Here is a 57,671-nt window from a genome sequence, read left to right on the forward strand (position 1 = left end):
TGCTAGTGCGCGAAACAATAGGATACACCTCGTGACTGTGGAACAGTTAAAGGGCGTATCCTATTGTATTCTGTGATTGCGTTTTACATCCGCAAAAGAACAGCATGTTTCGACAGCGCCCCAAACGCAATTATAACGCTATAAGCTTAAACAGCATTATCTAAGCACAATTTTTCTAGCAACCCATGTTTAGAGAGATTTAAAGATAGTCGCACTTGAATTTTGAGAACTCGGCCTTAGATTCTTCCCCGTAAGCATATAAGCCGATGAGGACGCCCGTAAAGCCTCCCGCAACTTCAGAGGATAGGTATCTGGTTTGTGCCGTGCCTATAAGAGTATCCTTGCCGTTTGCTTGAACTAGGAAGCTGTAGCGCTCCTGGCTTGCCCGTATAATCAGAGTAGCGTGGTTGTCGCTTCCCAAATCTATTTCATGTTCAATGGATTTAATATCTCCGATATTCAGGCGCTCGATAACTTTATACCCGGTTTCAGCTTTACGTATAGCCAAATCATAATGATGATTCTCATCCATATAAAGGGTAATGCCTGCTTCGCCGCTGGTGAGGTTGACATCGCATGAAATTGCCGCGTTGAAGTCTCTTTGACGTATGCCGATAAAAGTCGGGGATGCTGGAATATCCAGAGTCACCGCGGTCCCATTAAGCGTTGCTTTATCGGATTCTAACAAGTAATTCCCTGCTATAGGATGACGGAGATAGCACCAATCCAAATTCCAATCCGTGTTCTCGAAGGTAAAAAACTTTTTCTCCTGCTGAACGGTTTGACTTGGGATCCGATCAGTCTCGAAACTCGTAAGAGCGGTCCCGTTGTACCCTGCCGTAAACCAGCCATCCTCTCCGAAAGTAACCGGCGTAAGGAAAACTTCGCGTCCGAGATGATGGTAGGTAAGCCATTGACCGATTTGACGGAAGCCTAGATGGAGCATCCACCAGTTTCCATCGTTATCTTGAATCAGATCGCCATGGCCAACCCCCTGCAGTTCATAACCGCCCATATTGCGGTTGGTCAGCACGGGATTATTCGGATAAGCTTCAAACGGTCCGGAAGCAGATTCTCCCCGCGCATAGATGACCATATGGCCGTATTCGGTTCCGCCTTCAGCCGCCATCAGGTAATACCGGCCATTCATTTTATATAGATGCGGGCTTTCCAAATAGCGCCCGCCTGCCCCCTGCCAAATCGAACGGCTCGGCGTCAATTTGCAGCCCGTTTCAATGTCAATTTCACACTGAACAATGCCGTCCTTGCCGTTATCATCTTTTCCGTTGCTCATAAAAAAGGCTTTTCCATCTTCAAAATACAAATCGGGATCGATTCCTCCCTGATCCACATAGACCGGTTCGGACCATTCGCCGTAAATATCGTCGGTCCATACATAGAAATTCTGACGAGTGGTGTCGTTGGTCGTAGTCATGTAGAATCTCCCGTTGTCGTAACGTATCGTAGGAGCAAAAACTCCGCCGGAGCTGCCCACCTTGCCTAGTTGAACCTGACTCTCTCTGGTTAGGCAATGACCGATTTGCGTCCAGTTAATCAGGTCTTTGCTCTCAAAAATCGGTACGCCGGGGAAGTACTGAAAGGAGCTGCAAACCAGATAATAGACGTCTTCTGCTTTGCATACGCTAGGGTCTGGATAAAATCCTTTGATAACCGGATTATGATATTTCATATATCCTCCTCATTCATAAATTCATATTAATATAAATTTAATTTGTTCGGCAGCTAAGGAAATTAAACAGCATTGTTGAAAATCTTGCAATAGATTGGGCTTGAAGGTTCCTGTTAAAATTATTAAATTAATATATATATGATTTCAAAGAAATGCAGTCAGGAGACTATGATGATAATCAAAGCGAACGGGGAAGCGAAGTTCATGCCGTTATACGAAGCGTTGGCCAGCGAGGTCAGATGGAAAATCATGAGTCTCATTGCCGATAACGAAATGAACGTGAAAGATATTGCGGATCGTTTAGAGCTCAGTCCCTCTATCGTCACCATGCACATCCGAAAACTCGAACAAGCCGGGCTCATCGGCAGTCGCAGGGTTCGGTTGAACGGAGGGACGCACAAAATGTGTTTTCTCCAACAGAAAACCGTCGAGATTGAGCTGCCGTTCGCCAGCCATGCTGCGAAGACCAGAGAACAGAGAATTTCGGTCGGTCATTACACTGCCTTTGAAGTCCATCCTACTTGCGGGCTTGGGACGCTCGAGAAAGAAATCGGAAAATGGGATGACCCTCGCTATTTCCTTGATCCCGAGCGGGTACACGCCGCCATTCTATGGTTCGGATGGGGCTATGTTGAATACAAAATGCCAAACTATCTGCTTGCGGATCAAACCGCGGAAGCCATCGAAATATCGATGGAGATTGCTTCGGAAGCGCCCGGCTTAAGAGATTATTGGCCTTCGGATATCGAGTTTACGTTCAACGGCATATCCTTAGGCACATGGACAAGTCCGGCTGACTTCGGAAGAGCTGCGAGAGGGAGGCTTACGCCTGAATGGTGGCATCGAAACGTGAATCAATACGGGTTATTGAAGACGATACGTATTGACGCCACGGGTACATTTATGGATGAAGAGCGTATGTCGGATGTGACCCTCGCGGATATTAAACTTCAGGAATCATTCTGGACGCTTCGTTTCGCGGTGGATGAGCATGCCGTTAATGTCGGAGGGTTGACGCTTTATGGTTCGGGATTCGGCAATCACGATCAGGATATCGTAATCCGCGTTCGCCTTAACCCTGATCATTAATTCGATAATCTGATGGATGAAAAATTAGAATTCAAAGAGATCTGGCTTAATCCGAAGTAAATAACCCGGGAGATGGACACTAAAAAAGTGCCTCTCCCGGGTTATTTTACGTTTTATCGTTGGTTATTTCGAAAAGAGGAAAAGGTAACTTTCGAATAAACGAGGTCACCTGCGATAGAGAGATCTTAATTCTTAACAGAGTACAATGAACCCATCCTGTTAAATTGGAGCGAGGTTATAGGCATGGCTATTCAATCGAACGTTAATACATCAATTAAGCCGGCGAGTTCACGGCGGCAGAGCGGCATCGTCCGCTTACTTCGAAATATCGTGAAATATCGAGTACTGCTGTTTATGCTTTTACCGCCGGCGATCGTCTTTTTCATTAATTGTTATATTCCGATGTTCGGCGTATTCATCGCTTTCAAGAACATCAACTACGTCGATGGGATTATGGGCAGCCCGTGGACGGGACTCGACAATTTCCGCTTTCTCTTTGCCACTTCCGATGCATGGCGTGTGACCGTTAATACGGTTGCATACAATATTTCCTTTATTGTGTCCGGTTTACTTCTCTCGGTTGCTGTCGCTATTGCCATTAATGAGGTACGTGCCAAGATCGCTTCGCGATTCTATCAAACGGTTATGATCATGCCGAATTTCTTGTCTATGGTCGTCGTCAGCTATATAGTATACGCCTTTCTGCATCCGGAATACGGCTTCCTGGTCAAATACGTCTTGCCTTTATTCGGCCACGCTTCAGTTAATGCTTATATGCACCCGCAAGCATGGCCGTATATTTTATGGTTAACGAAAATGTGGCACTCCGTAGGAATAGGCAGCGTCATCTATCTAGCAGCCATAACCGGAATCAGCGAGGAGTTGTATGAAGCCGCGGTTATGGACGGCGCCGGCAAATGGCAGCAAATCATTCGAATTACGATTCCGCTCCTTACGCCGGTGATGGTCATCCTGACGATTCTGAATTTGGGAGGCATTTTCCGCTCCGATTTCGGTTTGTTCTATCATGTTACGCTCGACTCCGGCGCGTTGCGCTCTACGACGGATGTCATCGATACGTATGTTTACAGAGGTTTGATCCAGCTCAACGATCTGGGAATGTCCTCTGCGGCGAATTTTTACCAATCGGTAGTCGGATTTTTTCTTGTCATCGGAGCTAACAGTCTGGCTCGCAAATTAAATCGCGATACGGCGCTTTTCTAGAAAGGAGAATCGAAATGAATAAAGCGGGTAGCATGAAACCTTATCAGCAAGTGTCCAGGTCGGCTAAACTATTTCTTCACCTATTTTTCGTCGCTTTCAGTCTCGCGTGCATCATGCCCATCGTGCTGATCGTCTCTATCTCCATTTCCGACGAAAAAATGCTCACGTTAAAAGGTTATAAGTTCTGGCCTGACGTTATTGATTTGTCCGCATATCGATTTCTGTTTACCGATTCGTCAACGCTGTTGAAAGCCTATGGGGTTACCTTAACCGTTACCTGTATCGGAACCTTATTGGCGGTGTTGTTGATTGCCATGTACGCATATCCGATCTTTCGCAAGGATTTTCCGTTCAAGAAAGCTTTTAATATCTACCTTTTGATTACGATGCTTTTCTCCGGAGGGTTAGTCCCGTTCTACCTCTTGTATATCAATTACTTGGAGCTGAGAGATTCTCTTATCGCTCTTATCCTTCCGGGTCTTTCGAGCGCTTTCTATATATTCATTACGCGTACCTTCTTTCAGCAGACCATACCGGAAGAGATGATCGAGTCGGGTAAATTGGACGGGGCTTCGGAGTGGCGGATTTTCTTCCAGCTTGTTCTTCCGATTTCGCTCCCGGTTCTTGCGACCATCGGCTTGTTCACGACGCTGATGTATTGGAACGACTGGTTTAACTCCTTGTTGTTTATTAACGATACGGATAAGTTCTCCTTGCAGTACGTGATGATTCAAATGATTCGCCAGGCCGAGTTCTTCAAAAATCAATTGGCGGGAAGCGGCGTAGCCTTGCTGGTGCAAGAAACGGTTCCCACGGAAAGTCTTCGCATGGCGATGGTTGTCGTCTCGATTGGTCCTATACTGTTCGTTTATCCCTTCTTCCAGAAATACTTCACCAAAGGGCTTACCATCGGGGCCATCAAGGGTTAAACCGTCTAACTCTGGCTAAATGGCCGGTTAGAATATATGATAAAATGATAGGGAGGCACGACGAAATGAAGGCAGCAAAAGGTTGGGGCACGGCGCTTTCTTTGCTGATCGCGATCATGCTGGTTATCTCTGCTTGCGGTAACAATGACAACGCAAGCTCGTCAGGTCGCCAAGCGCGAAACCGACGGCAAGCAGCCAGACATCCGGCGATACCGGATCCGGCAATCCGGATATCTCCAAGTATCGCAAGCTCAAAGTGTACACGGTAGGTAATTTCCCTCAGAAGGACACCGCGGCGGTCGTAGCGGAGATCAACAAGTATCTCAAAGAGAAAATAAACGCCGAGATCGACTTCCAAGGACTCCCATGGTCCTCCTGGGCGGAAAAGATGGTTCTGGCATATCAGTCCGGAGAACAGGTAGACTTGACATTTGCTCCGAACTGGTCCGATTTTGCCAACAACGTAGCGAAAGGCGCCTTTCTGCCGCTCGATGAACTGTTGGCTCAATACGGACAAGGAATTACGCAGACGTTAGACGCCCGTTTCTTCGAAGGCGGCAAAGTAAACGGCAAAATTTACGCGATTCCTACGAATAAGGAAATCGGCGAAAGCCACACCATTATGTTAAGAAAAGATATGGTGGATAAGTACGGGTTTGACGTAAGTGCCATCAATACATTGGAAGATCTCGAGCCATGGCTTGAGACCATTAAGGAAAAGGAACCCGGCTTCGCTCCGATCTGGCTGTCGGGCAGCGGTTCCGATACGCTTAGTTACTTCGACAAAACCAGGAAAAGCATGGAGGAAAACTTCCGTTACGAGCTGGTAGCGGGCGCGCCTGCCGTAATCGTGCTGGACACGAAGACGGACAAGATGGTCATCAGCTCGATGGAGAACGATGCCGCTATTTACAGATGGAGGCTCTACAGCGACTGGTTCAAGAAGGGCTACATCAACAAAGATGCCGCAACGACCAAGACAAGCACCGAAGACGCATTGAAAGCAGGAAAAACATGGATGAAGTTCGGCTCCGACAAACCGGATTCCGATAAGGAAGATTCTAGCGCCACCGGTATCCAGCTCGTCAAGCTTAAAGGAAACGATCCCGAGATGAGCACGGCGAGCATCAGCAACTCCATGATGGCCATCGGGCGCACATCCGTCGATCCGGAGCGGACGATGATGCTGCTGAATCTTCTCCACACCGACAAGCATCTGGTCAATTTGTTCGATTTCGGCGTGGAAGCTCGTCAATACGTTAAGCTGGAAGGCCAGGATAATTTCATTAAGCTGCCGGACGGCGTCGCTACCCGAGCGGATACGGGTTGGGCACCGGGCATCGAGTGGATGTTCGGCAATCAGACGCTCACTTATTTGTGGGAAGGCGAAAGCGCTGACAAATGGGAAAAGTTCAAGGAGTATAACGGCAGGGCCCATAAGGTGAAATCGTTCGGTTTTAGCTTCAATACGGAACCGGTCAAAACGGAAGTATCGGTTATCAGCAATATTATCAAGGAATATCGTCCGTTGCTTGAAACGGGCAGTCTGGACGCAGACAAGGTTCTCGCCGAATACAACGTCAAGTTAAAAGCCAACGGCATCGAGAAAATCCGCGCTGAGGCTCAGAAGCAGTATGATGAATGGAAAGCGAAACAACCGTAAATAGGCTAGGGGGAAGACTAACAAAGTCTTCCCCCTTTCGTGCCGCATCGTCGCTTAAGGCCGAGCAAGAGGAGAGAGATTGTGAGACTATCGTTGCGATTTAAGGTAAGCGCTCTCGTTCTGCTATTAGTGACGCCTCTTTTTCTTTTCCTGTACTATACGAATATCTATTCAACGAACATCGTTCGGGAGAAAGTCGCGAATTCCGCCTCGGATACGCTGGCTCTTCATTTAAGCGCCCTTGACGAACTGCTGGAGCAGACCGGCACTTATTTGACTCGCACGGCAAACGACAACCTGCTGTTGGAACTATACTCGGCAAGCGACCCGGATAGCGTGAACTATTACGTTTCCCTGCGGAAATTGATGGATCAATGGTATAACGATGTCAGTTACTACTCCATTATCCGCACCGTGTTCGTCTATCATCAGAAGAGGGATGAATTGTTCCTAAGCAGCCGAAAAGAGTATTACCAAGAGAGAGACGACATCCGATCCGGATTGTCTTCGCGGCTGGAAACGCTCAAGCTTCCAACTTCTTTGAAGTGGGAAATCGTCACCGTCGGCGGCGAACCTGTCCTGTATAAGGCTCTGCCGGATAAAAGCGGAAGGTTGCTCATCGGCGTACTTGTCAGCATCGACTCGTTGGCACAGCCTTTAACGCAGCTAGGACCCGCAAGAAGCGATGAGAAGATCGGCATGATATCGAAAGACGGCAAGCCGTTATGGGGTCGATTCACGAATGAGGATCTCGTCAGCATCCGCGGCCTTCTGAATGAACAATCGGATCGCACCAGCGCCTCCATTCGTCTCGATGACGGTAACAACTATTTGTTCGTAGGCAAACCTTCCCTTTTTTCGGATCTCAACGCATTCATCCTATTGGACGAAAAATCGCTATTGGATGAGCTTCCTTTGTTCCAACGCGTTATCGAAGGCATTCCGGCCGCGGTTATCGTGATGTTGGTCATTCTTCTTATTCTACTTAGTCGGCTAGTGTTTAAGCCGATTCATTCATTGACTAGCGGAATGCGCATACTGGGCAAGGGACAATTGGATTACCGACTAAAGGAAGGGAATACCAAGGAGTTTCAGTTGATAACGGAACAGTTCAATCGGATGGCCGAACAAATCGGCGATCTGAAAATCGACGTATACGAAGAGAAAATGAAAGTCCAGCAGGCCGAGCTTAAACATCTTCAGGCCCAAATCAATCCTCATTTTTTTATGAACTCCCTGAATATCGTCTACCATCTGGTAGAGCTTCAGAAGTACTCTCTGATCAAAAAGATGATCGGCCATCTTGTTTCTTATTTCAGGTTCATTATGAGTACCAACGATACGTGGATTCCGCTTGCCAGCGAAATGAATCATATCCGGAACTATATGGAGATCCAAATGGTGATGTACCCGGATAAGCTGACCTATCGCGAACGTCTTCCGAAGGAACTCGAAAGTCTGTTCGTCCCGCCGCTGCTTATCCAGCCTTTCGTGGAAAATGCCATTAAGCATGGATTTATAGATAACTTAAAACCATTCCAAGTAGAGATAACGGTGAGCGCGGAATCCGGGGATGACGGGGTCCCGTACGTTTCCATCCAAATCAGCGACACCGGACGGGGATTTTCCGACCCGCAACTCGAAATGCTTAACGGCGGTTTATATGAAAAAGAGCCGACGGACAGCCAGTTGGGGGTATGGAACGTTCGTAGACGCTTAGTCATGTTCTACGACGAACGAGCGAATCTTGCTTTCCGGAACGATCCTCGGGGAGGCGGAGTGGTAGAGATGAAGTTGCCTATGACGAGGAGGCCGTGATCGACCCTATGTACCGGATTTTGATCGTAGACGACCAATATTTCGCTTTGCTCGGTTTGCAGCAAGGCGTGGATTGGGGCGAGCTGGGCGTTACGGACGTTAGGCTTGCGGAAAACGTAGAGCATGCGGTGGAGTGCCTAAGAAACGACGCAGTCGATCTGCTTATATGCGATATCGAGATGCCGGGGAGGAACGGGCTGGATTTGTTGGCCTGGGTAGAGCAACACTCGCCGAACACCCTGACCATTATGCTCACATGCCATGCGGATTTCGAATACGCGCAGCGTGCCATTCAACATGGAGCGTTTCATTATTTGTTAAAGCCCGTCGATTACGGGCAATTGAAGAAAGTGGCGGGCGAAGCTATCGCCGAAGCGGGCAGGCGGAAAGATCGGCAAAAGTATGACGATCTTATGCAGGATTATCGAAGGAAATGGGATCGGCAGCTGCCCATCCTGGTGGAACGCTTCTGGCAGGACGTTCTTAGCCGGCGAGCGTCGCTTCATCCGGATTCGTTGCAAAGATCCGCGGAAACTTACGGATTGGATTTCAAGCCGTGCGATCGTTTTATCGTGGTCCTGTTAGGTCTGGAGCAATGGAAAGAGAACCTGAGCGCGCGGGACGAGTCCATTATGGAATACGCGCTTCGTAATTTGGCCGGAGAACTTCTGTTGAGCGAGTTAGAAGGCGTCGTTCTTCAGAATCATGCGGGTCTTAATCTGGCGATCGTATACGAGAGGCGCGAAGCGGACCCTGTCGGCAACGTACTGAACGCAACTGCCGGCGGTTCTTGAACGAGTGCGAACGGCTGCTCCATTGCTCCTTGTCCATCTACATTAGCCCTTCGGTGCTTCTGTCGGAGATCGTGATCGCCTACGCTAACGTGACGGAGAGAGAACAACGCAACATCAACCGTTCCCGGCAAGTATTCACTGCCGTTTATCCGCCATCCGTTAAACCGCTGGAACAGATACCGACGGCGGCTCCTTTGAACTTGTTTTCGGAATGGGCCACCATCCTGGAACTCGGCGAACTAGAGGAATTGGATCGCCGCGTTACGCAATGGTTTAGCGGCAGCGGGACGGAAACCTGGACGAAAGAATCGCATGACCAGATCATCCATGGCATTCTCTTTATCATTCATACCCTACTTGCGAAAAAAGGGTTAACGATGCACGAGTCGGCGGAGTTGAAAAAACTGGCGGACAAGGAAAGCTATCCGAAACATATGACGGCCCTGCAGAGTTGGACAAGGGAATGCCTAGGGGCGACCGTGCGGCTTCTTCGGACAAGCAATAACGTATCCTCCACCGTAGTCGCCAAGATCGGACAATACATTCGTTCCCGCCTGAGCCAGGAGATAACCCGGGAAGATCTGGCCTCCCATGTCTACTTGAATCCGGCTTATTTGTCCAGGATGTTCAAAAAGGAGACAGGGCTATCTTTGTCGGACGCCATCATTCAGGAACGAATACAGGAAGCCAAACGATTGCTGGAAGAAACAGAATACAAGATTACCGATATTGCGGAAAACGTAGGTTATACCAGCTTAGGGAGCTTTTCCAACTTGTTCAAAAGAATTGTCGGCGTAACGCCTCAGCAGTATCGGGCTAGAAAAAAATAGAACGAGAGCTGGTGCCAGCATGCCGATCGGATGAACTTTCATCCGAATTATGCTCCGGAGGAAAATGATGAGGGAGATGGACAAATCGAGGCCAAAACCTCATGGAACGGCCCCGTTCTCGGAAGGATACCGGTCGACTGTACGAATGTATGGAAGGAATATTCCGTCGATCTAGACATCCCGGACGGCATCCAAGCTTTGTATTTTACGTATGTTGGCGAGGGAGGCGCAAATCTGACTTCGGTCGTGTTGGAATGATCCGTCGGGGCTAATATGCCTGGGAAGAGCCGTTCCCGCTGGAATGCATAAAGCGCTTACATATAGTAAAGCCCGGGTAACGAAGTAAAAACTTGCACATTGTTACAGCCAGAACGGGCTTATTATAATGAAAGCGTAGACATCGCATGCGGCATTGTCTCGAAAACATAAGATGGGGGAACGGCTATGAGAGGAAGAAAAGGAGAAAAAAAGTATGCCAAGACCGTAACAATGCTCTTGGCGGCAATCATGGTACTCTCTGCATGCAGCGGCAATAACGGAGACAATAAGGATAATGCGCCGGCGAATCAAAGCTCAGCCGCAACGAACAAAGGAAGCGATGAAGCCGCGGGAAATGACACGACGGCGGATCCGACGGGCAAGTACGATCCCCCGATTGAAGTAACGACCGTCCGGAATTTGAGCGATGTCGTCGAGAATAACGTACTTGGCGTACTCCAAGGCGAAACACTGGAAGACAATAGATGGTCGCGGCTGTACGAGGATCAGCTCGGTATTAAGATAAAGTACGACTGGGTCGTTAAGGGCAACCCCGATTCGGACCAATACCTGCAGAAGTTGAACGTAACGCTGGCTTCCGGAGAACTGCCGGATTTCCTTCCGGTTAGCCCGATTCAGTTAAAGCAATTGGCGGAATCCGATCAGATCGAGGATATGACGGAACTGTACGAGAAATATGCGTCTCCACTGACTAAGGATATCTTGTCACAGGAAGGCAGCGGCCCGTTCGATGCAGCGACGCTCGACGGTAGGTTGATGGCGATTCCGCAAGTCGAACCGTCGATTGAGCGATCCATGTTTATCTGGATTCGTACCGATTGGCTGGAGAAGCTCAGCCTTCAGCCGCCGAAGACAATGGCAGATGTGCTCGCGATTTCGAAAGCGTTTGCAGAGAACGATCCAGACGGTAACAATAAGAAGGATACGTACGGCCTCGGCATGACGAAGGACATCTGGGGCGGGGGAATGGGTCTTGAAGGTTTCATGGCCGGCTTCAAGGCGTTCCCGAACATCTGGGTAGAGGATGCGGAAGGAAATCTTGTTTACGGCAGCATCCAGCCTGAAGTGAAGAAGGCTCTTCAGGAGCTCCAGAATATGATGAAGAGCGGTCAACTCGACAAGGAATTCGGCATCAAGGACGGCGGCAAAGTGGCGGAAGACATTACGGCGGGCAAAATAGGCATGGAGTACGGCGAACAATGGAATTCCATCTGGCCACTGCAGCTTAACAAGAACAACGACCCGAATGCGCAATGGCGTGCTTTCCCGATCGTATCGGAGAACAGCGACCTGCCGAAAGTGCCTCAGAAGTTCAGCACGACGAAATTCTTCGCCGTCCGGAAGGGCGCGGAGCATCCGGAAGCGGTCATCAAGCTGTTCAATATGCACCTCGAGAAGAACTGGGGCGAATCGGCCGAATTTGACACGTATTACGCTCCGAAAGAAGCGGAAAGCGTGTGGCAGTTGTCACCGGTACAGCCGCGCCGCCGAAGAAAAACGTTACGGCGTATCGCGAGATCGACGCGGCACGCCAAGCGGGTGACATGTCGGTGCTGAAGGGCGAAGCCAAGACGATCCAGGAGAAGATTGACTTGTATAATTCCGGCTCGAAAGATGGATTCGCGGTATGGGGCTGGGAGCGCATTTATGGTCCGGAAGGCTCCATGGGAATTACTGACCAGTACGACAAGAACAATCAATTCCTGATTGACAAGTTCGTGGGTGCACCTACACCGACCATGGTCGAGCGGAAATCCACCCTAGAGAAGCTGCAGGACGAGACGTTCGTCAAGATCATTCTCGGCCAGTCGATCGATGCTTTCGATAAATTCGTCGAGGACTGGAAGAAGCTGGGCGGCGAACAGATTACTCAAGAAGTCAACGAATGGTACGCAACGACGAAGTAATGGTTAAGCAGGGGCAGGCGCCTATGGCTCCTGCCTCCTTGCTTCTTTGCACTTGAGACGGAGGGGATATACATGCGGAACAGAAAAGCGTGGAGGGAACTTCCCCTGCACTTGATGATCATACCGGGATTGCTGCTTGTCGGAATCTTCTCCTATATTCCAATGGCCGGCATCACGATCGCTTTTCAACGATTCATACCTGCCAGAGGACTGTTCGGCGACCAGAAATGGGTTGGCTGGGACAATTTCAATTATGTCATGGAGCTCCCCAGCTTTATGCAGGTACTCTGGAATACCTTATACATCTCAAGCTTCAAGCTCGTGCTCGGGCTTCTCGTGCCGATCGTATTCGCGATCTTGCTGAATGAGTTGAAGAACGAAGCGATCAAGCGCTCCGTCCAGACGACGATTTACCTTCCCTTTTTCTTATCATGGGTCGTCTTGGGTGGAATCCTGATCGACCTGCTGTCTCCATCCGGCGGAATTGTCAATAGCTTGCTGAAGTCTTTCGGAATGGAACCGATTTTTTTCCTGGGAGACAACAAGTGGTTCCCGGCCACTTTGATCGTATCGGACATTTGGAAGAGTTTCGGCTATGGAACCATTGTCTATCTAGCAGCAATAACGGGGATTGATCCGGGTCTGTATGAAGCGGCAACGATCGACGGCGCGAACCGGTGGAAGAAAGTGTGGCATATTACGCTGCCCGGCATGCAAATGGTCATCGTTCTGCTGGCGGTGCTGAGTCTGGGTCAGCTTCTGAATGCCGGCTTCGATCAGGTATTTAACCTGTATAGCCCGCAAGTATACGAGAGCGGCGATATTCTCGACACCTTCGTATACCGGATCGGATTGCTGGATGCTCAATTCGGTGTAGCAACGGCGGTCGGCTTCTTCAAATCGATCGTATCGTTCGTGCTGATCGCGGGTTCGTACTACTTCGCGTACCGGTTCGCAAAATACAGAATCTTCTAGGAGGAACCTTGAATGTCCGGCCAAACGTTAAAGCCTGCATCCCCCACGATATCTCAAACTATGAAAGCCGGCAAGCGGTTCGACTGGTTTGCGGCCGTCAATACGACGTTCCTGATTCTGGTTGCACTGCTGTGCGTGCTTCCGCTCATCCATATTATCGCGGTATCGTTCAGTTCCAGCACCGCTGCCGCAGCTGGCTACGTGAAGCTGTGGCCGGTCGATTTCACGCTCGCGTCCTATGAGTTCACCGGCGGTAGGGAAGGCTTCTGGCGCTCGATGCTCGTCTCCTTGGAACGAATCGCGATCGGAACACCGCTCAACTTGCTGCTGACGATCATGGTCGCTTATCCGTTGTCCAAAGAGTCGAAGAACTTCCGATTTCGTCTCGTCTATGCGTGGATTTTCTTCATGACGATGCTGTTCAACGGCGGGCTGATTCCGTGGTACGTCACGATTAAAGAGCTTGGGCTCCTCGATTCCATCTGGGCGCTCGTTCTTCCCAACTCGGTTCCGGTATTCAGCATCGTGCTGCTGCTGAACTTTTTCCGCGAAGTTCCCAAAGAACTCGAGGAGTCGGCCGTGATCGACGGCGCGAGCCAGTGGACGACGCTCTGGCGGATTTATGTGCCGATCTCCAAGCCCGCAATTGCGACGTTGGCTCTGTTCTCGATGGTGGAGCACTGGAACAGTTGGTTCGACGGCCTGCTCTTGATGGGAAACCCGGCTCATTATCCGCTGCAAAGCTACATTCAAACCATCGTGGTTCAGCAGAACTTCTCGGCGATGTCACGTGAAGATATTCTGAATATGGCGATGATTTCGGACAGGACGCTAAGAGCGTCGCAGATTTTCCTCGGCGCTTTGCCTATCATGGCGGCCTATCCGTTCCTGCAGAAGTATTTCGTCAAGGGCATTGTGCTCGGCAGCGTGAAGGGATAGCCAAAATGAGATGAAACGGCGGCGCACCACTTGAACTATACTTAAGGAAAAGATCGGGGGGAGACTGCGATGTTCAAGCGACCCGAATTTTCTTTGCGCAACACGATTTTTACTCGATTGGTGATGACCTTTCTGCTGATCATGCTGCCGATCATCCTGCTCGGCGTCTATATCTATCAATGGAGTATTCGTACTGCTAGCGATGATATTTCGAAGACGGCCGTTTCCCAAATCTCCTTCTATCTCAGCGACCTGGAGAACGAGATCGAACGGATGAAGCTGCTTCAATTCGGGATGCTGGAGGACACCGACATGAATAGGCTCGCCTTCACTTGGGAAACCATGGGGGACATTGAGCGGATGGAGAAGATCACTTCGGTACTGAATCGGATATATTCCCTGCAGAACAGCAGCGATAACATTCATAACGTGAGCGTGCATATCCGGTCTATCGCCAAAACGCTCTCCTCGCTGAACGGAGCGGGAAAATACGAAGGTGACCGGAATCGGGCGATTCGCGCCGAGTCCGGGGGACAGGGATCGGGGCTAATTCAATGGAAAGGGAATCTTTTCCTTCATGCCGCTAAGCCGAGCGGCATGAAGGGGAGAGAACCGCTGTTTACCGTCGAAATCGAGCTGGACAGCCGGAAGCTAAGGCAGGCGCTGCAGCAGTTCAATACGTATCCAGGCAGCAGTACGATTCTGATCTCGGGTCAGCCGGGCTTTGTGCTGGGAAGCGGCTCCGTCAGCGCGCTGGACAGCGAAACGCAGCAACTGCTCTCCGGGATCGCAGACGACGGTTCCGCAACGATTACGCTCGGGGAAGAACGGTTTTTCGTTTCCCATGCTTATTCCGACAGGTTGGATATGTCGATTTACCGTTTTATTCCGGAGCGAATCGTACGCAAACCGCTGGACAAATTTTATACATGGGCGTGGCTTTTCGCGGCTGGAGCCTTCGTTATTATCGCCGTATATGCCCTATCAATGTATAAGTTCATTCACAAGCCGTTACTTAAGCTGGTCAAGGGGTTCCGCCGTCTGGAAAGCGGAGATCTCCAGCAAGCTATCGACCACGAAGCAAACGACGAATTCGGCTATATTTATACTCGTTTTAATCAAATGGTCGTCAATCTGCGCACGCTGATCGATCAGGCGTATAAGCAGAAAATCATGGCGCAGCGCGCGGAATTGAAGCAGCTTCAGTCCCAAATCAATCCACACTTTCTGTATAACAGCTTCTTTATTCTCAATACGATGGCTAAGATCGGAGACACGGACCGAATCGAGCAATTCACGACCCAACTCGGCGAGTATTTTCAATTCGTAACCCGTAATGCGTCGGACGAAGTCACGCTCAAACAGGAAGTCCATCACGCTAGAATGTATACCGAGATCCAGGAACTTCGTTTCTCCAGAAGAATCAGGGTCCGATTCGATGAAATGCCGGCAGAGTTAGAACGGGTCATGGTGCCCCGCCTGATCGTGCAGCCAATCATTGAGAATGCATTCGAGCATAGCCTGGAGAAAATGACCCGGGACGGTATCATCGAAATACGCTTCGAGCGCTCGAAGGAGTGGGCCTGCATTGTCATTGAGGATAATGGCGATCGGTTAGCCGACGAGGAGCTGAGGCGGATATCTAAATCCATCGCCCATGAGAACGAGAAGTCGGAAACGACGGGCATCGTCAATATTCACCGCCGCATCGTAATTACGTACGGCGAAGGCAGCGGGTTGCAGGTCATGCGTGGGGAACTGGGCGGTCTCAAGGTGACGATCCGACTACCGCTGAGGGAGGCAAATGCAATTGTACAGAATGCTGATCGTTGACGACGAGGCCATCATTACCGACGGGATGGCTGAAATTCTGGCTAAACTGGACATTCCCGGGTTGGATATATACAAGGCTTACTCGGGTGGAGAAGCACTGGATTGGCTGAACAGTACACGAATCGACCTCGTTCTGTCGGACGTCCGCATGCCTGGCATCGGCGGAATGGAATTGATGGAGATTATCCGCAAGAACTGGCCGCGATGCCGTATGATTTTTCTTACGGGTTATAACGATTTCGATGCCGTCTATCAGGCTATTCAAACTTGGGGCGTCCGCTATCTCCTGAAGACCGAAGGCTACGACAAAGTGATCGCCGTGGTGCGGGACACGATTTACGAGTTGGATGAGGGGCTCCGAACCGACCGTCTCCTGGCGCAAGCCAGGGAGCAGCGCAATACGCTGGAAACGCTCGCGCATGGCGAATATTTCCGTCATTTGCTCGCCGGCTCCGGAACATTCGATTCGCTGGTGCGTTCAGAGGACTTTCCCAAGCTGAATATTCCGCTCGATCCGTCAGTCCCCGTTCTTCTCGTATTCGGGAGCATGATCCGAGCGGAGGAGAACCCGTCTTATGCAGACCGGCAGGAAGCGGCAATGGCCGTTATGCTTATCGGCGACTCCTTTCTTCGCGATATGACCCGTTGTGTCGGCATTATTGACCGATTTGGCGACCTGCTGTGGTTGATCCAACCGAATGCAGAAAGGCAAGAAGGATCGGACGCGGCATACGCCGATATCGTCCGTTTTTTGGAGGGGACACTGGAGCTGATCCAGGCGGCATGCTCGCAATCGCTGGCTATCGATGCCTCGTTCATGGTCGGCAACACCCCGCTGTCTTGGGAAATGCTCCCTTGGGCTTACGATCGATTGCGCCAGCAGCAGCATATCCGTGTAGGCGACGGGGCAAGCATGGTGATGACGGTAGACGTCGGGCAGGACGATTCGGCCGAACCGATCCGGGAGCGGGTGCGGACCGATAAAATCGACCTTCTCTCCGGTCATCTGGAAGGCGGGCGAAGGGATGCGTTTATGCAGACCCTGAAGGAAATATCCGAGCCAATAAACGGAGGACGAATGGTTAATGCGACGCACGTGATGGAGCTGTATTATTCCGTTGTGCTCGTGATTCTATCCTATATCAACCAGAGGCCGAGCGACAACCAACTTAAGGCGGCCGCTTTGCTGCCGCTGGACACGCATGCCAATTGGCACGAAGCGTTCGAGTATTTGACCCGGACGGCGGATAAGCTGTTTGCGCTCAGACGTCAAGGGGAGAGCAGCAGAGCCGCAGGCGCGATGGAAGGTATTTGCTCCTACATCGAACAGCATCTGAACGAGGATCTATCTCTTGTCCGGCTGGCCAGACATTCGCATTTTAACCCTTCTTATTTATCCCGTCTGTTCAAGCAGGAGAAGGGACAGAATTTGTCCGAATATATCGATCAGGCAAGGACTAAGAAAGCGAAGGAGCTGCTGACTAAAGACGAGTGGAAGATCCATGAAGTCGGATCTCGCGTCGGCTATGAAGCGGCACATTCGTTTACGCGATTTTTCAAAAAAATGACAGGTGTTACGCCGCAGGAGTACCGGGAAGCGGCAAGAGGCGTGGAACCGTGATGTTTTTCCATGAAGAGAGAGAGTGGTGATCTCCGTGAAAATAACGTATGGCGATTATGCCATCTTATTTAAGGATGGCGGTCTTGAGGTTCATAAGAACGATAAATTGCTCTATTACAACGAACGTCCCCTCTTTGCTACGGTAAAGACTTCCTCTGCTCTTAGTGAATTTTATGACGCCGTTTATACTGAAATGATCGAATCCGGTGACAAAATCACAGCAACCGGCATTCTGATCGTGCCATCCGGCTCTGAATTTTTATTCACAGACTTGTATGAAACGACCAGTGCAGGTTTCAAGGTAAGCCGCCAAGTAAAAGTGCTTAAGGCAGGAGATGATCTTGGTTTTTCCACCAAATATTCTTTGATCATGACGGAGTCTGACGATGCACATGACTATAACTATTTCATGCCAGGCGTCTGGTATAAACAGAACGAATTTGCTCCGGAACATTTCTTTGGCAAGGACCTGAATAACGAATATTTCTGGCAGATGGAAACCCGCTGTGCCTTGCCTCTTTTTGCCGTGCAAAATATGGCGTCCGGAGAGATGGCGGCTTTCTCGCGCTGGGCATCGGACGTGACCATGAGATCCACCGATATTGTGCTGTCCGAAAACAGTGTCGACCCCGAATTTACGGTCGGGGCCATTGGCATGAGTAAGCCGGAAAGCAGGACTTTAAATTATTTATATTACGGATTTGCGGTACGCAAGGATTTCGAGGCGAATATCGACGGACTGTCCATCGATTATGTATATCCGGGATGCGATGGACAGATGCCCGGCAAAAATCGGTTCCAGGGTCTTGACTACAAGGGGAACTCCAAAACTTTCCGCCGCGTCAATCACCCTTTGGAAACCGGCTTTGAGCAAAACTACGCTGTGGCGCTTCATTTTGGGCATTACAGCGGCTTCCAGCCCATGATGAAAGACATTTGGCGGACAACCTACAACCGGATGCGTGACAAGCTGTTTGATGTAGACAATGAGCGGTATTTCCACAACTGCATGAAGATTCTTAATACTTATACGCGTCAATACGGCGATTCATATGGTCTGCCCTTTGCCTGCCAACTGCCCGATATGGATATATCAACCGTGTCCTTCCAGTTCGGTTTCGTGGGACAGCAGCCGGGCATAGGCTATCAGTTGCTGCGTTATGGCGACAAAGAGAACGATCCCGATGCCTATGGAAAAGGGGTAAATGTGATTGACTTCTGGGTGAGGACAGCGATGACTGATTCCGGCTTGCCTCAGATGTGCTACCACCCCGGAATCAAGGCTTTTGAACCGTACCCGCATTATATCAGGATGCTTGCGGACGGGATCGAGGCGATATTGGATGCTTATCTCTATCAGCGCAAAAGGGGCGAAGAGAGACCGAGCTGGCTGGAATTTTGCAGAAAGACCGCCGATTGGCTGGTGAATATCCAGAATGAAGACGGCAGCTTTTACCGCGCTTATAATACAGACAGTTCCATCCGTATGGACTCGAAGGCCAACACGCCAAGCGTGATCCGCTTCCTGGTGCAGTTCTACCTGGTTACGGGCGACGAAAGATATAGAACCGCTGCCACAAAGTCCGGCGAGTGGTCTTTTGACAATGCCTACCGGGACATGGAATACCGTGGCGGAACGTGCGATAACACGGATATCATGGATAAAGAGGCCGGCATATACGCTTTGTTCGGATTCCTCGCCCTTTATGACCTGACCGGTGAAGACAAATGGCTGGAGGGCGCGGTCGGGGCCGCAGACTATACTGAAACCTGGACCTATGCGTGGAAATTCCCTGTACGTTCTCCCATGCCGAAGCATCCGTTCAATAAGTATTCCATTAGTGGACAGAGCATCATTACGATCGGCGGGGGCGCCGATGTGTACATGGCCGCATGTGCGTATACGTACTACAGGCTATATGTGATTACAGGCGATGAACATTATCTCGACTTTGCGGAGTTCATCCACAAGAATACCAGGCAGTCCAGCGATGTGGACGGCAGCGTCGGATATCTCATGCCGGGTCTGGGACACGAAAGCGGCAACTTTACCAGCCAAACGTTGGAAAGCCACTACCACTGGCTGCCCTGGTGCACCTTCGTCGAAGTTGATCCATCGTCCAGGCTGTATGATACCTTTGGCGGCTATGAGATTGCAGACGCGCAAAAACTCAATCCGGAGGAACGGGCGGCAAGAAACCGGGTTTATGATGCCTATGTTTAACTCCTGAACAATCATGACAGGGAGGAAAATAAGCAAGATGATAAACATACTATTTGAATGATTACGTTATGCTGGACGGAATTATCAAGGCAGCATATTGGAATTGAATGCGAACTGGATGGAAAGCGCTTTCCGAAGATTGCCCAGCAGGGAAAAACGTATTCCACCGGTACTGCGACTGGGTTCGCATGGCGAATTTCGCTCAATCGGAGAGGTTGCGAAACAAACTATTGGAGGAGATCTTAAATGCGTATTTTTCGGTACTGGGACAACTCACAAAAGTGTCTGGGAGCTCTGGCTGACGACGGAAAGGTCTATCGGCTTGATTCGCCGGATCTGATGAAGCTTGTCCGGGAGGCCAGGGCTGCGAACGTCTCGACAGACGAATATGTCCGTTCTCGGATTAACGGCCTGGAACCGCTTCGGGTCGTATCCGCGGAGTCGCTGGATCTCGCGACGCCTCTTGATGCGCCGGAGGTTTGGGCGGCCGGTGTCACGTATCAGAGCAGTCGCGAAGCGCGTAACAACGAAGCGACGGCGGGGCGCTCGGACGCTGAAACGTACTACGATAAAGTCTACGACGCCGAGCGCCCGGAGCTGTTCATGAAGTCGACCGCGGCCCGTACGGTAGGACCCGGCGAGCAGGTTTGCTTGCGTAGCGACTCGTCGTGGCAGGTGCCGGAGGCGGAGCTCGGACTGGTGCTGGACAGCGAAGGCGCGATTATCGGTTACACCGCCGGCAACGACATGAGCTGCCGCGACATTGAGGGGGAGAATCCGCTCTATCTGCCACAGGCGAAAGTCTGGAAGCGGTCTTGCGCGATCGGCCCGTTCGTCCGGCTGGCGGAGACCATGGCGGATCCGTACGCGCTGGCGATCACATGCCGCATTTACCGGGACGGGGTAAAGGTGGTCGACGAGACCGCCAATACCGGACAATTGAAGCGTAAGCTGGAAGAACTGGTCTCCTTCCTGAAACGGGACAACGAGCTGTTCGATGGTACGGTACTGCTGACCGGCACCTGCCTCGTGCCGCCGGATCAATTCACGCTGGCGTCCGGCGACCGGATTGAGATTGAAATCGAAGGGATCGGCACGCTGGCGAACACGGCCGTCTTTACCCACGAGTTGGAAGCGGCCGGCACTCACGCATAAGGAGGAATCGAAGAAATGGCAATCACGGATAACCAGATTCAGCAGGCTGCTGTAACGATAGATAACTATATCGACGGCTCTTGGAAAGCGCCGGCGTCCGGCAAACGGATGCCGAGTCTTAACCCGGCGCGCAGGAGCGAGATTGTCGGGCAGGTTCCCGATTCCGATCTAGGCGATCTGAACGAAGCCGTAAAAGCAGCCGAAGAGGCCCGCAAGGCGTGGCGCAAGCTAACCGGCGCTCAGCGTGGAGCGCTGCTTTTCAAGGTGGCGGATCTGCTGGAGAGTCGGATGGACGCGATCGGGCGGGCGATGACCCGCGAGATGGGCAAGACATTCGGCGAAGCGAAGGGCGAGACGGCCCGCGGTGCGGCAATCCTGCGTTATTACGCCGGAGAAGGCATGCGCCCGATCGGCGACGTCATTCCAGCGACGGACGCGGAGGCGCTGATGTTCACGACCCGCACGCCGATCGGCGTCGTGGGCGTGATTTCGCCGTGGAATTTCCCGGTAGCGATTCCCGTCTGGAAGATGGCGCCGGCTCTTATCTACGGCAACACCGTCGTCTGGAAGCCGGCAGCAGAGACTGCCGTCACTTCTGCGCTGGTGACGGCATGCTTCCATGAGGCCGGCTTCCCGGCAGGCGTGGTCAATATGGTTATCGGCGAAGGCGCGTTGATCGGACAGGGCATTGCCGAACACTCGGGCATTCATGGCGTCACATTTACGGGCTCAGGCGCCGTCGGGAAGCGGGTCGGCCAGATCGCGCTGGCACGGGGAGCGAAGTACCAGCTGGAGATGGGCGGCAAGAATCCGATCATTATCGCAGCTGACGCCGACCTCGACCTCGCGGTCGACGCGACGATCAGCGGCGGGCTTCGCTCGACCGGCCAGAAATGTACGGCGACAAGCCGAGTAATCGTGGTGAGGGACGTTTATGAAGCTTTCAAGCAGAAGCTGGTCGAGAAAGTCAAGATGCTTCGTGTCGGTGACGGGCTGGAGCAGGAGACATGGCTCGGCCCTTGCGCGAGCGAGAAGCAATACGAGACGGTCCTCCGGTATATCCGAACGGGCATCGAGGAAGGAGCCGACCTGCTGTTAGGCGGGCAACTGCCCGAAGAACCGACTCTCGGTGAAGGCTTCTACGTCACGCCGGCCGTGTTCGACCGGGTCAAACCTTCCATGACGATTGCAAGGGAAGAGATTTTCGGTCCCGTACTGGCGCTTATCGAAGCCGCTGACCTGGAGGAGGCGATTGCGATCGCGAACGATACGGAATATGGACTGAGCGCGTCGCTGTACACGCGAGACATCGGCAGCGCGCTGGCGTTCATTCAGGAGATGGAGGCCGGTCTGGTCCGCGTAAACGCCGAGACGGCGGGCGTGGAGTTGCAGGCTCCTTTCGGCGGCATGAAAGCTTCCAGCTCCCATTCGCGGGAGCAGGGCCAGGCGGCGATCGAGTTCTATACGTCGGTGAAAACGGTGTTCGTCAAGCCATAACCGGCTGGAAGGGGGACTCGGCATGAATGAACGTTTAAAGGCGGTCATGGGCCCGGACGAGGAGGATTATTTCGAAGTGGAGACGCATGCGCCCGGACCGTCAGGCTCCCTGCCGCTAACGTCGGAGCAGTTGTTGAACGCGCCGAGCGGCGACCTGTTCGGCTGGAGCCAGAATGTCGGGATGGGTTGGCGGCCGGAGCGGCTGAAGGGCCGGGAAGTGCTCCTCCTGGGCACGCTGGGCGGCATCCGCAACGAGGACGGTACGCCCGCGGCGCTGGGTTACCATACCGGCCATTGGGAAATCGGCATGCTGATGAAGGCGGCGGCCGATGAAATCTCCGCTGCCGGCGGGATTCCGTTCGCCGGCTATGTTAGCGATCCGTGCGACGGTCGTTCGCAGGGCACGACGGGCATGTATGATTCGCTGCCCTACCGCAACGATGCGGCAATGGTCATGCGGCGGTTGATCCGCTCGCTGCCGACGCGCTCGGCGGTCGTCGGCGTCGCAACGTGCGACAAGGGTCTTCCCGCCATGCTGATAGCGCTGGCAGGCATGAAGAAGCTGCCTGGCGTCATTGTGCCTGGCGGCGTCACGCTGCCGCCGACGCGGGGCGAGGACGCCGGCAAAATCCAGACGATCGGCGCGCGTTACGCGAACGGCGAGCTGACGCTCGAGGAGGCGGCCGATCTTGGTTGCCGCGCCTGCGCGACGCCCGGGGGCGGAGTGCCAGTTCCTCGGCACCGCGGGAACCTCCCAGGTCGTCGCCGAGGCGATGGGCCTGACGGTGCCGCACGCTGCCCTCGCCCCCTCGGGCCAGCCGGTTTGGAAGGCCATGGCCCGCCAATCCGCACGCGCGGCGATGGCGCTCGCGGCATCGGGCTTGACAATGGGTGACCTGCTCACCGACGCGTCCATCCGCAACGCTATGGCCGTCCACGCGGCCTTCGGCGGCTCGACGAATCTCCTCCTGCACATTCCGGCGATTGCGCACGCGGCGGGGCTCGCCGTGCCGGACGCCGGGGAGTGGGCGGCCGTGAACCGCGCCGTTCCGCGGCTTGTCAGCGTACTGCCTAACGGGCCGCTTCCTCATACCACCGTCCGCGTATTCCTCGCCGGTGGGGTGCCGGAAGTGATGCTGCATCTCCGAGAGCTGGGCGTGCTTGAGGAGAAGGCGCTCACCGCGTCCGGCCTTACGCTTGGCGAGGTGCTGGACTGGTGGCAAGGCTCCGAGAGAAGAAGGCGGATGCGCGCATATCTCGCCGAACGGGAGGGCATCGATCCGGATACGGTCATCTACAGCCCGCCAGCGGCGAGCGCGGCGGGATTGACGCCGACAGTCACGTTCCCGGTAGGCAATCTCGCGCCGGAAGGCTCCGTAATTAAATCGACCGCGATCGATCCTACGGTGCTGGATGAGAACGGTGTATTCCGGCACGTTGGCCGGGTGAAGGTGTTCACGACTGAGCGCGAGGCGATCCGTGCGATCAAGACTGGCGGCATCGCTGCCGGCGACATTCTGGCCCTGATCGGCCGCGGACCATCCGGGACCGGCATGGAGGAGACGTACCAGTTGACGTCGGCGCTGAAGCATCTATCGTTCGGTAAGCAGGTGTCGCTGTTGACCGACGCCCGCTTCTCTGGCGTGTCGACCGGGGCATGCATCGGTCATATCGGCCCCGAAGCACTCTCAGGCGGTCCCGTCGGCAGGCTTCGCGACGGTGATTGGGTAGACATCCGGATCGACACGCGCGGACTCGATGGCAGCATCAATATGGTCGGATGCGGTGAACGGCCGGAATTGCCGACCGCCGGAGCGGATATCCTTGCTGCGAGACCGCCGCACCCGGGCTTGACAGAAGATCCGGATCTGCCGGATGACACCCGCCTGTGGGCCGCATTGCAGGCAGCAAGCGGCGGCACCTGGAAGGGCTGCGTGTACGATGCGGATCGCATCGTTCGTACGCTGGAAGCAGGCATGCGTTTGCTCGGGGAAAGTGGTAGTTAGCGAATTTTTATTATCTTACCATTTGAAATAAAGAAGGAGATAAGTTATGAAAAATGCGCCTAAGCAGAATCAACCTCTGGTGACACATATTTATACGGCGGACCCATCGGCCCATGTGTTCGAAGGGAAAATTTACATCTATCCGTCGCACGACCTCGATCACGACGGACCGAGCAACGACAATGGCGACCAATATGCGATGGAGGATTATCATGTTCTTTCGATGGATGGCTTCGACTCCCCCGTCGTCGATCACGGTGAGGTCCTCCATCTGAGGGATATCCCATGGGCCTCCAAACAGCTTTGGGCGCCGGATGCGGCTTACAAGAACGATACCTATTACCTGTTTTTTCCGGCACGCGACCACGACGGAAACTTCCGAATCGGCGTTGCAACGTCGAAATCGCCGAAGGGCCCTTTTACTCCGCAAAGGCGGTATATCGAGGGCAGTTTCAGCATCGACCCGGCCGTGCTCGTCGACGACGGAAAGTCCTACATTTATTTCGGCGGGCTATGGGGCGGTCAGCTCGAGAAATGGCAGACCGGCGAGTTCAAGGCGGATGCGACGGGGCCGGCGGCGAACGAGCCAGCGCTCGGTCCGCGTGCGGCGCTGCTAAGCGACGATATGTTGAGCTTCCAGGGCAGTCCGCAGGAGATTTCGATCATGGACGAAGACGGCAATCTGATTCAAGCTGGCGACGAGGAACGGCGTTTCTTCGAGGGACCCTGGGTGCACAAATATAACGGCTTATACTACTTATCCTACTCGACGGGCACCACCCACAAGCTCGTTTACGCGGTCAGTGAGAATCCGCTCGGCCCGTATACGTTCAAAGGGACAATCCTTACTCCCGTCATCGGTTGGACAACTCATCATTCGATCGTTCAGTTCGGGGAGAAATGGTATCTGTTTTACCACGACTGCTCCCTGTCGGACGGGGTGAACCACAAGCGTTGCGTGAAATTTGCGGAGCTGCACTACAACGAGGACGGCACGATTCAGACGATCGATCCTTATCGATAACATAAAATAAAGAGGCTGCACGGCAGTGGGCTCTCCCAATGGAGGGCTTCATTTTTTCTAATCACGGCTGTAGCGATATCGATAAGCCGACCGATATTTTGTGCGAGAACTAAATCTTAGTATATATCAATAATGCATTAGTATAGATCATTGTTTTAATCGGGTCATTAATTTAAAATTTTTGTGTGTTGAATCCAATGAATGTAAAAAGAAAAAATGGAAACGCTTTCGCAATATCTTATTTTCTTTCAAATCCGATGGGGCTGGTCGATCCCGGCTTGGCATCTCAAGAGACGAGCCCCGATTTTCTCGGGGTTTTGCTTTTGGTTTTCAAATAAACCATGCCTATTGCCGGCTTCAGGCAACTTTAATGAGCTGCGATTGGACTTACGAAGGGAGACGTTAAACATGCTTAGAGTCGTAAAAGTTGAAAACGGTCTGGTTAAGGGACTGCCGGCAGCTGACCCTCGGATTACGAGTTTTAAGGGAATACCGTTCGCAGCTCCGCCCGTAGGCGATAACCGCTGGCGCGCGCCGCAGCCCGCGAAAGACTGGGAGGGCGTGCTCCAAGCCCACGAATTCGCGCCAATCTCGATGCAGGTGAGACAAGAGATCGACGATAACAACATTTATACCCGGGAATGGGCCGTGGAACCAGACATTGCGATGGACGAGGACTGCCTCTACCTGAACGTGTGGACGCCGGCTAATCGAACCGATGAAAAATTGCCGGTATATGTATGGTATTTTGGTGGGGGACTGCAGGTTGGCCATCCGGCCGAAATGGAGTTCGATGGCGAACGCATCGCCAAACGAGGCATCGTGGTCGTCACGATCAACTACCGTCTGAATGTCTTCGGATTCTTAGCCCATCCCGAAATCTCGGCGGAATCGCCGGAAGCGCCCGCCAACTTCGGGAACCTTGACCAACAGGCGGCCACAAGATGGGTCAAGCGCAATATCGCGGCTTTCGGCGGCGACCCGGACAACATCACCATCGGCGGTCAGTCCGCCGGCGGCGGAAGCGTCATGAGCCAGCTCGCTTCGCCTCAGAACGAAGGGCTATTTCAGAGGGCGATTATCCAAAGCGGGATCTTTACGAAACTATACCCGGGAACCCTCTTGCCCGGACATCGGAGTCATTTGGCGGAAGCCGAACAGGACGGCGTGAAGTTTTTTGAGTATCTCGGCGTATCCTCGCTTGCGGAAGCCCGGCAACTGGATGCGGTCTATCTCCGCGACAAGGCGGTGGAGTACCAAGGATTCTGGGGCACCGTCCCGGATCAGGCGTTCCTCTTAGGTAACCCGTTTGAATTGTTCGTTCAAAACAAACGCTGGATGGTGCCGGTTATGTTCGGCCATACGTCCTCCGAATTTTTCAGCGTTCCGAATGTCGATACACTCGGCGACTTCAAGAAGATGGCCTTGGACATGTTCGGAGACGATGCCGAGGCGTTTCTGGAGCTTTGCAACGCTCGGTCGGTCAACATCGAGGAGATCAAGAAGAAAGCTTCGGTGAGCGGCATCGAATATGCGATTCGAATTGCCGCAAAGGCTAATGCAGATACCGGGGTCGATACCCCTTTGTACTATTATAATTTCGACGCGGAGATACCAGGGTGGGATAACCCCGGCACCTTCCACTCGGTGGATCTCTGGTTTTTCTTCGAGACGCTTGCTAAATGCTGGAGACCGTTTGTAGGCAAGCATTATGATTTAGCCCGCCAAATGTGCAATTACTGGGTGAACTTCATCCGTTCCGGAGACCCGAACGGTCAAGATTCTACGGGAGAGGAACTGCCGCGATGGGAGCCCTATTCGCCCGAAGCACCGGGTGGGATGCTGTTCGCAGATCGGGCTGAGTCTTCCGGGGAACAACCGAGCGAGATCATGAAGTTCCTTGTGCAGCAATACTTCAAAAAGAAAAGGTTGTTCCTGCAACCGGAAAAATAGATGGGGAAAGGAGGAGCGATCGATGAAACCGTCATACGGCGGCGGAAGTGTGTCGGAGCATCAACCTTTCGCATGTTTTTGAAATTTTTTCGGCGGATTTCCTGTCATCTGTTTGAATTGTCTGCAGAAGTGCTCCACGTTCTTATACCCGCATCGAGAAGCGATTTCAGCAATGCTTTGGGTACTATGAATCAAATATTCTTTGGCCAATCGAATTCGGCTGTTGATGACGTCATCCATGCAGGAAATCCCGAAGGCTTTCTTGTAAATGTTCTGAAGATAGCCTGGACTGATTCGGAGATAATCCGCCATTTTCGAAATCGTCCAATAATCGCCCGGATTGTTTTGAATGGCGGTGCGAAGTCTCAAAAGATTGTAGTATTGGGGCGTAATGTCATCTTGGAAGTTGGATTCCAATAGTTTGTTGAACAGCGTCCTCAACAAACAGTCGATGGAAGATTCTCTGTAATCTCGATTAAAGTTGTGTTCGATGACTAACAATTCAAACAGCTTGTGGCAGTAGTCCGGATCATTCAAGGAAAAAGGAACGCCGAACGGAAGCGGCGATTCCGTTATATAAGGTTCATTGGATTCGAAGCGAATCCAGTCATTGGCGAAATAATCGGCGCAGGCTCGGTAATAGACTTTCTGTGATGGGCGGTAGAGAATAGCGCTGTGAGCGGGGTATTCCTTGAGATCGCCATTGACCCAGAATTGGGCGGGAATCTTGGTAATGACTAAGAGCCAGTGAAAGCCCACGGGAACATCGATTACAAAATGGCTTGAGTGCGTGGTATTGCATTCAACATAGTGAATATGGGCCATCCGTACCCCTCCCCGTAAGCATGTCTTTAATATACCATAGCGAGGAAAATAGGAATGAAGATTCGAGCTAGATCAGAGCCGTAGCCGAAGGGAATCGCAAAGCTGAATGAAACTGATATAACCACCAAGTCATAGGAGGCGAGGGAGAACGATGAAGAACTTGGATAGTACGGGAATTCCCGACGCATATATGAGGGCGACTGCTAGCGGCAAGCAAGGCACGGTTAAGGAGGTAGTTTATCCGGTAAATAACTATATTAACTCGTCGCGCCAGCTCGTGACGGATCGCCGAATCGATGCCGGGGAAGCGGGAAGAGCCACGGTTGACGGAGAAGCGATCATGAAATCTTGCAGCGTATATCTCCCTGCTTGTTACGACGAACTCGATGCGGATACCCGGTACAATGTGCTCTATTTGCTCCATGGAGTAGGCGGGGACCAATACGAGTGGTTACGCGGAAACGGGATTGATGGCGGAAATTATCTCTTGTGCAATATGTTGGACAATCTCATCGCGGGCGGCGATATCGATCCGATCATTGTCGTTATGCCGAATGGAAGAAGCTCATATGATTGGACGGATTGTGCTTTCAATTCCGAAGGGACCAACATGCTTGGGTTTTACTATTTTGATTATGAGCTGAGATACGATCTTATCCCGTTCATTGAATCTACGTTCAAGTCCTATGCTAATATTCGAGAGGTGTCTCCGGAAGCAGTTGAATACAGCCGTATGCACAGGGCTATCGCGGGTTTATCCATGGGCGGCATGCAGACATTGAATCTGATCCTTGGCGGTTATCGATGCGATTCCGCGGCGATTGCAGGTAAGGAGAGCGGTTGGAACAACGGGCTTACCGCGACTGTCCACGCTCGGGGGATGACCGATCTGTTCGCTTACGTAGGCGCATTCTCAAACGCGCCAACTTCAAGCGGCGGTAAGTTTCTGGGCTCTAACATCGCTTTGAGCGGCAACAGACTTAAATTGCTGTATATGACATGCGGAGATGCGGATGATGTATCGATCGATTGCTACGCGCAATCGATTGACGGTCTCGCGGACATTGCAGGGGATTATCTCGATGCGTATTACCAAGTCTCGATCAAGGACGGTGTTCATGATTTCAACGTGTGGTACAACGGCGCGTATCATTTTACCCGTCTGTTATTCGGGAATGGAAGTCATTAAGGAGAGATACGGATGAGCAAGACAACGATTACGAATCCGGTCATCTGGGCGGATGTCCCGGATATAAGCGTGATTCGGGTAGGAACCGTCTACTATATGGTAAGCACGAGCATGCATTCGATGCCCGGCTGCCCTATCATGAAATCGGAAAACCTGATGCACTGGGAGATCGTGAATTATGTTTTCGAGACCCTTGAGGATAACGACGCCCACAATTTGCTGGACGGCAAAGGTATCTATGGCCAGGGCTCATGGGCCGCAAGCCTTCGCCATCATGAAGGCATGTTCTACGTTTGCTTCTCGTGCAACGACATGAATCGCTTTTACGTTTACAGGACAGCGGACATCGAGAACGGTCCATGGGAACGTTTCGTCATTCCAGGTCTTCACCATGATCCGGCCCTGCTGTTCGACGAAAGCGGCGTATTTGTGATCTATGGCAACGGCGAAATCCGAATTGCGGAGCTGACGGCCGATGCGACGGCCCATAAACCCGGCGGCGTCAATCAGTTGCTGTTCGAGACGGAACGAGACGGGATCGGACTCCGGTGCGAGGGCTGCCATGCGTACAAGTTGGACGGCTATTATTACCTGTTTTACATCGAATGGCCGAGCACGGGGAACCGCCGCCGTAGGCAGCTGGTCTATCGTTCGCGCGAGCTGCTTGGCCCCTACGAGCGCAGAATACTGCTCGACGACGACATGGGGTACCGCAACAACGGCATCGCGCAGGGCGGCATTGTCGACACGCCCGCCGGAGACTGGTATGCCGTGCTGTTTCAGGACCACGATGCGGTCGGCCGGATTCCTTGCGTGCTACCTGTCTCTTGGGAGAACGGTTGGCCAGTTTTCGGCGAGGAGGGAAAGGTGCCCGCGTCATTCGAAGTGCCGCTGCCGGGCTCGAACCCGAAGCCGCTCGTGATCAGCGACGAATTCGATTACGCGTTTGACAAGCTGGCGCTGAATTGGCAATGGAATCACAATCCTGATAACTCGCTGTGGTCCGTAACAGAGCGGCCGGGCTGGCTGCGGTTGCGGACAGGGCATCTTGCCAGAAGTGTCGAATTTGCCCGTAATACCTTGACGCAGCGGACGGAGGGTCCGACATGCAACGCTTCAACGATGATCGATGCGGCGGGGATGAAGCCGGGAGACCGAGCCGGTTTGGTCGCGCTGGCCTTCCACTTCGGTGCGGTCGGCATCCTGGCTAACGAGAATGGAGAATACCGCGTCATTATGAGCGTCAAAGGTGACGATGGCGGCGAGGACACGGTCGAAAGCCATCCTTACGCGGACAGTCTGATTTACATAAAAATCGAATGCCATTTCGAGGACAGCGCGGACTTCGCTTACTTCTTCTATTCGGCTGACGGCGAAACATGGCGCGAGATCGGACAGCCTCTGAAGATGAAGTATACGCTGCATCATTTCATGGGCTACCGGTTTGGACTGTATAACTATGCCGTGAAAGAAACCGGCGGTTACGCCGACTTCCATTATTTTCGGTATGCGAGGAGGAGTTGACACCCAGAACATAGATTTCGTTCGCGCTTATTTCTAATCTGAAATTATAAAAATTTGAATTTCTTCATATGAAAACGCATTCATATACCATGGTATAATAAAGATTATTTTCGGAGGGGAGAGGATCCCGATCTTCACCGTTCTGCTTGTAGACGACGAACCGCTCGTCCTGGAAGGCTTGGCGTTCATGATCGATTGGGAAAATCACGGCTTCCGCGTCTGCGGCGAAGCGTGCGATGGGGAAGAAGCGCTGGACCGGATCAAAGAGCTGAATCCCGATCTAGTCGTAACGGACATCAGCATGCCGGTCCTGGACGGGCTGCAGTTGATCGAGCACTGCGCGAATGTATTGAACGCGCCGTGCCGTTTCGTCATTCTGAGCGGGCACGACGATTTCGCCTTCGCCCAGAAGGCGCTATCGTGCGGAGTGCTTGATTACTGGTTGAAGCCGATCGACGTCGGGGAGATCCACGCTTCACTCGGGAAACTGCACAGCCGATGGTCGCATCCGGACGGAGACGATGCCGCGGATTCGCCGTCTACGGCCTCGCCGTTGGAAGCGGCTTGGACGATCCCGGATGCCGATGATCCGTTGTTCGAAGCGGAAGACCGTCTGTTACTGGCGATCCAAGCGGGCGACGGGTCGGAGATCGACGAAGCGGCCGGCCGGCTGTGCCGGCAACTGGTGCTTTCGTTCGAAGGGGATGGGGAAGCGGGTAAGGCTTTCTTGTCGAACGTGTTATTGGAATTGATATGGAAAGTGATGGAGGGAGAAATGACGAATTCGGCTTCGGAAGGCGAACATGACCTCTCGCTTCCGATTCTGCCAAACGGGGCAGCCCGCTGGCCCGACGCCTTGGCGTCTTTCGCCCGCAAGGCAGCGGAGCAATTGACGCGACAGCGGATCGTGACCGGCCCTGCATGGGAGACGGCCCGGATTATCCGGGAGCGTTACCGCGAGCCGCTTCAGTTGCGGACCATCGCAAGGATGCTTCATTTTCAACCTGCTTATCTAGGTCAGTTGTTCAAGAAGCAGATGGGTCTATCTTTCCTCGACTACGTTCACCGCACGCGGGTCGAGGCAGGCCGCAAGCTTCTGCGGCGTACGGATCTGAAAATCGCCGACGTAGCCCGGACGGTCGGATACGCGGATCCCGAGCAATTCGCCGCGAAATTCAAGCAATGGATGGACATGACCCCTTCTCAATACAAGAACGGCTGATTCGAAGGAGGCGAATGTATGCGTAAGCCGATCGGCTGGTTCAGCTTCGTCAACAACATTCCGCTCAAATGGAAGTTCACGCTTATCTACCTTCTTTGCGTTCTAGTACCGATCCTAACGATCAACGTTCTCTTTTTCCGACAAACGTCGGAGAACATTCAATCCCGGGAGCGGAACAACCTTCAGCTAACGATCGAGCGGGCAGCCAAGAAGGCGATGGACATGATCGAGGGCGGAGTTACGCTTAGCCATTCCGTGGCGACGGACCGTACATTGTACGAAGTGCTGGACAAGGAATACGCCGATATTGTCGATTTCTATGAAAGCTTCAAGGAAGTGCTGACCGGCAAGATGAGTCCGTTCATGTCCGCCTACACGTACGTTGAGAATATTTCGGTGTTCACGGAAAATCCGACGATCGTGAGCGGCGGTAATTATTTCGTGCTGGACGAAGCTGAGAAGCGTAGTCCTGGTACGAGGCAGCCTCAAATTCGCCATCGGCTGTCAACGTCCTGGTGTACGCTAGCGTTGACCCTTTGAACGCGCAAGCAAGCAAAGTATATTTCAGCATTGTGCGCAGACTGAACGAGTACCCGATGTACGGACAATATTCGAAATATTTGCGCATCGATCTTAAGCTCAGCAGCTTCGATGGGATACTGGAGCAGGAGAAGCCGTACATGACTCTCAGGCTGCTGGATCCGGAAGGCAGGCTGCTGTTTCCCTCCTCCCAATTCATGAAACAGATCAATTCATCGGACAGCGGCAACGACGACGGATTGATGTTCCAGAGCCCCTTAGGCAAGGCTTCTTATATCAGTGGTTGGACGCTTGTAGGTCTAGCGGAAGAGGACCGCTTGCAGACGGCCGCCCAGGGTTCCAAGCGCTTCATCTGGATGCTGGCCGCCATCAGCACGTTGCTGCCAACGTCGCTCATCTTCGTTATGCTGCGTTCGTACAATTATAGGATCCGCCGATTGTCCCGCCATATGGAGAAAGCGAAAAACGAGAAGTTCGATTTGATCGTACTGCGAGAAGGCAAAGACGAGATCGGCGGGCTGATCCGCAGCTACAATCGGATGGTCGCCCAGATCGAGTCTCTCATCAACGATGTCTACAAGCTCGAGATCCAGCAAAAGGACATGGAGTTGGAGCGGATCCGCGCCGAGATGAAGCTGCTGCAAAGCCAGGTAAACCCGCATTTCCTGTTCAACACGTTGAACGCCCTGCTCGTCGTCAGCGCTAAGAACGGCTATACGGAAGTGACCGGCATTATCCGCAACTTGTCCCAATTGCTTCGCCGGATGCTCAGTTGGACCGACGCCGCCGTCACGTTGCAGGATGAGCTTCATTTTACGGAAATGTATTTGAAAATCGAAAAGTTCCGGTTCTCGGACCGGTTCGACTACCTCTTCCATATCGAAGAAGAAGCGGCTAGTTGCCTAGTGCCGAAAATGTGCATCCAACCGCTTGTCGAGAATGCATGCAAGCATGGGCTGCAGGCGGTTAAAGGGCAGCGCGTGATTCGGATTGAAGCCCGGCGTACGGACACTTATTTGCATGTGCAGGTCGAAGATAACGGTAAAGGCATGGACGAGGACCGGTTGAACGAGATCCGAAGGATGATGAACGGCAGTCTCGATTCGGACGAGAACGTGGGCATGCGCAACGTCTATAAGCGGCTACGGCTCCATTACGGGGAGCGCGTAGATTTTTACATCGACAGCCGGCCGGACGAGGGTACGCGAGTCAGCTTTCGAATTCCTGCGTTGTCCGCGGATGAAGGGGGGAGAAGAAATGTACTCGGTGCTGCTGGTGGATGACGAACCGTTGGCGATCGAAGGTTTGCAAATGTTCGTTGATTGGGAGCATCTCGGCTTCCGCGTCTGCGGTGTGTGCGAGAACGGCGTCGAGGCTCTGTCCGCGGCGCGCGAGTTGAAGCCGGATGTTATCGTGACGGATATCCGGATGCCGGAGATGGACGGCTTGGAATTGATCGGGCAATTGCGCGGCGAGCGGGGAGTTTCTGCCGAATTCGTCGTGCTCAGCGCCTACGGTGAATTTGCGTTCGCCAAACGCGCCATGCAACTCGGCGTTCATCAATACTTGCTGAAGCCGGTCATCGGAGAAGAGGCGGCGGAAGTGCTGAATCAGATTCGCATGCGGCTGGATGTCCGCCGCGAGTTCCGACTGAAGGCGAGCGACGGCGGTGAAGAGCAGTCGCTGCCGGCTCTGGCCGCGCATCGTATGAAGGACGTGCTGCAGGCGATCGAAGATGCGGATCGGGTTCGGGCGGCGGACGTGATCGATAGCTTGTTCCGGGAATTGCAGGGCCGTTCGTTAGAATGGGCCGAACTGTTCGCGGGTTCCTTGACCGTCCAATGCGGCAAGCTGATTCGCGAATCCTGCGGCGATCCGGCTTTGTTGCCGCATCCCCGTCCGGACCATGTTGCATACGGGGCGGATGCCGGACCGGTATCCGTACGGAAGCGCATTCTATCGTATGCGGAGCAAGCGATCGATGCCTTGCAATCGATTCGCGAACGCAGGCCCGGCAGCACGATGACAGAGGTCGATCGGTACGTCCGCGAGAATATCGCGACCCGCTCTCGATTCGGGACGTGGCGGCGCGGTTTTATTTGAACCCCGTTTATCTAGGGAAGGCCTATCAGGATAAATTCGGCTGCGGCTTGCTCGAACGGATGCACGATTTGCGGATCGCCGACGCGTGCGAGAAGCTTCGCGGCTCAACCGAGCCGACCGGCGCTATTGCCGAGCAGGTCGGGTATGCGCATTACCATCATTTTCTGCAGCATTTCGAACGGCGGACGGGCAGGAAGCCAGCGGAATACCGGGAATCGAAAGGGGGAAACGGCAAGAACGCAACCGGAGGGTGAAACCGATTTTTAAGGGGGGTATTCCTTTATTTCATGAATTGTAACCGCATACAGGAAAGCGCTACCATGGATACAGCAAGACGAATGCGCGCCGTCTTGCGTCACATCCGCTAAGGAGGATTTAACATGGGGGTTCGTACTAGAAAAGCGGCCTTAGGGTTGCTCACGCTGATTCTGGCGTTTAGTGTCGTCGCGGCAGTTGTTCCAAGAACAACAATGAAGGCAGCTCATCGTCATCACAAAGCTCGAGTGCTTCCACGAACGAATCCAGCTCGTCTGAATCGAGTTCGGCTGATACGAAAGTGGAGCCGTTCACCATTTCCTTGTTTACGGCTGCTACGGGACCGATCCCGACGGACAACAACAAGATCTACCAGGAAATCAAGGAGCAACTCGGCGTGACTCTGAAGGAAGAATACCTGGTCGGCGATCTAGAGCAGAAGCTCGGAGTTATGATCGCCGGGGGCGATTACCCGGACATGATTACGGCGAATACGAAGCTGACGGCGGCTAAAGCGGTCATTCCGCTGGAAGACCTGATCGAGCAGCACGCGCCGAACTTGAAAAAGCATTATGGAAAAGTGTGGGAGCAATTGAAAGACCCGGCGGACGGTCACATCTACTGGCTGCCGAACTACGGGGTCTATCAAGGCGACTTCAAGCCGACGGATTACATGGGACCGGGATTCTATATCCAGAAGGCAATTCTTAAAGAATACGGTTTTCCGAAAATCAAGACGCTGGACGAATACTTTAAGCTGATCGAAGATTATGCGGCCAAGTACCCTGAGATCGACGGTCAACCGACAATCGGTTTCACAGCGCTCGCTTTCGACTGGCGCGACTGGAGTCTGCGCAACGCGCCGCAGCATTTGGCCGGTCATCCGAACGACGGCGGCGTCCTCGTCGATCCGAATTCGAACGTCGCAACGCTATATTCCGCTACGGATATAGCGAAGCCTTACTATCAAAAGCTGAACGAAATCAATGCCAAAGGCTTGATGGACAAAGAAGCGTTCGCGCAAAACTTTGACCAGTATCTGGCGAAAGTGTCCAGCGGCCGCGTGCTCGGCATGTTCGACCAACGCTGGAACTTCATTGAAGCCCATAATTCACTGACCTCTCAGGGCAAGTTCGATCGTACTTACGTTGGTTTCCCACTCGTCTACGACACGAACACGAGGGACTACTATCTTGACCGTCCGCCGATCAACTTGGGCAACGGATTCGGCATCACGGTCAATGCCGAGGATCCGGTGAAAATCATCAAGTTCATCGACACGATGCTCTCGGAGAAATGGTCGAAGCGCCTCAACTGGGGCGAAGAAGGCGTAGATTATCTCGTCGGCGACAACGGACTCTATTACCGGACGCCGGAAATGCGCAAACAACAAGAAGACGTCACTTGGAAGCAGCAGTACAAGGCGGACTCGCTCTGGGGCTATCTGCCTAAGCTGGAAGGTAACTATCCGGACGGCAATGCCGACACTCCGAACAACCAGCCGGACGAATTCTTCGCGAACTTGAAGGACATCGACAAAGAGTTGATGACTGCCTACGGCTACAAAACGTGGACCGACTTCTTCTCGGCTCCGCCGGAGAACCGCGTGTCGTACCCAGCTTGGAACATCGACCTCATCGAAGGCTCCCCGGCGAAAGTCGCCAACCAGAAGATGAAGGATCTGGATTTCAAGTTCTTGCCGAAGGCGATCTTGAGCAAACCGGATAAATTCGAAGAAGTATGGTCTGATTATGTAGCTCAGATGGGCAAAGCGAATACGCAAGCTTATCTGGATCGAGTCAACGAACAACTGAAATGGCGTGCAGATACTTGGACGAGTAAATAAGACGAAGGAGGGCGGAAGGTAGGAGCGATTGTTCCGGCCTTCCGCTTCTTCGAGACAGGAGGCGGAACCGATGCCGCAGCATACGGTCCACAAGGTTGAAATCGCACCTCAGTCCGCTCAGCGGACCGATACGTTCTGGAGGAAGATGGTCCGCCAGCGACAGTTGATCATCATGTCTATCCCGATGGTGTTATACGTCCTGCTCTTCGCCTATGGTCCCCTCTGGGGCTGGCTGATGGCGTTCCAGGACTTTAAGCCAATGGCGGGAGTCTCGATCTTTGATCAGAAATGGGTCGGACTGGATCAATTCAAATTTCTGTTTCTGGATGAAGGCTTCACCCGTGTACTTCGCAATACGATCGCGATGAGCTTCATCTCGCTCATCCTTGGGTTTGGCACGGCGATCGGCTTGGCGCTGCTGCTGAACGAAATCAAGAAAACAGGTTTCAAGCGGTTAATCCAGACCATCTCGTATCTTCCGCACTTTCTATCTTGGGTTATCGTGACCGGTCTCGTCTCGATGTCGTTGTCCACCGAAAGCGGGATCGTGAACATCGTGCTCATGAAGCTCCATCTCATCAATGAACCAATTCTGTGGCTGGGCGAAGGCAAGTACTTCTGGGGAATCGTTGGGATGACCAACGTCTGGAAGGAAGTCGGCTGGAACACGATTATTTACTTGGCGGCCATTGCATCCATCGACCCGTCCCTGTATGAAGCGGCTGAAGTAGACGGCGCGGGGCGCTACCGCAAAATATGGAATATTACGTTACCCGGTATCAGGCCGATTATCATCATCCTGCTGATCATGAACGTAGGCTGGATTCTGAACGGCGGCGGTTTCGATATTCAATATTTCCTCGGCAACGGACAAGTGCTCGACTGGTCGGAAACGATCGACATCTTCGTCCTGAAGTACGGTCTCAAAATAGGGAACTACTCGCTCGGCGTCGCAGCCGGCATATTCAAAACCGTTGTCAGCATTATACTACTCTACTGCGCGAATAAAGTCGCAAAGCGTCTCGGCGAAGAGCGACTTATATAAGGGGGGCTCCGCATGCAAACGACCATCAAAAAATTCAAGACGGAGCCGTTCCTGTTTCATACGTTTAACGTCATATTCATGCTGTTCGTCGCGGTTGTCACGTTGTATCCGTTCCTCAACACGCTGGCGGTCTCATTCAACTCGGGCCTCGATACGACGCGCGGCGGCATCTACTTGTGGCCGCGGGAATGGACGTTCAAGAACTATGAAGCGGTATTCGCGACCGGCAAAGTGTACCATGCGTTCTGGGTGTCCGTCGCCCGGACCGTAATCGGCACGATAGCTAGCGTCTTCCTGACCGCTATGCTAGCGTATACGATTAGCCGTAAGGAGTATATGTTCCGCAAGCCCGTCACGCTGATTTTTATTCTTACGATGTATTTCAGCGCCGGCCTCATTCCTTCGTATTTTTTGATCAAGGATCTGCACCTGCTGAATACATTTCTTGTGTATATTCTGTTTCCGGGAGCTGGGGCAGGGCTGATCAGCGCGTTTAACATGCTTGTCGTCCGTACCTACATTCACACGCTGCCGGAAAGCTTGAACGAATCGGCTAAGATGGACGGAGCGAGCGACTACCGGATATTCTTCAGTATCATTATGCCGCTGTGTACGCCGGTGCTTGCGACGATCGCGCTGTTCACTGCCGTTGGTCAATGGAACACATGGTTCGACACGTTCATCTTCGCCTCGTCCAAGCAGAACCTGAGCACGCTTCAATTCGAGCTAATGAGGCTGTTGTCTTCATCGGTGAATTCCAATGCCAATCCGAGCTTGTCGTCTACGGCTGCCAAGGATACCGCAACGATGATAACACCGCTGTCGATCCGAGCGGCTATTACGATGGTTGCATCGGTGCCGATTCTGGTTGTATATCCGTTCCTGCAACGGCATTTCGTCTCGGGATTGCATTTGGGCAGCGTGAAGGAATGACGTCGGCGTATATGTCCGAGCGAACGCCCGCTCGTAACCCTTAATTATTTTGAACATATAAAAAAGCCCTCGAGGGGGCTTTTTTTACTTCACGCGATAATCAACGATAAACTTAGATCTAGGCAAATAGAAAAACTCAATCTCTTTTCCGGCATGCTTAATTAAACGCTCATCTTATCATGGTTGATAAGTACTCCTTCTATTTTTCTATAGTCTTTTGAAAGGCACTTACTCGATCAACTTGAGGGTAGTGTCAACGGTATTGTCTATAAACGATCGATCGGGACGGGATTTCATCATTACGGTAAGTCCGACGAGAGATACGACGAGCGTTTGCGCCAAAGCCGCGGCATTCGTCTCTTTTTTGATTTCGCCCGACCGTATGCCTAGATTGATCGTTTCTTGGAAAATAGCGGATAAGTACATCTGATGTTCTCTGGTGAGGATCTCGAATTTAGCGTCATGAGGCGCTAGCTCCACCATCGTATTGATGCAGAAACATCCCCGATGAACATCATCATCAAAGCCTTTTGCCACGACCCCCTCGAAGAAGGAACGGAACGCTTCTTTCACGGACCGGGGTTTATTTAGCTGTGCTCTAACGTTCGAAGCATGTAACTGCGTATAGTTTCGAAGCGCCGCTTCGAATAACTGCTTCTTGTCCCCGAACACCGAGTATATGCTAGGTCGTTGAATCCCCATTCTGGAAGTCAAATCGCTTAACGAGGTTGCTTCGTAACCTTTCTCCCAAAACAAATGCATGGCAGCATCCAAAGCTTTTTGTTCATCGAATTCACGTGTCCGTGCCATATTTGCGCCTCTTTTCATATCGATCAGTATGATATTATTGTACGAAAAATAATGCTCTTTTGTCAAAATATTGACGTAATAAATTAATACTGCTATAAATTTATAATAATAACTTACCGTTCGGTATGTTATAGAGGGAGGAGTGTCTTCATTGAATAAAGCGGAGATGGAATGGTTTCAAGAGAATGCGGATGCGTCGCTTTCGCGTCCGGTTATGCTGTTGATTGCGGTCGCATGCGGTATGGCGGTTGCAAACATTTATTATGCGCAGCCGCTGTTGGACGCAATTGCCGGAGATTACGGTATCGGTCAAGCGCGCATGGGATTGATCGTTACTATCACGCAGATCTGTTATGCGTTAGGCCTTATTTTTCTAGTACCTCTTGGCGATCTACTGAATCGACGCAAGTTGGTTGCCGGTATGATGTTTATCTCCGTCCTCGGCCTGATCATGGTAGGAATGGCTCCCAATCTCCCCGTTCTGTTGACGGGGTTGGCGGTGGTCGGTCTCTTCACGGTGGTCGTGCAAGTGCTTGTAGTCTATGCAGGGAGTTTGGCAGCGGCATCGGATCGTGGACGTGCCGTCGGAATGGCGACGAGCGGCGTAGTGGTCGGCCTCTTGCTGGCGCGCACCTTCGCGGGCATGATGTCCGACCTCGCGGGATGGCGTTCGGTCTATTGGGTCTCCGCGGGATTGACGTTGTTGATGGTCGGAGTATTGCTCCGGTTGTTGCCGAATGAAGACAAGTCGAAATCGCCAATCTCCTATCCTCGATTATTGAGTTCGGTTTTTGTCTTATTCGTTCAGGAACCGATCCTGCGAATCCGCGCCGTCTTAGGCATGCTGATCTTTACCGCGTTCAGTATATTGTGGACGTCGCTCGTACTGACGTTAAGCGCGCCGCCGTGGTTGCTTTCGCATTCCGCTATCGGGTCGTTCGGCCTTGCGGGCGCAGCGGGGGCAATAGCAGCGGCAAGCGCAGGACGACTGGCCGACAGGGGGCTGGGGCAGCGAACGACTGGCTTGGCGCTGGTCGTATTAGCGGGATCCTGGCTGCCCATCGGATTTACCGAACAATCGCTTGGGGCGTTGATCGTCGGAGTTATCGCCCTTGATCTTGCGGTACAAGCCGTTCACGTTACGAATCAATCATTGATATTGCGCGTGCGGCCGGAAGCTCGCAGCCGGCTTGTCGCTGGGTATATGGTTTTCTATTCGCTCGGTAGTGCTGCAGGTTCGATCGCTTCTACCGCGGTTTATTCGTCTTTTGGATGGATCGGCGTGTGCTTGCTTGGGGCTGCGGTCAGTGCGTTCGCTTTGTTGTTCTGGGCATTGAGCTTAACAATCACGCGTGCTTAGTTGACAAAGCCTCGGAAACTTCATTATAATTTTATTGAACAACTGTTCATTAACTATCAGGAGGGATTTGCATGCGTTTGGAAGGTAAAGTAGCGGTCGTTACCGGCGCCGCATCGGGCATGGGTAAAGCGATTGCCGAGCTGTACGCGAAAGAAGGAGCTAAAGTCGTCGTTTCCGATTTGAATATCGAAGGCGCGGAAGCGGTCGCGGCAGGCATTCGATCGAACGGAGGCGCGGCAGTCGCCGTCAAAACCAACGTAGCCGACCTGAATGATATTAACGCTATGATCGATACGGCCGTTAAGGAATACGGAACGCTGGACGTTCTGGTTAACAATGCCGGCATTATGGATAATATGGCCCCTGTCGGCGACGTGAACGACGAGAAATGGGATCTTATTTTCGACGTCAACACGAAAGGCGTCATGCGCGCGATTCGCAAAGCCCTCCCGATCTTCCTCGAGAAAGGCAAAGGCGTGATCATCAATACGGCATCGACGGGCGGTTTCAGCGGGGCGCATGCGGGAGCGGCATACACGGCTTCCAAGCATGCCGTTATCGGGATCACCAAAAACACGGGCTTCATGTACGCGCAGAAAGGCATTCGCTGCAACGCGATCGCGCCCGGCGCGACGATGACGAACATTGCATCGACGATGACGAACGTGAACGAGTTCGGCGCTTCGCGAACGAAGGTCACTCAAGGCGTTATTCCTCGCGTCGGATCGGCCGAAGAAATCGCGCAAGTGGCGCTGTTCCTGGCATCCGACGAATCGAGCTTCGTGAACGGCGCGGTTATCGCCGCGGACGCAGGCTGGACGGCAGGCTTCTAATTCGGAGACCCGCGGAAGTCAAGACGCAATAGAAGGCTATAAGCAGCCAGGCTGCATGTAGCCTTCTTTGCCGTATAAAGGTATTGAACAGACGAGTATGAAAGCGTACAGTAAGGGAAGCATAGCAATTGTTCAACAAGCGGGGAATAATGGACATGAACGAAAATGATTTAAGAGTCGTCAAGACGAAACAAGCCTTGCATCAGGCGCTCTTGGCCTTATTAAAAGTGAAAACGCTCGAATCGATTTCCGTGTCCGCCCTATGCCGCGAGGCCGGTATTAACAGGGGCACCTTTTATTTGCATTACAAGGACGTCGGAGCTTTGTTCGACGAGCATCTTCATTATTTGCTTCAAGATTTGGAGGAATCGTATTACGAGCCATACCGGCACGTGTCGCGAATAAATCCGAGCCATCTCGACCCTACGACGATTCGTATCTTTCATCATGTGAAGAAATACCAGCCGTTTTATGAGATCGTATTCGATAAAAAATCGCCGCTGTCCTACTACTATTCTCTGCTTATGAAAATTAAAAGCTTAATGCAGAGCAGCTCGTCGGATGATCTTATGGGCGAAAGCGAATTAGATATCTCCTTAGTGGTCGCTTACCAAGCCAATGCGATAATGGGTTTGCTTATCCAATGGAGTGCCGACGGCTTTGTCCGCAGCCCGGAATATATGAACGAACAACTCGCCAATTACTTGAGGATACAGCATAAGACGATATCGCCCGAATAATCATGAATATTTGCCGCAAATAAAACCTTTCCGTTCCAGTATGGGAGCAGGAGAGGTTTTTGCGCGTTGACGCCGCATGAACCCTAGTGGGGGCGTAATAAAGCGAACTGCTTGGCCAGATAAGTCGGAGTATACGGCATGTCGTTGCGAAGCCAAGACACGATCGTGCCGATTAAGGCGGAAGAACAATACCAGATGGCGATATCCTTCTGAATGCCCGCAGTCGTAATATAGGAGCCGCTCTCCATTTTCTCTATTCGGGCAGCGACTAATTCGGCAAGCAGCTTCAAGAGGCGCTCCGTAAAAACGGGAGCTTTTCTCGATGCGAAAATGACTTTGAAAAATTTGCCGCGCTCGGCAATATGCTCGAGCAAGCTTACCATCATCGGCCAATATTCGTCCGTGGGACTCGGATTCGCCGGGGAATCGTTCAAAGCCCGCTTTATCTCGGCAATCATCCCATCCGCCATTTTATCGAGCATATCCGGAATGTCCCGGTAATGCAGATAGAACGTAACGCGGTTGATCGTGGCCCGCTCCGCGATGCGATTGACCGTAATCTTCTCGATATCCATTTCCTCAAGCAGATCGATTAAGGCTTCTCCCAGCAGCTGGCGCGTGCGAAGGATGCGGGGGTCTGTACGGGACGTATTAGGATTCACCTTGGTTTTCTTCCTTTCCTGTTACGATCTAAACGACAATTTTGGGTGTTTCGAAGTACTTTAGCCACATAAATTACACAGTCTGCAGCCATTGTAAATTAAACTACACTTCATTAAGTTGTGTTGATTGTCAATGCGATGAATCGGTATATAATCTAGTTTATGCCGTGTTAACTATACAACACTGTGTAAATTTAGTCTACAGAGAGAAATGAAAGGATGGAGTAGGTTGAGTAACCGTACGGCAAACAGCAGTACCCTTAAAAAGGGACCAATCTTGTTCATTATGATTTTAGGCGCCTTTATTGCGACGTTGAACCAGACGATCATGAGCGTTGCCGGTCCCGAATTAATGGTCGATTTCGACATTTCGGCCGCAACGGTCCAGTGGCTGACGACGGGTTACATGTTGGTTAACGGCGTTCTGATCCCGATCACGGCGTTTCTGATGCAGCGGTTTACGACGCGAGAGCTTTTTCAAACCGCGATGTTCGTTTTCCTTGCCGGAACGATCGTATCCGCTATTGCAACCGATTTTCCTGTCCTGTTGGTAGGACGTCTGATTCAGGCAGCCGGCGCCGGAATTATTATGCCGCTCCTGATGACTGTTATCCTGACGCTCTTCCCTCCCGAGAAGAGGGGAGCCGCCATGGGCATGGTCGGGTTCGCCATTATTTTCGCCCCGGCGATCGGACCTACGCTTGCCGGATACATCATGGAAAACTATGCATGGGAAACGATGTTTTACGGAATGATTCCATTCGCTGTTATTGTTATCGCCTTAGCTTTTAAGTATTTGACGAATGTGTCGGAACGAACTTATCCCAAAGTGGACGTAACCAGCGTCATCCTGTCCACGGTCGGATTCGGCGCTCTATTGTTCGGCTTCAGCCGAGCCGGCAGCGCGGGGTGGTCGAGCGCGGAAGTGCTTGCGACAATCATTGCGGGCGTTGTATCTCTGGTCTTGTTCACCTGGAGGCAAATGGCTTCTCGCAATCCGTTGCTTGATCTCCGGGCTTTCAAGTACAACATGTTCACCTTAACGACTTTCATCAATATTGCGATTACGATGATTATGTATGCGGATATGATGCTGCTTCCTCTGTACCTCCAGAATGCCCGCGGGTTTACCGCGCTGGAGTCCGGTTTGCTGCTGCTCCCCGGAGCGCTTGTGATGGGCTTCCTCATGCCGATCACCGGAAAGCTGTTCGACCGGTTCGGAGCGAAATGGTTGGCTATCATCGGTATGGCCATCACGATCGTGACTACCATCGGCTTTATTGATTTGTCGGACTCCACAAGCTATACGTATCTCATTCTCATGTCTACGGGCCGGCGCATCGGGATGGCATTGCTGATGATGCCTGTTCAAACCGCGGGATTAAACCAGTTGCCGAACAGTCTGAATGCCCATGGTACAGCCATTTCCAATACGATCAGGCAAGTGGCCGGAGCGGTAGGCACATCGCTGTTGGTTACCGTGCTGACGACCCAGACCAAATCCCATCTTACGGATATGGCGGCTTCGGGCGCAGCCAACGGCGTTTCGCAGCAACAAATGATCGTGGAAGCTTCGATCCAAGGGATGAACGATTCGTATCTGGTTATCGTCGGCATTGGCGTAGTCGGATTGTTGCTTTCCTTCCTTCTCAAACGAGTTCCGCAAGGAGCCGAGAAAGAGTCCGAAGCGGCTTTGAAAAAGGCAAAAGTTCAAGAAGCTTAAGTTGTTGCAGAACATACAACCACCGACGGCAATCCGTCGGTGGGCGCACTAGAACCGCCAAGAAATTGGCGGTTTTTTTGTCGTTTTGGGTAACTGGAGATTAACTGTTATAAATATGCAATTTGTCATATGACAAATAAAACACATAACTCACTATTCTTACCTTCCTAATTCTAATATAATTATACGGTTACTTGCATAAGCACTGGTTCTAGTCAACTTAAATCATCAAGGCTTTATACTTGGAGCGAAGATATGTTATTTAATTCATTCGAGTTTATTTTAGTATTTTTGCCGATCGTTACTTTTGTCTATTTTTTGCTTAATAAAAAGAAATTAACGATTGCCGCGAGAGTTTGGTTGGTTATCGGCTCATTGGTTTTTTATTCTTGGTGGAATTTAAGTTATTTGCCTCTGATATTGTTGTCCATAGTCGTTAACTATGGAATTGGGTTCATTTTAAGCCATGATCATGTAAAGTTACCCCGCAAGTTTATTTTAGTGATCGGGTTGGTCTTCAATATCAGCCTGTTAGGGTACTATAAATATTCTGATTTCTTTATAACGAATACGAATGCGCTTATCGGTACGAACATCCCTTTATTAAACATCGGGTTACCTTTGGCGATTAGTTTTTTTACCTTTCAACAAATCGCTTATATCGTGGATTCTTATCGGAAAGAAACGCGGGAATTCGATTTTATTAACTACGTCCTGTTCGTAACTTTTTTCCCCCAATTAATCGCGGGTCCCATCGTACATCACAAAGAAATGATGCCCCAATTTAGAATCCTCAGAAATAAATTCGTTAATTATAGGAATCAAGCTTTAGGAATGTTCGTTTTCTCGATCGGCTTGTTCAAGAAGGTCGTATTGGCGGATACGTTTGCCGTGTGGGCCACGCAAGGCTTTGACCAATTGGATTCCTTGACTTTTGTAGAAGGATGGGTTGTCTCGCTTTCCTATACGTTTCAACTCTATTTCGATTTTAGCGGTTATATGGATATGGCTATGGGTGCCGCATTACTCTTTAATATCAAATTGCCTATTAATTTCAACTCGCCGTACAAAGCGCTCAATATTCAGGATGCTTGGAATACTTGGCATATTACCTTAAGTAAATTTTTGTATCGATATATTTATATCCCTTTAAATAAATTTTTGCTCAATAGGATCTTTACGCCCCTCGGATTGAAAAAACAAGTCATGGCGAGGACATGCTTAGGTTTAGTCTTATTATTCCTAATTAGCGGCTTCTGGCACGGAGCCGGGTGGACCTTCGTGTTATTTGGATTATTTCATGGGATAGCGATGGTTATTCACCGGTATTGGAAGTTAACGAAAATCAAGATGAACAAAATTTTGGCTTGGTTGATTACTTTTAATTTCATCAATTTGAACTTTGTCTTTTTTAGAGCGACAAGTATGGAGGATGCTTTCAAGGTTTTAAGGGGGATGGCCGGATTAAACGGAATCGTTGTTCCGACTAAGCTCGTGGAAGCTTTGCCGAGCTTGGCCCAATTGAATTTCTTGGAGTTCGGGGGCACGCCTCTAAATGATGTATCTTCGGCATTTAAATATATCTTCATCGGTTTTGTTCTTGTTCTAGGCTTTAAGAACTCGGGTCAGTTAATGGAAAAGTTCAAACCGACCTGGTATTTGCTTCTGTACACCGTTATCCTCTTCATTTATTCCTTGCTTAACATGACGAAGGTGAGCGAGTTTCTATACTTTAATTTCTAGAGGGACACGACATGAGAAAATATAAAAAATGGGTTTACACGGCACAAGGACTGCTCATCGCGTCTATCGTACTGATTGTCGCATTTAACTATGTAGTGGATCCCTATCAAATTTATCGAACGCCGACCGCAACAGGGTTTAATCTTAAGAAACTATCGAATCAAGAATATTTGTGGAAAGCCAGGCTTATAGCCGATAATAAACCGGACGTGATCTTTCTAGGTTCATCTAGGACTAGCCGAGGTCTTGATCCGGAATATTATACGCAAATAACGGGAGACCAAGCATTTAATATTGGTCTGTCGGGCGCCAATGTATATGTTGAACTGCGGTACTTAGAATATGCATTATTGAATAATAAATCGTTGAAGACAGTATATGTCGGTTTGGATTTTGAAGGCTTTAACAAATATAGCGAAACGACCATGTTAGATGGAAAAAGATTGGAATCCGTTTCCTATATTAAAAATGATCTGTTATCGACGTTGTTTACCAAGCAATCTTTATTAGATAGTATTAGAGTATTGAAAATGAATAGGTCGATTATTCCACCGAATGTTGATGAGTTTTTATCTAATGGCAGTAATAGCGAGGTAGGGCTTGTTACTCGGAATCAACAGCTTCTGGAACGACAACAGAACCGATTCTTTGATCATCTCAAAGATCATCTAGACAGCAAGCAAATTTATGCGAATTACGAGTTATCACATCAACACTTAGATGCTTTTCGAAAAATCGTCTCGTTATGTTCCGAAAACAATGTTGATCTGCACGTGTTTATTCAACCATCACATGCGTTGCAATGGGAAGGAATACAAACCTCGGGACTATGGGGCGAATTCGAAGAATGGAAAAGAGAGGTCGTAACCATAACGGAAGTGTGGGATTTCTCGGGCTATAATTCCATCACAACGAGCCCGCCCGATCGCTTCGATACGTACTTGGACCAATCGCATTATCGCAAGCACATAGGTAATTATGTCTTTAATAGAACGTTGCATATTAACGAAGAAAGCGTACCTGATGATTTTGGGTTCTTACTGACTCGAGACAATATTGAAGAACAATTAACGAGGATAAGGAACGAAAGAGACAAGTGGGAAAAAGCCAATCCAGACATCGTTATGAAGGTTGAGGAGCTGAAAGCGAGTTCTCCGTTGCCATAATTGTCTGTCATAGAATTGCAAAAAAAGGCGTGGCCATTATGGCTTCGCTTTTTTTCTTCCAAAAAACAAACCAATCTCAAACCAAACCTGACATGAAGCGCTTTCTTTTTAGTTTGTCTGCAGATTGCACAGATAATATAGAAGATGCAAGCTGTACTCGCCAATGGTACTGCTTAACGATCAGATTCCCTAATGAAGGAGACTTGCCGATGCTCTTCAAGACCATTGCCGCGTACATAAGGTCGTCTCCGATTCTATTCGCGCTAATTACGATGGGAGGGCTGTTCGGGCTTCTCTTTCATTACTTATCCGCTCTGAGTTACAAATACTTGATCGATAAGGCTTTGATTCCCAAGGATGCTTCCGTGCTTGCCGTCATTGTGGGATCATTGCTTCTGCTCGGGTTTCTAAGCGTATTAACCGGTATTGCCGGAGACTATGCCAAGGCGAAGCTGGGCAGCAAGCTCGTTTTCGAATATCGAATGAAGCTGTTCAAGCATATGCAGATGCAATCGCATCGCTTCTACGAAAGGTTCGGTCTCGGAGATCTACTCGCTAGATACAGGGAGGATATCCCGAACATTCAGATGGCAGCGCTCCAGACACTCTCATCCGGGTTAATATCGGCACTGAGCGTAGTGGTCGGTCTAGCGATCTTGCTAGCGACGGATTGGAGACTGACTTTGCTTGCGATCGGCGGCTCCGTTCTGCTGTTCCTGCCCTACCGTCTGCTCAAATCCCGATCGCTCAGGTTGAACGAAGCATACTTGGGGCAATTGGGACTGTTTACCGGAGCTATCGACGAAAATATTAAAGGTTATCAGGTAATTCGAGGCTTCGACTTGAGGACAAAGATGCTCTCGCGGGTGGAAAATAATCTACGCGCCATGTTAACGCTCGGAATAAAAAGGAGTTTCGTCGATGCGAATATGAATCGTCTCCCGCTACTGGCGATTTCGATATTAACCGCGATTATTCTCGCCTACGGCAGCTTTTTGACGTTTCATGATCGGCTCTCGATCGGTTCATTTATCGCTTATAACTCTATTTTTATCACGGTGGCTCAATCTCTATTCGGCATAACGGCGCTCTTTCCTTACATCCTGAATTCGAGGACAAGCATACAGCGGCTTGATGAGGTACTGAACTGGCAACCCGATGTGACGGAGAACGGTACGCGCGAGCTCCCGCCGTTCCATCGGGAACTGGCGATGCGTAATGTGACTTTTGCCTACAAGCCAGGCGAGCCGGTGCTGGAGCAGCTCGATCTTACCATTCCGGCTACGGGCTATACTTCGATTGTCGGCGCTAGCGGGTCCGGCAAAAGCACGGTGCTCCGGTTGTTGCTTAGATTCGAAGAGCCCGCGAGCGGTAAGGTGCTGTTCGATGGCGAGGATATACGAGATTCTGCGTATGCTTCATTACTGCGGCAGGTTGGCATTGTTTTTCAAGATTCGTTCTTGTTTAACGGTACGATCCGCGACAATATTCTCGTAGGCAAACCGGATGCGGAGCAGCGGGAGATCGAGGAGGCTTCCAGGTCGGCGGGCATTCACGATACGATCGTCGGCTTCAAGGACGGGTACGATACGGTAATTCGCAATCAAGGCGATAACCTGTCTGGCGGACAGAGGCAGCGAATCGCGCTGGCTAGAGCGCTCATCCGCAAACCGGCTATTCTGTTTCTAGATGAAGCGACCTCGGCATTGGACCCCGAGACGGAACGGGAGGTCAATGAAACGATCCTCTCGCTTACGCAGAGCCGGGCGGTTATCTCCGTAACCCATCGCTTGGCGTACGCGGCCATGTCCGACCGGATTATCGTACTTGAGAAAGGAAGAGTAGCCGAGTCCGGACCTCATGAGAACTTAATTAAGAAAAAGGGAATATATCGCCGAATGTGGGACAAGCAGCAAGGGTTCGTGCTGTCTAAGGGCGCCGCTCGGGTGGAATCGGCACGGCTTGGTCAACTCCCTTTCTTCGAGGGACTTGAGCATGCGGCGCTAGACGAGATTTCCCGATTATTCGTCATGGAGAGATTCGAAGCCGGCGTTCGCGTAGTGGAGCAGGGAGATAAAGGAGATAAATTCTACATTATCGTACGGGGGAAAGTAGAAGTTATCGTTCAGTCAGGGGAAACGGGAGAGAGCAAGAAAGTAGCGGTGCTGGAAGACGGAGATCATTTCGGAGAGATTGCTTTGTTGCATAACGTACCGAGAACGGCTACCGTTGCGGCCTATTCGCCTTGCGTATGCCTGGCTTTGTCTAGCGAAGACTTCCATCCGTTAATGGTGCGATTCCCGCATGTTCGCGAGTCGCTTGAGGCTTCGCTCCGGATCCGAAATCAAAGGAGTGCATCGCAATGATAACTTGGAAAAATGCCGAGTCGGAAATCGATAGAGAAGAAGGTATTCAATTTCTATGCCGGCACGGAACCGACCTCGGTTTGCTATATAACTGGAGTACGGTAATGAATTCGCTTCATTACTCCATGGAAGATAACGGATTCCTGATCGGAACGGACGGCGATGACCGAGTCGCGGCCGTATTGGCGCATACGGTGGGGACGTTAGAGGACGGGTACAAGGATAGAGCGCGAATCGAGATTCATCTCGTGCACATCGAGGAACGTTGGAGAGGCGGGGCGACTCTCTTGTCCATGCTGCGCATGTTCGCGCGGAAGTTGCTGGAATCGACCGGAGAGGTCAGAGAAGTCGTCTTTTTTGCGCCTTCTACCGACGCGAATAGGCGAAGGTTCGGCAAGTTGGCGACGCTTACGAAGACGACGGAGCCGCCATGCGGAACGCTCGACTTCTATACGGTCTCGATGGATCGTTTGCTTAAATTCGATGCAAGCCTTTGAGCGTAGCGGCTCTCTACATAGTCTCGAATGGCCGACAAATCTGCCGGCCACCGAGGATGATCCATCTCTTACATCTGAGCCGTGTCTCTTACAACCCCTGACGCCATTGGCGCGTTGCATGCCGGAGCTCCCATCGTAACACCTCCTCAAAATGGATTAAATAGAAATATAATCTATATAATTTGAATATGCAACATAAAATAGTATTTTGTCGAAAGACACGATAAGAGAGGGGATGACGGCTAGATGGTGCAGATTGAGTTATGCGAAACGAACGGACAATGGAGCAGGTTTACGGACTTTTACGTTACCCATAGGCAGCGGATCATACCCGGTTACCCGGTAAGCAACGCGCTCGTCGATATCAAAAATTACATTCGGAATGGAAGGGGAGCCATTCTAATGGAAGAGACTAATCAAGTGATCGGCATAGGAAGCTTCGTGCTCGGGCTAGAGGATCAGGGGTTTAAACATAAAGAGATCGCCGTGCTAGGCAACAGTTATTTCGTGGACAAGTATCAGAGCAATCGCACCTTTATAAGAGGGCTTCAAGTGTTAGCTGATCAGATCGGGGATATGAATGAGGACGTGAAAGAAGTGCGGATCCCGACGTCGGCCGATAATGCCTATACGAACGGGCTTTATCGGAAGATCGCGGATAAGGTAGAAACCGTTGAATCGCGTTACGGCACCATCAACACGTACTCTACGACCTATGAGGATTTCGTAAGCTTCTGCAAAAGATTCCGTTGACTTGTGGGGATTAACTAACGATTAAAGGGACGAAGCAGAGAATTTCTCTGCTTCGTCCCTTTTTGGGTCAAATAAATGGAAATATCGTTATTACTTACGTCTCTAAGGTGCAGATCGGAGCGAGTTAGTCGACAAAACCGACTAATTCCACCCCCGGTAGTCCTTCTCGGAGCGAGATAGTCGATAAAACCGATTAATTCCACCCCCGGTGGTCCTTCTCGAAGCGAGATAGTCGATAAAACCGACTAATTCCACCCCCGGTGGTCTTCTCGGAGCGAGATAGTCGATAAAACTGACTAATTCCACCCCCGGTGGTCCTTCTCGGAACGAGATAGTCGACAAAACCGACTAATTCCACCTCGGTGATCCTTCTCGGAGCGAGTTAGCGAGGAATCCGACTAATAGGGTTGTGCGAATTCGAGGAGACCTGAGTAGTAACGAAATATCCATTTATTCTTCGGTTGGACTACCGTTTCTAGAGAATAACTGGATATGTACATTTATCTCAGGTCCAGTTAAGTCGATAAATCCAAACGGGTAACTAATCAAAGTACATTACTGATTATTCTTAAGCATTCCCTTACTTTTGTTTATGTCTTTCGCTTCTTTCCTATCCTACAATGAAAAGGCATTCAAACATTAAGGAGGGTTAGCTTCATGTTCAACAAAAAAGCAATCACCGCGACTTTGCTTGCTTCAATGATGCTGGTAGCCGCTTGTTCGGGCGGCAATAACGAGCCGGGCAAGGAGAGCGCGGCATCGCAGCCTGCGGGTTCGGCACCCGCGAATAGCGGCAAGACGGTTGAGCTTCGGATGTCTTGGTGGGGTTCCGATGAGAGACATGAAAAAACGCAGAAGGTCATCGAACTGTTCGAGCAAAAAAATCCAGGCGTCAAAATCACGGGCGAGTATTCCGGATTCGACGGATATATGGACAAGCTGAACACTCAGATCGCCGCTGGCAACGCCCCGGATTTGATCCAAATGGGCGGAAATATAAAAGAATACGTAGATAAAAAAGCTTTGCTCGATCTTACGCCTTACGTGGGCAACGTCCTGCACGTGGATGACTTTAACGGAGGTTTGGTGAAAGCGGCTTCCTTCGACGAGAAGCTGTACGGCGTCACGCTGGGCGTAAGCTCTTCCGCGTTGATGTACAACGCAAGCATGTTCGAGAAAGCGGGCGTGCCGCTTCCGACGGACAAGTGGAATTATGACGATTTCAAAAATTCGGTCATCCAGATCGCGCAAAAACTGGGCAAAGGAAATTACGGTTCGTACGATCTCTCCAGCGATGCGGCTACGCTTGCTTCTTTCCTTGGAAGCAACGGCAAAGAATTGTATCGCGACGGCGAGCGCCACTTCGACAATCAGGATATGATCAACTGGTTCGCGTTGTGGGATGAACTGCGTAAAGCGGGAGCGATCGTGCCTGCTGACGTTCAAGTCGCGAACCCGCCGACGGCCGTCGACAAATCCCTTGTCGTTAAAGGCCAAGTCGCTATTCAGCAAGCATCGGCTTCCCAAATCTTCGGCTTCCAGGAGCTGACGCAAGACAAATTGGCATTGAGCGTATTCCCTTACGGACCAGCCGGTAGCGGTATGGTTCCGCCGATCTCCGGACAATTCATCACTTCGTACTCCGGTACCGAGCATCCGGAAGAAGTGGCGAAATTCATGGACTTCATGGTGAACGATCCCGAAGCGGGAGTGATCTTGGGCAGCACGCGCGGCGTTCCGCCGGCAGGCAAAATACGGGATGTACTGTCCGCGCAAGCTACGCCGGTCGACAAGGTGTTGTACGATTACATTTCGTTGGTAAGCGACACAGCTCCCGAAATCGAATATCAGCAATTCCCTCTGGACAACGAATTCATTAAGCTGTTGCAACTAACAAGCGAGAAGATCGCGTTCGGCGCTCAGCCGATCGATTCCTCGGTCGAAGAATTCATGTCGGAAATGGACAAACTGCTGGCTAAATCGAAAGCGCAATAATACGCATTACACGCGACACCAAGAGAAAACGGGAGTTTGGGGAGCCCATGCAAGGCTCCCCTTTCCTAAGATAGGAGAGCTGCTCATATGCAGAAATACAAAACCTACGCAGCCGGGTATTTGTTTCTGTTGCCATGGTTGATCGGTTTGTTTTTTCTTTACTTAAGCCCGATCTTCGCATCTTTGTATTTGTCCTTTACGAAGTATGACTTGCTTACGGCACCGAAATGGATCGGCTTCGACAACTATAAGACGATGTTCACGGACGATTACCGGCTGGGCGATTCGATCAAGGTTACTTTCCAATACGTGTTGCTATCGGTTCCTTTCCGGTTGGCATTCGCGCTTGGACTGGCTATGCTGCTTAATCAAGGAATGAAATTTCTCGGATTATATCGCACGATCTACTACATTCCTTCCCTGCTTGGAGGAAGCGTTGCCATATCCGTTCTGTGGAAGCAAGTGTTCGACAAAGAAGGGATTTTCAATCAGGCACTGGCCTACTTCGGAATCGAGGGACCCAATTGGATCGCCGATCCGAAATACGCGATTTATTCTTTGATCGGATTATCGGTATGGCAGTTCGGAGCCGTCATGATCATTTTCCTGGCCGGGCTCAAGCAGATTCCTCAGGAACTGTACGAGGCCGCGACCGTAGACGGGGCCGGCATTTTCCGGAAATTCTCGAAGATCACGATGCCGCTGTTAACGCCCGTTATTTTCTTTAATTTGACTATTACGTTGATTCAGTCGTTCCAAACGTTCACCAAAGCTTTCATTATAAGCAACGGTTCGGGCGGTCCGATCAATTCGACTTTGCTCTATTCCTTATACTTGTATATTAAGGGCTTCACATTCTTGGACATGGGATACGCTTCCGCGATGGCATGGTTGCTGCTGGTCATTATCGCGGCTTTCACCGGTCTATTGTTCTTGACTTCCCGTTACTGGGTTTATTATTCGGATGGGAGGGATTAAACGATGGCCATCAGTAAACCATTTAAATCCGTGCTGTTCCATGCGATCGTGTTGGGGTGCGGACTGTTGATGCTATACCCGGTATTCTGGCTGATCAGCAGTTCGATGAAACCGACTACGGAAATCTTCACTTCCAAAGGCTTATGGCCTTCATCCTTTACGTTAGAGCATTATTCGGATGGGTGGTTCGGTCTACGGAACATTCAGTTCGGACGGTTTTTTCTTAATTCTATGCTGCTGTGCGTAGTAGCCGTAATCGGGACGGTTCTGAGCTCTTCCATGGCGGCGTTCTCGTTCGCGCGAATCAACTTCCCGCTGAAAAACCTGCTGTTCGCGCTGATGCTAGGTACGATTATGCTCCCGGGACACGTTACGCTGATTCCTCAATATATCATGTTCCATAAAATCGGCTGGGTAGATACTTTTCTGCCGCTCATGGCGCCTAAGTTCGTCGGAGATGCCTTCTTCGTCTTCTTGATCGTCCAATTCATCAGGGGAATCCCGAAAGAACTGGACGAGAGCGCGAAAATCGACGGCTGCGGCTGGTTTACGCTCTACTTCCGCATCATCATGCCGCTTAGCCTGCCTGCTCTCATGACGGCCGCGATTTTTACGTTCATGGGTACTTGGGACGATTTCTTCGGTCAATTGATTTACTTGAGCGACATTAAGAAATTCACGGTACCGCTCGGCTTGCGTCTCTTCCTCGATTCCAGCGGAAGCTCTAACTGGGGAGCCGTGTTCGCCATGTCGGTTCTGTCCATCGTACCAAGCCTTGTCATCTTCTTCGTAGGGCAGAAATACTTTACCCAAGGCATCGCGACAACCGGATTGAAAGGTTAAAATGGTCGTAAAGACTTTTCATGAAGAGGACTGTAAGAGATGCGCAAACTGATGAAATATCCGACAAAACTTTTTACGCTCATGGTGCTTTGTTTCATCGGTTTCAATAGCCTTCTGCTGCTCGTGTCGGGAATCGTGTATTACGAGACTTATTCGAAGATTGCCTACCGCGAAATCCGGGCAACGAAAAAAGAACTGCTCGACGAGACGTCGCAGAAGCTCTCGAATTACGTGGCGGGCATCCAGGATACGGCCATGTTCTTGGTGACGAACACATCGGTTCAGCAAAACCTGTCGGTACCGCCGGAGAGCGAGTATGATTTCGTGACCAAGAGCCGTCAGTTGTACGAGGAATTTCAGAAGCTGGCCACGGTGAAAGAAGGTTTGCACTCGATTGAACTGTACACCGATTGGCTTACAGGATATTCGTCCTTTCAAGGTCAATTCATGCATCCGATAGCCGACGCGCAAACGCAAGGCTGGCTTGGGCGCATGGATAGAGCTGACGGATTCTGGATCGCTTCCCACGACTATCCGGCCAGCGGAAGCGATATGCGAATGGTCAGTTACGTTCATCGGATCATCGGCAACCGAGGCGAAATTCTGGGCATCGTCAAGCTCAACATTCCCGACAAGAAATTGTTCGATATCCTGAACAAGCGCGCCGCGCTCGCCAACAACGGCAATTACTACGTGGTGTTGGACTCCGGCGGTCATTATATCGCCTCGGTGCTGCCGGAGGGAGTCGAAATACGCAACAATGTAGACGAGATGGTTCGCGAATTATCGGGCGGCTCGAAATACAGCGTCATTCAATCGGATACGAACACGCAGTATTGGATGCTCATGCAGCTGATCTCCAAAGACGTGCTTAAGCAGAGCGGCAAAGAGATCCGAATGCTCATCATCGGGCTGTTGGCGGGGCTGATTATTCTATCCATTCCGCTTGCCCTCTGGGTATCCAGGAAATTGACTTCTCCCATTTACAGGATCGTGGAAGGCATGCGGACCGTGGAAAAAGGGGATTTCAACGTTCGGATGGGAGCGTCCGGCATTCAGGAGTATCTTCATCTGACGACGCATTTCAATCGCATGGTTCATCGGCTGAAGGCGTTGATCGGACAATTGAATCAAGAGCACCGCGATCGCAGGGAAGCGGAAATCCAGTTGCTGCACGCTCAAATCAAGCCTCATTTTCTATACAACACTTTGGATCTGATCCATTGGCGAGCGCTCGATTACAACGCGCACGAGATTAGCCAGATGGTCCAGCAATTGTCCAAGCTGTTCCGCATCGGGCTCAGCAACGATAAGTGGTACGTTCCCGTTCGGGACGAGTTGGCTCACGCCCGCTGTTACATGGCCATACAGGAGTACCGGCAAAACTTCAGCATCGAATACGTCGAGAACGTCAAGAGCGATTTGCTGGACGTTATTATTCCGAAGATCGTTTTGCAGCCTTTTCTGGAAAATGCGGTTATTCACGGGTTCCAACACCGGAGCTACGAGAAAGCGGTTGTCCAGGTCAATTTCGAGCAGCGGGCGGAAGCCGGCGGCGAGCAGTTGATCATTACGATTACCGATAACGGAAGCGGGGTGCCGGAAGGATTCGATATCCAGAAGACCGGAGGGATCGGCATTCGCAACGTCATGGATAGGATACAACTGTATTGCGGTCCGAAGTACGGAGTGCGGGTCGTACCGGGAGAGCAGGGAGGCACCCAGGTGATCATGAACTTGCCGTTGATCGGACATGAGGAGGAAATGGAACAACTAAGAAGGAGCCTTACCCATGAATACGATTCTCTTGGTCGATGACGACGAATACGTGATAAACGGGTTGCTCAAGCACATCCCGTGGACGGATATGGGCGTACGTATTGTCGGAACGGCCGCGGACGGAGCGGAAGGCTTGGACAAATTCCGCGAGCTGAGGCCGGATTTCGTCATTACCGATATCTATATGCCCGCTATGGATGGATTTCAGTTAACCGAAGCGATCCATGCGATCGACCCTGACGTTCCCGTCGTTATTCTAAGCGGGTATGACGATCTGGCGAACGCGAGAAAAGCGGTATCCACGGGCATTCACCACTTTCTGCTTAAGCCGCCCAGCATTTCGGAGATCGAGTTCGTCGTACGCGAAGTGCTGCAGCAGTTGAACGAATCGAAGGAGCACGACGAGCTGTTGTCCAGCTACTTGCAGCAGCAAGATATCGTGCGGAAGTCGATGAAAGACGCTTTTTTCCGGGATTTACTGTCCACCCGTT

Annotated in this window: 46 protein-coding genes and 2 pseudogenes (1 of these 48 running past the window's edge); 43 read left to right on the plus strand and 5 right to left on the minus strand. The window is 51.3% G+C overall.

Features of this window, described 5'->3' with window-relative positions; all coding sequences use genetic code 11:
• Positions 1-199: 199 nt before the first annotated feature.
• Positions 200-1,690 (minus strand): glycoside hydrolase family 43 protein, encoded by a 1,491-nt coding sequence (locus tag FPL14_RS24965; RefSeq protein WP_182300272.1) that lies wholly within the window; start codon positions 1,688-1,690, stop codon positions 200-202.
• A gap of 174 nt (positions 1,691-1,864) precedes the next feature.
• Here FPL14_RS24965 and FPL14_RS24970 point away from each other — a divergent pair, with 174 nt between their 5' ends.
• The 3 genes from FPL14_RS24970 (at position 1,865) to FPL14_RS24980 (ending at position 4,932) form a co-directional block, all read left to right on the plus strand.
• The gene (locus FPL14_RS24970) at positions 1,865-2,779 is read left to right on the plus strand and encodes an ArsR/SmtB family transcription factor (RefSeq protein ID WP_182304153.1); all 915 of its coding nucleotides are present in this window, start codon (positions 1,865-1,867) and stop codon (positions 2,777-2,779) included.
• 243 nt (positions 2,780-3,022) lie between these two features.
• Positions 3,023-4,003, plus strand: coding sequence for an ABC transporter permease (locus FPL14_RS24975; protein WP_182300273.1), 981 nt, complete (start codon positions 3,023-3,025; stop codon positions 4,001-4,003).
• Positions 4,004-4,017: 14 nt separating this feature from the next.
• A complete protein-coding gene (locus FPL14_RS24980) occupies positions 4,018-4,932 on the plus strand; it encodes a carbohydrate ABC transporter permease (RefSeq protein WP_229263663.1) in 915 nt (304 codons plus the stop codon).
• A gap of 123 nt (positions 4,933-5,055) precedes the next feature.
• Here FPL14_RS24980 and FPL14_RS24985 read toward each other — a convergent pair whose 3' ends face one another.
• Positions 5,056-5,196 carry a hypothetical protein gene (locus FPL14_RS24985; protein ID WP_182300274.1) on the minus strand — a complete coding sequence of 47 codons (141 nt, stop codon included), beginning with the start codon at positions 5,194-5,196 and terminating at the stop codon, positions 5,056-5,058.
• Here FPL14_RS24985 and FPL14_RS24990 point away from each other — a divergent pair.
• The 16 genes and pseudogenes from FPL14_RS24990 to FPL14_RS25065 all read left to right on the plus strand — a co-directional run bounded on the left by FPL14_RS24990 (position 5,189) and on the right by FPL14_RS25065 (position 27,450).
• Positions 5,189-6,595 carry an ABC transporter substrate-binding protein gene (locus tag FPL14_RS24990; RefSeq protein WP_182300275.1) on the plus strand — a complete coding sequence of 469 codons (1,407 nt, stop codon included), beginning with the start codon at positions 5,189-5,191 and terminating at the stop codon, positions 6,593-6,595. The two genes, FPL14_RS24985 and FPL14_RS24990, sit on opposite strands and share 8 nt — an antisense overlap.
• Positions 6,596-6,676: 81 nt before the next feature.
• Positions 6,677-8,413 (plus strand): sensor histidine kinase, encoded by a 1,737-nt coding sequence (locus FPL14_RS24995; RefSeq protein ID WP_182300276.1) that lies wholly within the window; start codon positions 6,677-6,679, stop codon positions 8,411-8,413.
• The gene (locus tag FPL14_RS25000; RefSeq protein ID WP_182300277.1) at positions 8,410-9,207 is read left to right on the plus strand and encodes a response regulator; all 798 of its coding nucleotides are present in this window, start codon (positions 8,410-8,412) and stop codon (positions 9,205-9,207) included. The genes FPL14_RS24995 and FPL14_RS25000 overlap by 4 nt, the downstream gene beginning before the upstream one ends.
• Positions 9,204-10,037: a helix-turn-helix transcriptional regulator gene (locus FPL14_RS25005; protein WP_182300278.1), complete on the plus strand. Its 834-nt coding sequence runs from the start codon at positions 9,204-9,206 to the stop codon at positions 10,035-10,037. The genes FPL14_RS25000 and FPL14_RS25005 overlap by 4 nt, the downstream gene beginning before the upstream one ends.
• Positions 10,038-10,067: 30 nt before the next feature.
• Positions 10,068-10,295 carry a carbohydrate-binding protein gene (locus tag FPL14_RS25010; RefSeq protein ID WP_220471185.1) on the plus strand — a complete coding sequence of 76 codons (228 nt, stop codon included), beginning with the start codon at positions 10,068-10,070 and terminating at the stop codon, positions 10,293-10,295.
• Positions 10,296-10,526: 231 nt separating this feature from the next.
• Positions 10,527-12,223, plus strand: a pseudogene (locus tag FPL14_RS25015) (extracellular solute-binding protein).
• Positions 12,224-12,295: 72 nt separating this feature from the next.
• Entirely contained in the window at positions 12,296-13,198 is a 903-nt protein-coding gene (locus FPL14_RS25020) for an ABC transporter permease (RefSeq protein WP_182300279.1), read from the plus strand.
• Positions 13,199-13,258: 60 nt separating this feature from the next.
• A complete protein-coding gene (locus tag FPL14_RS25025) occupies positions 13,259-14,137 on the plus strand; it encodes a carbohydrate ABC transporter permease (protein WP_182304155.1) in 879 nt (292 codons plus the stop codon).
• A gap of 69 nt (positions 14,138-14,206) precedes the next feature.
• Positions 14,207-15,970, plus strand: a complete 1,764-nt coding sequence (locus FPL14_RS25030) for a sensor histidine kinase (RefSeq protein WP_182300280.1) — start codon at positions 14,207-14,209, stop codon at positions 15,968-15,970.
• A complete protein-coding gene (locus tag FPL14_RS25035) occupies positions 15,957-17,591 on the plus strand; it encodes a response regulator transcription factor (RefSeq protein WP_229264016.1) in 1,635 nt (544 codons plus the stop codon). Before FPL14_RS25030 ends, FPL14_RS25035 begins: the two co-directional genes overlap by 14 nt.
• A gap of 25 nt (positions 17,592-17,616) precedes the next feature.
• On the plus strand, positions 17,617-19,815 hold the full coding sequence (locus FPL14_RS25040) for a glycoside hydrolase family protein (RefSeq protein ID WP_229263664.1): 2,199 nt from the start codon (positions 17,617-17,619) through the stop codon (positions 19,813-19,815).
• A gap of 246 nt (positions 19,816-20,061) precedes the next feature.
• Positions 20,062-20,970, plus strand: a complete 909-nt coding sequence (locus FPL14_RS25045; protein ID WP_182300282.1) for a fumarylacetoacetate hydrolase family protein — start codon at positions 20,062-20,064, stop codon at positions 20,968-20,970.
• Positions 20,971-20,985: 15 nt separating this feature from the next.
• A complete protein-coding gene (gucD, locus tag FPL14_RS25050; RefSeq protein WP_182300283.1) occupies positions 20,986-22,467 on the plus strand; it encodes an alpha-ketoglutaric semialdehyde dehydrogenase GucD in 1,482 nt (493 codons plus the stop codon).
• Positions 22,468-22,513: 46 nt separating this feature from the next.
• Positions 22,514-24,473 (plus strand): annotated as a pseudogene (locus FPL14_RS25055) (YjhG/YagF family D-xylonate dehydratase).
• Positions 24,474-24,519: 46 nt separating this feature from the next.
• Positions 24,520-25,497, plus strand: coding sequence for a glycoside hydrolase family 43 protein (locus tag FPL14_RS25060; protein WP_182300284.1), 978 nt, complete (start codon positions 24,520-24,522; stop codon positions 25,495-25,497).
• A 408-nt stretch (positions 25,498-25,905) separates the two neighbouring features.
• Positions 25,906-27,450, plus strand: coding sequence for a carboxylesterase/lipase family protein (locus FPL14_RS25065; RefSeq protein ID WP_182300285.1), 1,545 nt, complete (start codon positions 25,906-25,908; stop codon positions 27,448-27,450).
• Between the two features lie 60 nt (positions 27,451-27,510).
• Here the strand turns inward: FPL14_RS25065 and FPL14_RS25070 are convergent, their stop codons facing one another.
• The gene (locus FPL14_RS25070; RefSeq protein ID WP_182300286.1) at positions 27,511-28,275 is read right to left on the minus strand and encodes a helix-turn-helix transcriptional regulator; all 765 of its coding nucleotides are present in this window, start codon (positions 28,273-28,275) and stop codon (positions 27,511-27,513) included.
• A 151-nt stretch (positions 28,276-28,426) separates the two neighbouring features.
• On the opposite strand from FPL14_RS25070, the gene FPL14_RS25075 reads away from it, so the two are divergent.
• From FPL14_RS25075 to FPL14_RS25120, 10 genes are all read left to right on the plus strand, one after another.
• On the plus strand, positions 28,427-29,464 hold the full coding sequence (locus FPL14_RS25075) for an alpha/beta hydrolase (RefSeq protein ID WP_182300287.1): 1,038 nt from the start codon (positions 28,427-28,429) through the stop codon (positions 29,462-29,464).
• Positions 29,465-29,476: 12 nt separating this feature from the next.
• Positions 29,477-30,988 (plus strand): glycoside hydrolase family 43 protein, encoded by a 1,512-nt coding sequence (locus FPL14_RS25080; RefSeq protein ID WP_182300288.1) that lies wholly within the window; start codon positions 29,477-29,479, stop codon positions 30,986-30,988.
• 142 nt (positions 30,989-31,130) lie between these two features.
• Positions 31,131-32,210: a response regulator transcription factor gene (locus FPL14_RS25085; RefSeq protein ID WP_267875445.1), complete on the plus strand. Its 1,080-nt coding sequence runs from the start codon at positions 31,131-31,133 to the stop codon at positions 32,208-32,210.
• 18 nt (positions 32,211-32,228) lie between these two features.
• A complete protein-coding gene (locus FPL14_RS25090; protein WP_182300290.1) occupies positions 32,229-32,750 on the plus strand; it encodes a hypothetical protein in 522 nt (173 codons plus the stop codon).
• Positions 32,726-34,033: a sensor histidine kinase gene (locus FPL14_RS25095; protein ID WP_182300291.1), complete on the plus strand. Its 1,308-nt coding sequence runs from the start codon at positions 32,726-32,728 to the stop codon at positions 34,031-34,033. The genes FPL14_RS25090 and FPL14_RS25095 overlap by 25 nt, the downstream gene beginning before the upstream one ends.
• The gene (locus FPL14_RS25100) at positions 34,008-34,853 is read left to right on the plus strand and encodes a response regulator (protein ID WP_182300292.1); all 846 of its coding nucleotides are present in this window, start codon (positions 34,008-34,010) and stop codon (positions 34,851-34,853) included. The genes FPL14_RS25095 and FPL14_RS25100 overlap by 26 nt, the downstream gene beginning before the upstream one ends.
• On the plus strand, positions 34,850-35,107 hold the full coding sequence (locus tag FPL14_RS25105) for a helix-turn-helix domain-containing protein (RefSeq protein ID WP_182300293.1): 258 nt from the start codon (positions 34,850-34,852) through the stop codon (positions 35,105-35,107). Before FPL14_RS25100 ends, FPL14_RS25105 begins: the two co-directional genes overlap by 4 nt.
• A 302-nt stretch (positions 35,108-35,409) precedes the next feature.
• Positions 35,410-36,954, plus strand: coding sequence for an ABC transporter substrate-binding protein (locus FPL14_RS25110; RefSeq protein ID WP_324617843.1), 1,545 nt, complete (start codon positions 35,410-35,412; stop codon positions 36,952-36,954).
• Positions 36,955-37,024: 70 nt separating this feature from the next.
• Entirely contained in the window at positions 37,025-37,999 is a 975-nt protein-coding gene (locus FPL14_RS25115; protein WP_182300294.1) for an ABC transporter permease, read from the plus strand.
• A gap of 12 nt (positions 38,000-38,011) precedes the next feature.
• Positions 38,012-38,932, plus strand: coding sequence for a carbohydrate ABC transporter permease (locus FPL14_RS25120; protein WP_182300295.1), 921 nt, complete (start codon positions 38,012-38,014; stop codon positions 38,930-38,932).
• A gap of 228 nt (positions 38,933-39,160) precedes the next feature.
• Here the strand turns inward: FPL14_RS25120 and FPL14_RS25125 are convergent, their stop codons facing one another.
• Positions 39,161-39,742, minus strand: a complete 582-nt coding sequence (locus FPL14_RS25125; RefSeq protein ID WP_182300296.1) for a TetR/AcrR family transcriptional regulator — start codon at positions 39,740-39,742, stop codon at positions 39,161-39,163.
• A 166-nt stretch (positions 39,743-39,908) separates the two neighbouring features.
• Here FPL14_RS25125 and FPL14_RS25130 point away from each other — a divergent pair, with 166 nt between their 5' ends.
• The 3 genes from FPL14_RS25130 (at position 39,909) to FPL14_RS25140 (ending at position 42,675) form a co-directional block, all read left to right on the plus strand.
• Positions 39,909-41,102 carry an MFS transporter gene (locus FPL14_RS25130; protein WP_182304157.1) on the plus strand — a complete coding sequence of 398 codons (1,194 nt, stop codon included), beginning with the start codon at positions 39,909-39,911 and terminating at the stop codon, positions 41,100-41,102.
• Between the two features lie 71 nt (positions 41,103-41,173).
• Positions 41,174-41,935, plus strand: a complete 762-nt coding sequence (locus FPL14_RS25135; RefSeq protein ID WP_182300297.1) for an SDR family oxidoreductase — start codon at positions 41,174-41,176, stop codon at positions 41,933-41,935.
• 155 nt (positions 41,936-42,090) lie between these two features.
• A complete protein-coding gene (locus tag FPL14_RS25140) occupies positions 42,091-42,675 on the plus strand; it encodes a TetR/AcrR family transcriptional regulator (RefSeq protein WP_182300298.1) in 585 nt (194 codons plus the stop codon).
• A gap of 83 nt (positions 42,676-42,758) precedes the next feature.
• On the opposite strand, the gene FPL14_RS25145 is transcribed toward FPL14_RS25140, so the two are convergent.
• Entirely contained in the window at positions 42,759-43,337 is a 579-nt protein-coding gene (locus FPL14_RS25145) for a TetR/AcrR family transcriptional regulator (RefSeq protein ID WP_229263666.1), read from the minus strand.
• 211 nt (positions 43,338-43,548) lie between these two features.
• Between FPL14_RS25145 and FPL14_RS25150 the strand changes: the two genes are divergently transcribed.
• The 11 genes from FPL14_RS25150 to FPL14_RS25200 form a co-directional block, all read left to right on the plus strand.
• On the plus strand, positions 43,549-45,060 hold the full coding sequence (locus FPL14_RS25150) for a DHA2 family efflux MFS transporter permease subunit (protein WP_182300299.1): 1,512 nt from the start codon (positions 43,549-43,551) through the stop codon (positions 45,058-45,060).
• A 255-nt stretch (positions 45,061-45,315) separates the two neighbouring features.
• Positions 45,316-46,803 carry an MBOAT family O-acyltransferase gene (locus FPL14_RS25155; protein ID WP_182300300.1) on the plus strand — a complete coding sequence of 496 codons (1,488 nt, stop codon included), beginning with the start codon at positions 45,316-45,318 and terminating at the stop codon, positions 46,801-46,803.
• A gap of 11 nt (positions 46,804-46,814) precedes the next feature.
• Positions 46,815-47,969, plus strand: a complete 1,155-nt coding sequence (locus FPL14_RS25160) for a hypothetical protein (protein WP_182300301.1) — start codon at positions 46,815-46,817, stop codon at positions 47,967-47,969.
• A 209-nt stretch (positions 47,970-48,178) separates the two neighbouring features.
• Positions 48,179-50,335 carry an ATP-binding cassette domain-containing protein gene (locus tag FPL14_RS25165; RefSeq protein WP_182300302.1) on the plus strand — a complete coding sequence of 719 codons (2,157 nt, stop codon included), beginning with the start codon at positions 48,179-48,181 and terminating at the stop codon, positions 50,333-50,335.
• The gene (locus tag FPL14_RS25170) at positions 50,332-50,832 is read left to right on the plus strand and encodes a hypothetical protein (RefSeq protein ID WP_182300303.1); all 501 of its coding nucleotides are present in this window, start codon (positions 50,332-50,334) and stop codon (positions 50,830-50,832) included. Before FPL14_RS25165 ends, FPL14_RS25170 begins: the two co-directional genes overlap by 4 nt.
• A 246-nt stretch (positions 50,833-51,078) precedes the next feature.
• On the plus strand, positions 51,079-51,585 hold the full coding sequence (locus tag FPL14_RS25175; RefSeq protein ID WP_182300304.1) for a hypothetical protein: 507 nt from the start codon (positions 51,079-51,081) through the stop codon (positions 51,583-51,585).
• A gap of 657 nt (positions 51,586-52,242) precedes the next feature.
• A complete protein-coding gene (locus FPL14_RS25180) occupies positions 52,243-53,580 on the plus strand; it encodes an ABC transporter substrate-binding protein (protein WP_182300305.1) in 1,338 nt (445 codons plus the stop codon).
• An 87-nt stretch (positions 53,581-53,667) separates the two neighbouring features.
• Positions 53,668-54,558 (plus strand): carbohydrate ABC transporter permease, encoded by an 891-nt coding sequence (locus FPL14_RS25185; RefSeq protein WP_182300306.1) that lies wholly within the window; start codon positions 53,668-53,670, stop codon positions 54,556-54,558.
• A 3-nt stretch (positions 54,559-54,561) separates the two neighbouring features.
• Positions 54,562-55,401, plus strand: a complete 840-nt coding sequence (locus FPL14_RS25190) for a carbohydrate ABC transporter permease (protein ID WP_182300307.1) — start codon at positions 54,562-54,564, stop codon at positions 55,399-55,401.
• Between the two features lie 39 nt (positions 55,402-55,440).
• Complete coding sequence (locus FPL14_RS25195; protein WP_182300308.1) at positions 55,441-57,219, plus strand: sensor histidine kinase; 1,779 nt, start codon at positions 55,441-55,443, stop codon at positions 57,217-57,219.
• Positions 57,194-57,671: the beginning of a response regulator transcription factor gene (locus FPL14_RS25200; RefSeq protein ID WP_182300309.1), read on the plus strand. 1,160 nt of this gene lie beyond the right edge of the window; 478 of the gene's 1,638 nt are visible here — the first part of the coding sequence; the start codon lies at positions 57,194-57,196; the stop codon falls past the right edge of the window. The genes FPL14_RS25195 and FPL14_RS25200 overlap by 26 nt, the downstream gene beginning before the upstream one ends.

The sequence above is a fragment of the Cohnella cholangitidis genome (genome assembly GCF_014107495.1).
Classification (GTDB): domain Bacteria; phylum Bacillota; class Bacilli; order Paenibacillales; family Paenibacillaceae; genus Cohnella; species Cohnella cholangitidis.

Bases quoted from the DNA above. Each gene is read 5' to 3' on its own strand.
- FPL14_RS24965 (WP_182300272.1), bottom strand. From the start codon at position 1,690: ATGAAATATCATAATCCGGTTATCAAAGGATTTTATCCAGACCCTAGC.
- FPL14_RS24975 (WP_182300273.1), top strand. From the start codon at position 3,023: ATGGCTATTCAATCGAACGTTAATACATCAATTAAGCCGGCGAGTTCA.
- FPL14_RS24980 (WP_229263663.1), top strand. From the start codon at position 4,018: ATGAATAAAGCGGGTAGCATGAAACCTTATCAGCAAGTGTCCAGGTCG.
- FPL14_RS25010 (WP_220471185.1), top strand. From the start codon at position 10,068: ATGAACTTTCATCCGAATTATGCTCCGGAGGAAAATGATGAGGGAGAT.
- FPL14_RS25020 (WP_182300279.1), top strand. From the start codon at position 12,296: ATGCGGAACAGAAAAGCGTGGAGGGAACTTCCCCTGCACTTGATGATC.
- FPL14_RS25025 (WP_182304155.1), top strand. From the start codon at position 13,259: ATGAAAGCCGGCAAGCGGTTCGACTGGTTTGCGGCCGTCAATACGACG.
- FPL14_RS25030 (WP_182300280.1), top strand. From the start codon at position 14,207: ATGTTCAAGCGACCCGAATTTTCTTTGCGCAACACGATTTTTACTCGA.
- FPL14_RS25035 (WP_229264016.1), top strand. From the start codon at position 15,957: ATGCTGATCGTTGACGACGAGGCCATCATTACCGACGGGATGGCTGAA.
- FPL14_RS25045 (WP_182300282.1), top strand. From the start codon at position 20,062: ATGCGTATTTTTCGGTACTGGGACAACTCACAAAAGTGTCTGGGAGCT.
- gucD (WP_182300283.1), top strand. From the start codon at position 20,986: ATGGCAATCACGGATAACCAGATTCAGCAGGCTGCTGTAACGATAGAT.
- FPL14_RS25060 (WP_182300284.1), top strand. From the start codon at position 24,520: ATGAAAAATGCGCCTAAGCAGAATCAACCTCTGGTGACACATATTTAT.
- FPL14_RS25065 (WP_182300285.1), top strand. From the start codon at position 25,906: ATGCTTAGAGTCGTAAAAGTTGAAAACGGTCTGGTTAAGGGACTGCCG.
- FPL14_RS25070 (WP_182300286.1), bottom strand. From the start codon at position 28,275: ATGGCCCATATTCACTATGTTGAATGCAATACCACGCACTCAAGCCAT.
- FPL14_RS25075 (WP_182300287.1), top strand. From the start codon at position 28,427: ATGAAGAACTTGGATAGTACGGGAATTCCCGACGCATATATGAGGGCG.
- FPL14_RS25080 (WP_182300288.1), top strand. From the start codon at position 29,477: ATGAGCAAGACAACGATTACGAATCCGGTCATCTGGGCGGATGTCCCG.
- FPL14_RS25090 (WP_182300290.1), top strand. From the start codon at position 32,229: ATGCGTAAGCCGATCGGCTGGTTCAGCTTCGTCAACAACATTCCGCTC.
- FPL14_RS25100 (WP_182300292.1), top strand. From the start codon at position 34,008: ATGTACTCGGTGCTGCTGGTGGATGACGAACCGTTGGCGATCGAAGGT.
- FPL14_RS25115 (WP_182300294.1), top strand. From the start codon at position 37,025: ATGCCGCAGCATACGGTCCACAAGGTTGAAATCGCACCTCAGTCCGCT.
- FPL14_RS25120 (WP_182300295.1), top strand. From the start codon at position 38,012: ATGCAAACGACCATCAAAAAATTCAAGACGGAGCCGTTCCTGTTTCAT.
- FPL14_RS25125 (WP_182300296.1), bottom strand. From the start codon at position 39,742: ATGGCACGGACACGTGAATTCGATGAACAAAAAGCTTTGGATGCTGCC.
- FPL14_RS25130 (WP_182304157.1), top strand. From the start codon at position 39,909: ATGGAATGGTTTCAAGAGAATGCGGATGCGTCGCTTTCGCGTCCGGTT.
- FPL14_RS25135 (WP_182300297.1), top strand. From the start codon at position 41,174: ATGCGTTTGGAAGGTAAAGTAGCGGTCGTTACCGGCGCCGCATCGGGC.
- FPL14_RS25140 (WP_182300298.1), top strand. From the start codon at position 42,091: ATGAACGAAAATGATTTAAGAGTCGTCAAGACGAAACAAGCCTTGCAT.
- FPL14_RS25150 (WP_182300299.1), top strand. From the start codon at position 43,549: ATGAAAGGATGGAGTAGGTTGAGTAACCGTACGGCAAACAGCAGTACC.
- FPL14_RS25155 (WP_182300300.1), top strand. From the start codon at position 45,316: ATGTTATTTAATTCATTCGAGTTTATTTTAGTATTTTTGCCGATCGTT.
- FPL14_RS25160 (WP_182300301.1), top strand. From the start codon at position 46,815: ATGAGAAAATATAAAAAATGGGTTTACACGGCACAAGGACTGCTCATC.
- FPL14_RS25165 (WP_182300302.1), top strand. From the start codon at position 48,179: ATGCTCTTCAAGACCATTGCCGCGTACATAAGGTCGTCTCCGATTCTA.
- FPL14_RS25170 (WP_182300303.1), top strand. From the start codon at position 50,332: ATGATAACTTGGAAAAATGCCGAGTCGGAAATCGATAGAGAAGAAGGT.
- FPL14_RS25175 (WP_182300304.1), top strand. From the start codon at position 51,079: ATGGTGCAGATTGAGTTATGCGAAACGAACGGACAATGGAGCAGGTTT.
- FPL14_RS25180 (WP_182300305.1), top strand. From the start codon at position 52,243: ATGTTCAACAAAAAAGCAATCACCGCGACTTTGCTTGCTTCAATGATG.
- FPL14_RS25185 (WP_182300306.1), top strand. From the start codon at position 53,668: ATGCAGAAATACAAAACCTACGCAGCCGGGTATTTGTTTCTGTTGCCA.
- FPL14_RS25190 (WP_182300307.1), top strand. From the start codon at position 54,562: ATGGCCATCAGTAAACCATTTAAATCCGTGCTGTTCCATGCGATCGTG.
- FPL14_RS25195 (WP_182300308.1), top strand. From the start codon at position 55,441: ATGCGCAAACTGATGAAATATCCGACAAAACTTTTTACGCTCATGGTG.